At 70.6% G+C, this 54,908-nt stretch carries 56 protein-coding genes, 2 tRNA genes and 1 riboswitch (2 of these 59 cut by a window edge); of the genes, 21 read left to right on the forward strand and 37 right to left on the reverse strand.

Annotated elements, in window-relative coordinates:
- Both ACIRD7_RS13465 and ACIRD7_RS13470 read right to left on the reverse strand, forming a co-directional pair.
- Positions 1-843, reverse strand: partial view of an MFS transporter gene (locus tag ACIRD7_RS13465; RefSeq protein WP_403452930.1) — the 5' portion only. It extends 651 nt beyond the left edge of the window; 843 of the gene's 1,494 nt are visible here — the first part of the coding sequence; it begins with the start codon at positions 841-843; its stop codon lies off the left edge, out of view.
- A gap of 53 nt (positions 844-896) precedes the next feature.
- Positions 897-2,300, reverse strand: coding sequence for a DUF445 domain-containing protein (locus ACIRD7_RS13470; RefSeq protein WP_403452931.1), 1,404 nt, complete (start codon positions 2,298-2,300; stop codon positions 897-899).
- Positions 2,301-2,498: 198 nt separating this feature from the next.
- Between ACIRD7_RS13470 and ACIRD7_RS13475 the strand changes: the two genes are divergently transcribed.
- Positions 2,499-3,836, forward strand: a complete 1,338-nt coding sequence (locus ACIRD7_RS13475) for an SGNH/GDSL hydrolase family protein (protein ID WP_403452932.1) — start codon at positions 2,499-2,501, stop codon at positions 3,834-3,836.
- A gap of 27 nt (positions 3,837-3,863) precedes the next feature.
- On the opposite strand, the gene ACIRD7_RS13480 is transcribed toward ACIRD7_RS13475, so the two are convergent.
- From ACIRD7_RS13480 to ACIRD7_RS13495, 4 genes are read right to left on the reverse strand one after another with little or no spacing between them, the layout of a single operon-like run.
- Positions 3,864-4,583: a DUF1707 domain-containing protein gene (locus tag ACIRD7_RS13480; RefSeq protein ID WP_403452933.1), complete on the reverse strand. Its 720-nt coding sequence runs from the start codon at positions 4,581-4,583 to the stop codon at positions 3,864-3,866.
- Between the two features lie 34 nt (positions 4,584-4,617).
- A complete protein-coding gene (locus tag ACIRD7_RS13485; protein ID WP_403452934.1) occupies positions 4,618-5,628 on the reverse strand; it encodes an ATP-binding cassette domain-containing protein in 1,011 nt (336 codons plus the stop codon).
- Positions 5,629-5,636: 8 nt separating this feature from the next.
- Positions 5,637-6,458, reverse strand: coding sequence for an ABC transporter permease (locus ACIRD7_RS13490; RefSeq protein WP_403452935.1), 822 nt, complete (start codon positions 6,456-6,458; stop codon positions 5,637-5,639).
- Positions 6,451-7,251 carry an ABC transporter permease gene (locus ACIRD7_RS13495; protein ID WP_403453085.1) on the reverse strand — a complete coding sequence of 267 codons (801 nt, stop codon included), beginning with the start codon at positions 7,249-7,251 and terminating at the stop codon, positions 6,451-6,453. The genes ACIRD7_RS13490 and ACIRD7_RS13495 overlap by 8 nt, the downstream gene beginning before the upstream one ends.
- Positions 7,252-7,483: 232 nt before the next feature.
- Here ACIRD7_RS13495 and ACIRD7_RS13500 point away from each other — a divergent pair, with 232 nt between their 5' ends.
- Positions 7,484-9,856, forward strand: a complete 2,373-nt coding sequence (locus ACIRD7_RS13500; protein ID WP_403452936.1) for a transglycosylase domain-containing protein — start codon at positions 7,484-7,486, stop codon at positions 9,854-9,856.
- A 10-nt stretch (positions 9,857-9,866) separates the two neighbouring features.
- Here the strand turns inward: ACIRD7_RS13500 and ACIRD7_RS13505 are convergent, their stop codons facing one another.
- From ACIRD7_RS13505 to ACIRD7_RS13515, 3 genes are all read right to left on the reverse strand, one after another.
- Positions 9,867-10,187 (reverse strand): multidrug efflux SMR transporter, encoded by a 321-nt coding sequence (locus ACIRD7_RS13505; RefSeq protein WP_171397540.1) that lies wholly within the window; start codon positions 10,185-10,187, stop codon positions 9,867-9,869.
- A 35-nt stretch (positions 10,188-10,222) separates the two neighbouring features.
- Positions 10,223-10,296, reverse strand: a riboswitch (guanidine-III (ykkC-III) riboswitch).
- A 64-nt stretch (positions 10,297-10,360) separates the two neighbouring features.
- Positions 10,361-10,717, reverse strand: coding sequence for a GroES family chaperonin (locus tag ACIRD7_RS13510; RefSeq protein WP_403452937.1), 357 nt, complete (start codon positions 10,715-10,717; stop codon positions 10,361-10,363).
- A gap of 54 nt (positions 10,718-10,771) precedes the next feature.
- Positions 10,772-11,101, reverse strand: a complete 330-nt coding sequence (locus ACIRD7_RS13515; protein ID WP_403452938.1) for a DUF3618 domain-containing protein — start codon at positions 11,099-11,101, stop codon at positions 10,772-10,774.
- Positions 11,102-11,196: 95 nt separating this feature from the next.
- On the opposite strand from ACIRD7_RS13515, the gene bcp reads away from it, so the two are divergent.
- Positions 11,197-11,664 (forward strand): thioredoxin-dependent thiol peroxidase, encoded by a 468-nt coding sequence (bcp, locus tag ACIRD7_RS13520; protein WP_403452939.1) that lies wholly within the window; start codon positions 11,197-11,199, stop codon positions 11,662-11,664.
- A gap of 39 nt (positions 11,665-11,703) precedes the next feature.
- Positions 11,704-11,790: transfer RNA gene (locus tag ACIRD7_RS13525), tRNA-Leu, on the forward strand.
- Between the two features lies 1 nt (position 11,791).
- Here the strand turns inward: ACIRD7_RS13525 and rdgB are convergent.
- The 4 genes from rdgB to ACIRD7_RS13545 form a co-directional block, all read right to left on the reverse strand.
- Positions 11,792-12,397 (reverse strand): RdgB/HAM1 family non-canonical purine NTP pyrophosphatase, encoded by a 606-nt coding sequence (gene rdgB, locus ACIRD7_RS13530; RefSeq protein WP_403452940.1) that lies wholly within the window; start codon positions 12,395-12,397, stop codon positions 11,792-11,794.
- A gap of 132 nt (positions 12,398-12,529) precedes the next feature.
- Positions 12,530-12,934 (reverse strand): hypothetical protein, encoded by a 405-nt coding sequence (locus tag ACIRD7_RS13535; protein WP_403452941.1) that lies wholly within the window; start codon positions 12,932-12,934, stop codon positions 12,530-12,532.
- A gap of 147 nt (positions 12,935-13,081) precedes the next feature.
- Positions 13,082-13,837: a ribonuclease PH gene (gene rph / locus ACIRD7_RS13540; RefSeq protein ID WP_403452942.1), complete on the reverse strand. Its 756-nt coding sequence runs from the start codon at positions 13,835-13,837 to the stop codon at positions 13,082-13,084.
- 86 nt (positions 13,838-13,923) lie between these two features.
- On the reverse strand, positions 13,924-14,157 hold the full coding sequence (locus tag ACIRD7_RS13545; protein ID WP_094217805.1) for a glucose PTS transporter subunit EIIB: 234 nt from the start codon (positions 14,155-14,157) through the stop codon (positions 13,924-13,926).
- 150 nt (positions 14,158-14,307) lie between these two features.
- Here ACIRD7_RS13545 and ACIRD7_RS13550 point away from each other — a divergent pair, with 150 nt between their 5' ends.
- Positions 14,308-15,600 (forward strand): PTS transporter subunit EIIC, encoded by a 1,293-nt coding sequence (locus tag ACIRD7_RS13550; RefSeq protein ID WP_403452943.1) that lies wholly within the window; start codon positions 14,308-14,310, stop codon positions 15,598-15,600.
- Positions 15,601-15,723: 123 nt separating this feature from the next.
- Positions 15,724-16,977, forward strand: a complete 1,254-nt coding sequence (locus tag ACIRD7_RS13555; RefSeq protein WP_403452944.1) for a PTS transporter subunit EIIC — start codon at positions 15,724-15,726, stop codon at positions 16,975-16,977.
- 101 nt (positions 16,978-17,078) lie between these two features.
- On the opposite strand, the gene ACIRD7_RS13560 is transcribed toward ACIRD7_RS13555, so the two are convergent.
- On the reverse strand, positions 17,079-17,831 hold the full coding sequence (locus ACIRD7_RS13560) for an MBL fold metallo-hydrolase (protein WP_403452945.1): 753 nt from the start codon (positions 17,829-17,831) through the stop codon (positions 17,079-17,081).
- A 275-nt stretch (positions 17,832-18,106) separates the two neighbouring features.
- Here ACIRD7_RS13560 and ACIRD7_RS13565 point away from each other — a divergent pair, with 275 nt between their 5' ends.
- Positions 18,107-18,580 (forward strand): type II toxin-antitoxin system PemK/MazF family toxin, encoded by a 474-nt coding sequence (locus ACIRD7_RS13565; RefSeq protein WP_403452946.1) that lies wholly within the window; start codon positions 18,107-18,109, stop codon positions 18,578-18,580.
- Between the two features lie 76 nt (positions 18,581-18,656).
- Here ACIRD7_RS13565 and ACIRD7_RS13570 read toward each other — a convergent pair whose 3' ends face one another.
- The 7 genes from ACIRD7_RS13570 to clpS form a co-directional block, all read right to left on the reverse strand.
- Positions 18,657-19,607, reverse strand: coding sequence for a PLP-dependent cysteine synthase family protein (locus tag ACIRD7_RS13570; protein WP_403452947.1), 951 nt, complete (start codon positions 19,605-19,607; stop codon positions 18,657-18,659).
- A 5-nt stretch (positions 19,608-19,612) separates the two neighbouring features.
- A complete protein-coding gene (locus ACIRD7_RS13575) occupies positions 19,613-19,891 on the reverse strand; it encodes a MoaD/ThiS family protein (RefSeq protein WP_403452948.1) in 279 nt (92 codons plus the stop codon).
- 116 nt (positions 19,892-20,007) lie between these two features.
- The gene (locus tag ACIRD7_RS13580; RefSeq protein WP_316959376.1) at positions 20,008-20,103 is read right to left on the reverse strand and encodes a putative leader peptide; all 96 of its coding nucleotides are present in this window, start codon (positions 20,101-20,103) and stop codon (positions 20,008-20,010) included.
- A gap of 98 nt (positions 20,104-20,201) precedes the next feature.
- Positions 20,202-20,624 carry a Mov34/MPN/PAD-1 family protein gene (locus ACIRD7_RS13585; RefSeq protein ID WP_403452949.1) on the reverse strand — a complete coding sequence of 141 codons (423 nt, stop codon included), beginning with the start codon at positions 20,622-20,624 and terminating at the stop codon, positions 20,202-20,204.
- A gap of 231 nt (positions 20,625-20,855) precedes the next feature.
- Entirely contained in the window at positions 20,856-22,295 is a 1,440-nt protein-coding gene (locus ACIRD7_RS13590) for an amino acid permease (protein WP_403452950.1), read from the reverse strand.
- Positions 22,296-22,646: 351 nt separating this feature from the next.
- A complete protein-coding gene (locus tag ACIRD7_RS13595) occupies positions 22,647-23,255 on the reverse strand; it encodes a DUF2017 domain-containing protein (protein ID WP_403452951.1) in 609 nt (202 codons plus the stop codon).
- Between the two features lie 12 nt (positions 23,256-23,267).
- Positions 23,268-23,585 (reverse strand): ATP-dependent Clp protease adapter ClpS, encoded by a 318-nt coding sequence (gene clpS, locus ACIRD7_RS13600; RefSeq protein WP_403452952.1) that lies wholly within the window; start codon positions 23,583-23,585, stop codon positions 23,268-23,270.
- 93 nt (positions 23,586-23,678) lie between these two features.
- On the opposite strand from clpS, the gene ACIRD7_RS13605 reads away from it, so the two are divergent.
- Together ACIRD7_RS13605 and ACIRD7_RS13610 are read left to right on the forward strand one after the other, a co-directional pair.
- On the forward strand, positions 23,679-25,085 hold the full coding sequence (locus tag ACIRD7_RS13605; RefSeq protein WP_403452953.1) for a nicotinate phosphoribosyltransferase: 1,407 nt from the start codon (positions 23,679-23,681) through the stop codon (positions 25,083-25,085).
- A 136-nt stretch (positions 25,086-25,221) separates the two neighbouring features.
- A complete protein-coding gene (locus ACIRD7_RS13610) occupies positions 25,222-25,812 on the forward strand; it encodes a nicotinamidase (RefSeq protein WP_403452954.1) in 591 nt (196 codons plus the stop codon).
- Positions 25,813-25,915: 103 nt separating this feature from the next.
- On the opposite strand, the gene ACIRD7_RS13615 is transcribed toward ACIRD7_RS13610, so the two are convergent.
- Both ACIRD7_RS13615 and ACIRD7_RS13620 read right to left on the reverse strand, forming a co-directional pair.
- On the reverse strand, positions 25,916-26,260 hold the full coding sequence (locus ACIRD7_RS13615) for a hypothetical protein (RefSeq protein WP_403452955.1): 345 nt from the start codon (positions 26,258-26,260) through the stop codon (positions 25,916-25,918).
- Positions 26,261-26,382: 122 nt separating this feature from the next.
- Entirely contained in the window at positions 26,383-28,731 is a 2,349-nt protein-coding gene (locus ACIRD7_RS13620; RefSeq protein WP_403452956.1) for an immune inhibitor A domain-containing protein, read from the reverse strand.
- 394 nt (positions 28,732-29,125) lie between these two features.
- On the opposite strand from ACIRD7_RS13620, the gene ACIRD7_RS13625 reads away from it, so the two are divergent.
- A complete protein-coding gene (locus ACIRD7_RS13625) occupies positions 29,126-29,374 on the forward strand; it encodes a hypothetical protein (RefSeq protein ID WP_403452957.1) in 249 nt (82 codons plus the stop codon).
- A 36-nt stretch (positions 29,375-29,410) separates the two neighbouring features.
- Here the strand turns inward: ACIRD7_RS13625 and ACIRD7_RS13630 are convergent, their stop codons facing one another.
- Together ACIRD7_RS13630 and ACIRD7_RS13635 are read right to left on the reverse strand one after the other, a co-directional pair.
- Positions 29,411-30,106: an RDD family protein gene (locus ACIRD7_RS13630; protein WP_403452958.1), complete on the reverse strand. Its 696-nt coding sequence runs from the start codon at positions 30,104-30,106 to the stop codon at positions 29,411-29,413.
- A 90-nt stretch (positions 30,107-30,196) separates the two neighbouring features.
- Positions 30,197-31,735 (reverse strand): RDD family protein, encoded by a 1,539-nt coding sequence (locus ACIRD7_RS13635; protein WP_403452959.1) that lies wholly within the window; start codon positions 31,733-31,735, stop codon positions 30,197-30,199.
- A gap of 467 nt (positions 31,736-32,202) precedes the next feature.
- Between ACIRD7_RS13635 and ACIRD7_RS13640 the strand changes: the two genes are divergently transcribed.
- Complete coding sequence (locus ACIRD7_RS13640) at positions 32,203-32,616, forward strand: SsgA family sporulation/cell division regulator (RefSeq protein WP_403452960.1); 414 nt, start codon at positions 32,203-32,205, stop codon at positions 32,614-32,616.
- An 11-nt stretch (positions 32,617-32,627) separates the two neighbouring features.
- Here ACIRD7_RS13640 and ACIRD7_RS13645 read toward each other — a convergent pair whose 3' ends face one another.
- Positions 32,628-34,034, reverse strand: coding sequence for an FAD-binding oxidoreductase (locus ACIRD7_RS13645; protein ID WP_403452961.1), 1,407 nt, complete (start codon positions 34,032-34,034; stop codon positions 32,628-32,630).
- 103 nt (positions 34,035-34,137) lie between these two features.
- Here ACIRD7_RS13645 and ACIRD7_RS13650 point away from each other — a divergent pair, with 103 nt between their 5' ends.
- Entirely contained in the window at positions 34,138-35,577 is a 1,440-nt protein-coding gene (locus ACIRD7_RS13650; protein ID WP_403452962.1) for a tetratricopeptide repeat protein, read from the forward strand.
- 72 nt (positions 35,578-35,649) lie between these two features.
- On the opposite strand, the gene hppD is transcribed toward ACIRD7_RS13650, so the two are convergent.
- Positions 35,650-36,795, reverse strand: a complete 1,146-nt coding sequence (gene hppD, locus ACIRD7_RS13655) for a 4-hydroxyphenylpyruvate dioxygenase (protein WP_403452963.1) — start codon at positions 36,793-36,795, stop codon at positions 35,650-35,652.
- Positions 36,796-36,922: 127 nt separating this feature from the next.
- Here hppD and ACIRD7_RS13660 point away from each other — a divergent pair, with 127 nt between their 5' ends.
- The 7 genes from ACIRD7_RS13660 to ACIRD7_RS13690 all read left to right on the forward strand — a co-directional run bounded on the left by ACIRD7_RS13660 (position 36,923) and on the right by ACIRD7_RS13690 (position 41,976).
- Entirely contained in the window at positions 36,923-37,402 is a 480-nt protein-coding gene (locus ACIRD7_RS13660) for an Lrp/AsnC family transcriptional regulator (protein WP_403452964.1), read from the forward strand.
- A 25-nt stretch (positions 37,403-37,427) separates the two neighbouring features.
- On the forward strand, positions 37,428-38,075 hold the full coding sequence (locus tag ACIRD7_RS13665; RefSeq protein WP_403452965.1) for an ABC transporter permease: 648 nt from the start codon (positions 37,428-37,430) through the stop codon (positions 38,073-38,075).
- Positions 38,068-39,318 carry a betaine/proline/choline family ABC transporter ATP-binding protein gene (locus ACIRD7_RS13670; RefSeq protein WP_403452966.1) on the forward strand — a complete coding sequence of 417 codons (1,251 nt, stop codon included), beginning with the start codon at positions 38,068-38,070 and terminating at the stop codon, positions 39,316-39,318. Before ACIRD7_RS13665 ends, ACIRD7_RS13670 begins: the two co-directional genes overlap by 8 nt.
- A complete protein-coding gene (locus tag ACIRD7_RS13675) occupies positions 39,315-40,166 on the forward strand; it encodes an ABC transporter permease (RefSeq protein ID WP_403452967.1) in 852 nt (283 codons plus the stop codon). The genes ACIRD7_RS13670 and ACIRD7_RS13675 overlap by 4 nt, the downstream gene beginning before the upstream one ends.
- A complete protein-coding gene (locus ACIRD7_RS13680) occupies positions 40,163-41,122 on the forward strand; it encodes a glycine betaine ABC transporter substrate-binding protein (protein WP_403452968.1) in 960 nt (319 codons plus the stop codon). The genes ACIRD7_RS13675 and ACIRD7_RS13680 overlap by 4 nt, the downstream gene beginning before the upstream one ends.
- A gap of 66 nt (positions 41,123-41,188) precedes the next feature.
- On the forward strand, positions 41,189-41,773 hold the full coding sequence (locus tag ACIRD7_RS13685) for an ArsR/SmtB family transcription factor (protein WP_403452969.1): 585 nt from the start codon (positions 41,189-41,191) through the stop codon (positions 41,771-41,773).
- 14 nt (positions 41,774-41,787) lie between these two features.
- Positions 41,788-41,976 carry a hypothetical protein gene (locus tag ACIRD7_RS13690; protein ID WP_403452970.1) on the forward strand — a complete coding sequence of 63 codons (189 nt, stop codon included), beginning with the start codon at positions 41,788-41,790 and terminating at the stop codon, positions 41,974-41,976.
- Here ACIRD7_RS13690 and ACIRD7_RS13695 read toward each other — a convergent pair.
- The 8 genes from ACIRD7_RS13695 to ACIRD7_RS13730 form a co-directional block, all read right to left on the reverse strand.
- Positions 41,973-42,764: a PDZ domain-containing protein gene (locus ACIRD7_RS13695; protein WP_403452971.1), complete on the reverse strand. Its 792-nt coding sequence runs from the start codon at positions 42,762-42,764 to the stop codon at positions 41,973-41,975. The two genes, ACIRD7_RS13690 and ACIRD7_RS13695, sit on opposite strands and share 4 nt — an antisense overlap.
- A gap of 66 nt (positions 42,765-42,830) precedes the next feature.
- Positions 42,831-43,940 carry an o-succinylbenzoate synthase gene (gene menC / locus ACIRD7_RS13700; protein ID WP_403452972.1) on the reverse strand — a complete coding sequence of 370 codons (1,110 nt, stop codon included), beginning with the start codon at positions 43,938-43,940 and terminating at the stop codon, positions 42,831-42,833.
- Entirely contained in the window at positions 43,937-44,731 is a 795-nt protein-coding gene (locus tag ACIRD7_RS13705) for a chorismate synthase (RefSeq protein ID WP_403452973.1), read from the reverse strand. Before ACIRD7_RS13705 ends, menC begins: the two co-directional genes overlap by 4 nt.
- A gap of 137 nt (positions 44,732-44,868) precedes the next feature.
- Entirely contained in the window at positions 44,869-45,510 is a 642-nt protein-coding gene (locus ACIRD7_RS13710; RefSeq protein WP_403452974.1) for an IclR family transcriptional regulator, read from the reverse strand.
- 307 nt (positions 45,511-45,817) lie between these two features.
- Positions 45,818-47,617: a DEAD/DEAH box helicase gene (locus tag ACIRD7_RS13715; protein WP_403452975.1), complete on the reverse strand. Its 1,800-nt coding sequence runs from the start codon at positions 47,615-47,617 to the stop codon at positions 45,818-45,820.
- 202 nt (positions 47,618-47,819) lie between these two features.
- Positions 47,820-48,194 (reverse strand): type II toxin-antitoxin system death-on-curing family toxin, encoded by a 375-nt coding sequence (locus ACIRD7_RS13720; protein WP_403452976.1) that lies wholly within the window; start codon positions 48,192-48,194, stop codon positions 47,820-47,822.
- Complete coding sequence (locus ACIRD7_RS13725; protein WP_403452977.1) at positions 48,191-48,391, reverse strand: CopG family ribbon-helix-helix protein; 201 nt, start codon at positions 48,389-48,391, stop codon at positions 48,191-48,193. The genes ACIRD7_RS13720 and ACIRD7_RS13725 overlap by 4 nt, the downstream gene beginning before the upstream one ends.
- Positions 48,392-48,532: 141 nt before the next feature.
- Positions 48,533-49,987, reverse strand: coding sequence for an MFS transporter (locus ACIRD7_RS13730; protein ID WP_403452978.1), 1,455 nt, complete (start codon positions 49,985-49,987; stop codon positions 48,533-48,535).
- 175 nt (positions 49,988-50,162) lie between these two features.
- Between ACIRD7_RS13730 and ACIRD7_RS13735 the strand changes: the two genes are divergently transcribed.
- Positions 50,163-50,234 (forward strand) — tRNA-Cys (locus ACIRD7_RS13735).
- A 144-nt stretch (positions 50,235-50,378) separates the two neighbouring features.
- On the forward strand, positions 50,379-51,620 hold the full coding sequence (locus tag ACIRD7_RS13740) for an LPXTG cell wall anchor domain-containing protein (RefSeq protein ID WP_403452979.1): 1,242 nt from the start codon (positions 50,379-50,381) through the stop codon (positions 51,618-51,620).
- 84 nt (positions 51,621-51,704) lie between these two features.
- On the opposite strand, the gene ACIRD7_RS13745 is transcribed toward ACIRD7_RS13740, so the two are convergent.
- Both ACIRD7_RS13745 and ACIRD7_RS13750 read right to left on the reverse strand, forming a co-directional pair.
- The gene (locus ACIRD7_RS13745) at positions 51,705-52,904 is read right to left on the reverse strand and encodes an SUKH-4 family immunity protein (protein WP_403452980.1); all 1,200 of its coding nucleotides are present in this window, start codon (positions 52,902-52,904) and stop codon (positions 51,705-51,707) included.
- Between the two features lie 292 nt (positions 52,905-53,196).
- Positions 53,197-54,908, reverse strand: partial view of a xanthine dehydrogenase family protein molybdopterin-binding subunit gene (locus tag ACIRD7_RS13750; RefSeq protein ID WP_403452981.1) — the 3' portion only. The gene runs 598 nt beyond the window's last position; only the last 1,712 of its 2,310 coding nucleotides appear in the window; the start codon falls outside the window, past its right edge; the stop codon is at positions 53,197-53,199.

Raw genomic sequence — 54,908 nt, forward strand, 5'->3', positions numbered from 1 at the left:
CCGCCTGCGGTACTTGGCGAAGACCGTGCGGCCGATCTCCAGGAACGACACGCTCCGGCGCTGACGGATGGTGATCTCGCCCTCGGCGGCCGGCAGCGGCTCAGCCCGGTCGGCCTCCACCTTCCGCTCGATCGAGGACACGATCCGCTCGGCCTCGTCCTCGCGGCCGTGGATCAGCAGCCAGCGCGGGCTCTCCGGGACGTGCCGCCGGACCAGCAGGATCACCAGCGCGAGGACGGCGCCGAGCGCGAAGGTCAGCCGCCAGCCGACGTCCGCGGGCAGGATCGCCGTGTTCAGCGCGACGATCGACAGCAGCGAGCCGCCGACCGCGCCCAGCCAGAAGCTGCCGTTGATCATCAGGTCGACGCGGCCGCGGTACTGCGCCGGGATCAGCTCGTCGATCGCGGAGTTGATCGCCGCGTACTCCCCGCCGATGCCGAAGCCGGTGAGGAAGCGGAACAGGAAGAACCACCAGGTGTCGAAGGAGACCGCGGTCAGGGCTGTGGCCGCCAGATAGACCGCCAGGGTGATCATGAAGAGCTTCTTGCGGCCCCAGCGGTCGGTCAGCCGGCCCCAGAACAGCGCGCCCAGGCAGGCGCCCGCCACGTACAGCGCGGCGGCCAGGCCGGTGACCTGACCGGAGGTGATCGGCAGTCCGCTGCCGGGCTCGGACAGCCGGGGGGCGATGCTTCCGACGACCGTGACCTCCAGGCCGTCGAGGATCCACACGGTGCCGAGACCGAGCACGATCGTCCAGTGCCAGCGCGACCACGGGAGGCGGTCGAGGCGGGCGGGAATGTCGGTCGTCACGGTACGGCCGGTGTCGGCCTGAGCTGTGGCCATGGGCTCCCTCCTCGTTGAGCGGAACCCCCGCCGGGTGCCCGCGAGGCCCGGCCCTACGCCCCCAGCGCCCGCGACACCGTGTAGATCAGCAGGCCGGCGAGCGAGCCCACCACGGTGCCGTTGATCCGGATGAACTGCAGATCGCGTCCGATGTGCGCCTCGATCTTCTTCGTGGTGTGCTCGGCGTCCCAGCCGGCCACGGTGTCCGTGATCAGGGAGGTGATCTCCTTGCGGTAGGTGGTCACGACGTACACCGCCGCGCCCTCCACCCAGCGGTCCACCTTGGCCTGCAGCCGCGGCTCGACCGCCATCCGCGCGCCCAGCGACAGCAGCGAGGCCCGCACGCGCAGCCGCAGCTCGCTGCGCTCGTCCTCGGCCGCCGAGACGATCATCGACCGGACGGCCGTCCACGCCGACGCGATCAGGTCCTGCACCTCACCGCGGCCCAGCACCTCGCCCTTGAGCCGCTCGACCCGCGCGCGGGTGTCGGTGTCGGACTGCAGGTCGGAGGCGAAGTCGGTGAGGAAGCGGTCGAGGGCGCCGCGGGCCGGGTGGGAGGGCATGTCGCGCATCTCGGTGACGAAGCGGAGCAGCTCCTTGTAGACGCGCTCGCCGATCCTGCGGTCGACGAACCTGGGGGTCCAGCCGGGGGCGCCGCCCTGGACGGCGTACATGATCTCGTCGTCGTGCAGGATCAGCCAGCTCTGCGCCTTGGCGACGATCAGGTCGACGAACCGCTTGTGGCCGCCGTCGGCGACGACCTTCTCCAGCATCTTTCCTATGCCGGGCGCGATCTCCTGGGCGTCGGCCCGCCGGGTGATCGCCTCCCCCACCACCGCCTGCACATCGGTGTCGCGCAGAACGGTCAGGGCGCCTCTGAGCGCCGCCGACAGCTCCGCCGTGACCCGGTCGGCGTGCTCGGGGTCGGCCAGCCAGGCGCCGAGCCGGCTGCCGATGCCGACGGCGTGCAGCCGCTGGCGTACGACGTCCTCCGAGAGGAAGTTCTCACCGACGAACTCTCCCAGCGAGACGCCCAGCTGGTCCTTCTTGTTCGGGATGATCGCGGTGTGCGGGATGGGCAGGCCGAGGGGGTGGCGGAACAGTGCCGTGACGGCGAACCAGTCGGCCAGCGCGCCGACCATGCCGGCCTCGGCGGCCGCCGCGACGAAGTTCGCCCACTCGCCGGCGCCGTGGTGTGCGGCCACCTTGGCGAGGACGTACACCAGCGCGACGAACAGCAGCAGCCCGGTCGCGGTGAGCTTCATCCGCCGTACGCCGCGCTGCTTCTCCTGGTCGGCGGCGGTGAACGCGGTCATCGCACGTACGGCCGAAGCGGGCATCCCCCGGTTACCGGCGACGCCGGGCCGGGCATGCTGCTCTACGTCACGCGTTTCCGTTTCATCCGAATCCGTACGTTCCATTCCTTGCTCCACCCGTCCGTGATCCCCCGCACACATTGTCCCTTCCTGACCGACTACTGGAACGAACCAAGAGTTCCCGGCGTCTGTCCCGTGGGGGGAGGTCGATGGCGAACTCCGGATGAACTCCGGCGGCCCAATGGGGGGTCCGTGCAACTCCTCTCCGCCTTATGACGCATCATTAGGTGATCACATCGGAGCCTCGGGCTCCCATCCGCCCGAGGAGAAACGCACCGCATGACCAGGCGAAACGGTTATGCCCTGCTATCCGCGATCATCGCCCTGATCGTGGCGGTGTCCGCCGCCATATACGTCGGGGTCGCCTCCGACCACGGCAGCGCCACCGGCAAGAGCACCCCCACCCGCCAGGGCAGCCAGCGCGGCCCTGCCGCCCCGGCCTCCACCGGCATCTGGGTCGGCGCCTGGTCCGCCTCCCCCGTCGGCGCCGAGGCAGGCACCGAGGTCCGGGGCATGGCGGGCCGGTCGGTCCGCAACGTCGTGCACACCAGTGTCGGCGGTACGAGTGCCCGCATCACGCTGTCCAATCTCTACGGCCAGTCGGCGCTGACGATCACGCACGCGTCGATCGCGGTGGCGGCCTCCCCAGGAACCGCGGCCGCCGTCGCGGACACCATGCGGCGGCTGACCTTCGGCGGCAACGCCACCGTCGTGATCCCGCCCGGCCGGCAGGTGCTGAGCGACGCCGTACGCCTGGTGGTCCCCGCGGACGCCGACATCCTGGTCACCACCTACACCCCCACCCCCTCCGGCCCGGTCACCTTCCACCCGCACGCCCGCCAGATCAGCTTCCTCGCCCAGGGCGACGTCACCGAGGACGCGACCGGGGCGGCGTACACCGAACGGACCGGGGTGTGGCGCTATGTGACCGCGCTGGACGTCCTCAGCCACGAGTCCGACGGCACCGTCGTGGTCTTCGGCGACTCGCTGACCGACGGCATCACCTCCACCGAGAACGCCAACCTCCGCTGGACGGACGTCCTCTCGCGCCGGCTGCGCGCGGCGGTCGCGGCGGGCGAGGACGTGCCGCGCTACAGCGTCGTCAACCAGGGCATCAGCGGCAACCAGATCCTCGCCAGCGGCTCCGGGCGCCCCGCGGACAACCAGGCGGGCGTCGGCCGCTTCCAACGCGACGTCCTCTCCCGTACGAACGTCAAGGTCGTCGTCATCGACCTCGGCGTCAACGACATCCTGCGCAACCCGAAGCTCGCCGACCCCGAGCGCATCCTCGACGGCCTGCGCGCCCTGGTCCGCCAGGCCCACGCCCGCGGCCTGAAGGTCGTCGGCGCGACCCTGATGCCCTTCCAGGGCCACCGCGGCTACACCGACGCCCGCGACGACGTGCGGCAGCGGATCAACGCCGAGATCCGGGCCGGCCGGGTCTTCGACGCGGTCGCCGACTTCGACAAGGCGCTGCGGGACCCGTACAACCCCCGCAGATTCCGCCCCGACTACGACTCGGGCGACCACCTCCACCCGAGCGACAAGGGCTACGAGCAGATGGCGCAGTCCTTCAACCTGCAGGACCTCAAGGGCGCGGCTCCGGCGGAGCTGTAGCGGGAGCGGGCCGCGCCGGGCGCAGGCTCAGTCCTCGTCCGGCCCGGACCCGCGCAGCTCACGCCGCTCGGCCCGGCGCTCCAGCTTCTCCCGGCGCCGCTCCTCCCGGAGCTCCTGCTTCTGCGCCCGGGTCAGCTTCCGTTCCACCCCGACCCCGCCCCAGAAGGCGAATCCGGTCACGATCACCCGGGGCGCGCCGGGCTGGGGCTCGTCCTGGGCGGTCTCCTCGGGGTGGTCGAAGCCCCCCATGATCCCGATCCCGCGCACCTCGACCTCGACCCCCGGCGGCACGATCACCTCCATACCGCCCATGATCGCGACGCAGTTGATCACGATCTCGCGGTCCGCGAAGTTCGCCTCCCGCAGATCGATCTCACCGCCGCCCCAGAAGGCGAAGCAGTTGAACCGCTTCGGCGCGGTCCACCGCCCCTTGCGCTGGAACCCCGACATCACGGCGATGCCCCACGTCGACGACCCCTCGCCGCCGACGATCCGGCCCGCCCAACTCCCGTCCGGGGAACCGTCCCTCTTGACCATGTCGACCTTCGGCACGGCCACCGCGCCGACGGGCAGGTCCCGGGTGATCGGCGCCAGTTCCCCGTACGTACGCGCCTTGTACGTGGCGTCGAGGCGTTCCCCGAACTCCTCCATGTCGAGCCGCCCCTCGGCGAGGGCGTCCCGCAGGACGTCGGCGACTCGTTCACGATCGGCGTCGGAGGCTCGCAGCTCCGGGGCATCGTCGCTCATGCACAGCAGCCTACGAGTTACCCCCGGCCCGGGGCTACGAGATCGCCCGCTCGGCCTGTTCCGGGGGTTTGGGGGTGTCCCCCAGTGAATGCAGCATCTTCGCGATCACGGCCTCGATGTCCGGCTCCCGCACCGACAGATCCACCAGCGGATACTCCGCGGCGATCCGCGCCACCAGCGCCGCCGCCGACTCGCCGGCCGGGAACGCCAGCCACTGCCGGGGCCCCTCCACCTTCACCACGCGCGCGGGCGCCGCCTCGATCGGCGGCAGCTCGCGCTCCAGGTCGACCACGAGGGTCCGCTCGCTCTCGCCCACCTCGTGCAGCCCGTCGAGCGGGCCGTCGTACATCAGCCGCCCGCGGTCGATGACCATCACCCGCGAGCAGAGCTGTTCGATGTCCTGGAGGTCGTGCGTGGTCAGCAGGACCGTGGTGCCGCGCTCGGTGTTCAACTCCCGCAGGAAGTCCCGGACCTTGGCCTTCGAGATCACGTCCAGCCCGATCGTCGGCTCGTCCAGGTACAGCACCTCGGGATCGTGCAGCAGCGCCGCCGCGATGTCGCCGCGCATCCGCTGGCCGAGGGAGAGCTGCCGTACGGGGACGTCCAGCAGCGCGCCCAGGTCGAGGAGTTCGACGAGGCGGTCGAGGTTCGCGCGGTAACGGGCGTCCGGGATGCGGTACATGCGGTGCATCAGCTTGTAGGAGTCGATCAGCGGCAGGTCCCACCACAGGGTCGTCCGCTGCCCGAACACCACCCCGATGCGGTGCGCCAGGCGGGTCCGTTCGCGGGACGGGTCGATGCCGGCCACGCGCAGGCGGCCCCCGCTGGGGGTCAGGATGCCGGTCAGCATCTTGATCGTCGTCGACTTCCCGGCGCCGTTCGGCCCGATGTAGCCGACCATCTCGCCACGCGCCACGCGGAAGGAGATCGAGTCGACGGCCCGCACCTGCCGCCGCTCCCGCTTGAGGAAACCGGTCTTCCTGCGCACGTCGAAGACCTTCTCGACGCCGTCGAGTTCGATGAACGCCTCGTCGTGGTCCGCCATCGCTGCCCCTAACTCCCCGTACTCCGATACGACCGCAGCCCGGCCCGCCACGCCAGCGCGGCCAGGGCACAGCAGCCCGCCGCCACCAGCGGCGAGGCGAAGGCCGTCCACGCGGGCAGGCCGATGGGATACGGCCGCCCCAACACATGGGCGGCGGGCACCCAGTTGACGAAGGCGAGCGGCAGCATGAAGGTCACGCCGCGCACCAGGTCCTTGCCGAACACGGTGGGCGGGTACTGCAGCAGGGTCGTGCCGCCGTACGTGAACGCGTTCTGCACCTCGGCGGCGTCCTGCGCGAGTATCTGGAAGGCCGCGCCCGCCACGAACAGCGCCGAGAAGATCGCCGCGCCGCTGATCACCATCACCGGCACCAGCAGCACCTTCGCGGCGCTCCAGTCGATGTCGGCCGACACCAGCGCCCAGCCCAGCACCAGCGCGCCCTGGGTGATCCGGCCCAGCCGGCGCAGCGCGAACCGGTCCGCGCCGACCTGCGCGAGCACCGGCGCGGGCCGCACCAGCAGCGTGTCGAAGGAGCCGTCGCGCATCCGGGCGCCCAGGACGTCCATCGAGCCGAGCACCAGGTCGGCGATCCCGAAGGACGTCGCCGACAGGCCGTACAGCAGGGCGATCTCCGGCAGCGACCAGCCGCCGAGGGTGTCGACCTGCGAGAACATCAGCAGGATCGCCACGAAGTCCAGGCCGGTCACCATCAGGTTGCCGAGCACCGTGACGGCGAAGGAGGTGCGGTAGGTCATGCTGGAGCGCACCCACATCCCGGCGATCAGCCGGTAGGCCCGCAGTCCTTCGAGCAGCGCGCCGCGCTCACCCACCCTGCACCACCACCCGTCGCGTCGCCGCCGACTGCAGCAGCCGCCCCGCGGCCAGCAGCACCACCGCCCACACCGCCTGGAAGGCGAACGCCCCGAGCGGCGCGGTCTCCCCCATCAGCACGTCCGCCGGCATCTGGATCTGCGCCGCCCACGGCAGCGCCCGTACGATCTCGCCGAAGACCCCCGGGAAGGCGTTCAGGGGCAGCACCATGCCGGAGAAGAAGATCCCGGTGATCATCAGGGCCTGGTTGACGCCCATTCCGTCCATCAGCCAGAACACGCTCAGCGCGGCCAGATAGCGGATCGCGAAACTGACGACCGCGGCCAGCAGCAGCGTCACCGCGAAGGCGGCCCAGGGGGTGACGTCCGTGGGCAGCGCCATCGGGAAGAACAGCGCGCCGAACAGGAACGGGACCACGCCCCGGCCCAGCATCTGGAACAGCGCCCGCCCCATGTCCCCGGCCAGCCACCAGAGTTGGAGGTCGGCCGGCCGGTACAGGTCGACGGCGATCTCACCGGTGCGGATGCGCTCCATGAGGTCCTTCTCGGCGCCGCCGCCCTGGATGGCGAGCGTGGCGTACAGGCACTGGCCCAGCCACACATAGGTGACGGCCTGCGTCTGGTCGTACCCGCCGAGATGCGGTCGCTCGTCCCACAGCGCGAGATAGGTGTAGACGAGGATCACGCCGAAGACGGTGTTGGTGAACACCCCGGCCGCGGTGGCCATCCGGTAGGTCGCGTACCGTCGGAAGCCGCCTACCGCGACGGCTGTGTACAACCGCCACGAGCCCACATCCACAGCCCTCCTCGCCGCTTCTGGCACCGAAGCGCAGGAGCCTAGTGGGCGGCCGAGCAGGGCTGCCAGCCAATTTCCGGGGAACCCGGCGCGAGAGTCTGGTCACTTTCCGGTGACACGCGCGTTTTCCGGGAACGGAGCGCCCGCTGCGAGAGTCTTCAATGGGGGCGCAGCAGGCGTACGAGGGCGTACGGGAACGTACGACGCGAAACAGGAGTCCGTGCACGACATGAGCGACGAGTCGCAGCCGCAGCAGGAGCCGTCCGAGAAGCCGAAACGGCCGAAGCGGACGGGCTGGCGGCGCATCATCCCGACCTGGCGCATGGTGCTCGGCACCTTCGTCATCGGCGTACTGCTGGTCGTCGGCCTGTTCTTCCTCGCCTACTCCATGGTCAAGATCCCGCCGGCCAACGCGCTCGCCACCAAGCAGGCCAACGTCTACATGTACGCGGACGGCTCGGTGATCGCCCGCGACGGCGAGGTCAACCGGGAGAACGTCACCCTGGCGCGGATCTCCAAGGACGCCCAGCACGCGATCCTCGCCGCCGAGGACCGCGACTTCTACAGCGAGTCCGCGGTCGACCCCAAGGCGATGCTGCGCGCCGCGTGGAACACGGCCACCGGCAAGGGCAAGCAGTCCGGGTCCACGATCACCCAGCAGTACGTGAAGAACTACTACCTGCGCCAGGACCAGACCGTCACGCGCAAGGCGAAGGAGTTCATCATCGCGATCAAGCTGGATCGCGAGAAGACCAAGGACGAGATCCTGGAGGGCTACCTCAACACCAGCTTCTTCGGCCGCAACGCCTACGGCATCCAGGCCGCCGCCCAGGCCTACTACGGCATGGACGCCAAAAACCTCGACCCGGCCCGCGCCGCCTATCTGGCCGCGCTGGTCAACGCGCCCAGCGAGTACGACGTCATCGCCCACCCGGAGAACAAGTCCGCGGCCGTCGCCCGCTGGAACTACGTGCTGGACGGCATGGTCACCAAGGGCTGGCTCGACGAGAGCAAGCGGGCGGGCATGAAGTTCCCGATGCCGAAGGAGGCCGCGACGTCCACCAGCCTGTCCGGTCAGCGCGGCTACATCGTGCAGATCGTGAAGGACTACCTGACCCAGAACAAGATCGTCAGCGCGGAGGAGCTGGAGGCCGGCGGCTACCGCATCACCACCACCCTCCAGAAGAAGCGGCAGGACGCCTTCGTCAAGGCCGTCGACGACCAGCTGATGTCCAAGCTGGACAAGAAGAACAACAAGGTCGACACCTACGTCCGGGCGGGCGGCGCCTCCGTCGACCCGAAGACCGGCAAGGTCGTCGCGATGTACAACGGCATCGACTACGTCAAGCAGTACACCCCGAACGCCACCCGCAGGGACTTCCAGGTCGGCTCCACCTTCAAGCCCTTCGTGTTCACCTCGGCCGTGCAGAACGGCTCGACCACGCAGGACGGCCGCCCGATCACGCCGTACACGATCTACGACGGCACCAACAAGCGCCCGGTCCAGGGCTGGAGCGGCGGCTACGACCCGGCGAACGAGGACGACGTCTCCTACGGCGACATCTCGGTGCGCGAGGCCACCGACAAGTCGGTGAACTCGGTGTACGCGCAGATGGCGGTCGACGTGGGCCCCGCGAAGGTCAAGGACACCGCGGTCGCACTCGGTCTGCCGGCCGCGACCCCCGACCTCCAGCCGTACCCCTCGATCGCGCTCGGCACCGCCACCGCCAGCGTCCTGGACATGGCGGAGGCGTACGCGACGCTCGCCAACCACGGCAAGCACGGCACGTACACGATGATCGAGAAGATCACCAAGGACGGCGCCGACGTCATCGAGCTGCCCAAGCGCAAGACCACCCAGGCCGTCAGCCGCGAGGCCGCCGACACCACGACGTCCGTCCTGCAGAGCGTCGTCGACCAGGGCACGGCGACCGCCGCCCAGGCAGCGGGGCGTCCCGCGGCGGGCAAGACCGGTACGGCCGAGGAGGACACCGCCGCCTGGTTCGCCGGCTACACCCCCGACCTCGCCACCGTCGTCTCCGTCATGGGGCAGGACCCGGTGACCGCCCGGCACAAGTCGCTGTACGGCGCGATGGGCCTCGACCGCATCAACGGCGGCGGCGCGCCCACCGAGATCTGGGCCCAGTACACGAAGGAGGCGCTGGAGGGGAAGCCGGTCAGCGACTTCGACCTGCAGCTCGCGGAGGGCGCCGACGTACCGCAGTACCCGACGACCGACCCGACCCAGGGCGACCCGGGCACGGGCGGCCAGGACAACGGCGGCACCACCGGCGACCCGACGACCGGCGGCCAGGACACCGAGGGCCAGACCGGGGGCGAGACCCCGGGTGAGACCGACGGCGGCACCACGGGCGACACCACCGGCGGCACCACCGACGGGGGGACCACCGACGGCGGTGCGGACGGCGGCACGGACACGGGCGGCACCGACGGGGGTACCGACGCCGGCACCACGGGCGACACGACCGGCGGCACGGACACCGGCGGGACGGGCGACGACACCTCCACCGGCGGGACCGACACCGGTGGAGGCGGGGCGACGTCCGGAAACACGGCCGGGACGCTGCTGCGCCGGCCGTGACCGCCGGGGCTCAGTGACCGCTGGTCGCCTTGAGCCCCACCACGGCGACGAGCAGCAGGCAGACGAAGAAGATCCGCGCGGCGGTGGCCGGCTCCCCGAGCACGGCCATGCCGACCACCGCGGCGCCGGCGGCGCCGATGCCCACCCACACGCCGTAGGCGGTACCGATGGGCAGGGAGCGCGCGGCGTAGGACAGCAGCAGCATGCTGGCGACGATGCCGGCGCCGGTGAACAGGCTGGGGACGAGCCGGGTGAATCCGTCGGTGTACTTCATGCCGATCGACCAGCCCACTTCGAGCAGACCGGCGACGACGAGCAGAACCCAGGCCATGACAGGCACCTCCGAGACGTACGACGGGGATCGGCGGTGCGTCGTCTTTGCCTTCGTCCCGGTACGGCGCGTCTCGTCGGGGGTCCTTCAAAGCTAACAAAGGAAACGAGAAAGGGGCTGGTGACCATGGTCACCAGCCCCTTTCTACCGTCGAACCACAGGCAGGAGCCGGACTACAGGTAGAGCCCCGTGGAGTCCTCCGACCCCTCGAACCGGTCCGCGGCCACGGCATGCAGATCGCGCTCGCGCATGAGCACGTACGCGACCCCGCGCACCTCGACCTCGGCGCGGTCCTCCGGGTCGTACAGGACCCGGTCGCCAGTCTCCACGGTCCGTACGTTCTGCCCCACGGCGACGACCTCGGCCCACGCCAGCCGACGGCCGACGGCCGCCGTGGCGGGGATCAGGATGCCGCCACCGGACCGCCGCTCACCCTCGTTGGTGTCCTGCCGCACGAGTACTCGGTCGTGCAGCATCCGGATGGGCAGTTTGTCGTGCTGGGTGCTGTGCTCGTTTCTGTTGGCGCTCACGCTTTGAACCTACCTGCCTTTGCCGCCCGCGTACGCCGTCGGGTCCGCCGTCGCTCAGCCCTTGCGGCGCCGGGTGCCGAGGGCCAGCAGGCCCACGAGACCGACGGCGACGAGGGCGACGGGCACGATGCGCTCGAGCCGGGGTGCGCCCTCCTCGTCGGTGAACCTGGCCGTCACGCCGCTCACGGCCCGGTTCACCTCGACGTAGGCACGTCCGAGGGTGTGGTCGATGTTGGAGACGACCTTGGCCTTGGCGTCGCCGACGATCGTCTTCGGGTGCACGCGCACCCCGATCTCGTCGAGCGTCTCGGCCAGCGCTGCTCGGCGGGCTTTGATGTCCGCCTCGATCTGCGCCGGTGTTCTGGTGTCCGACGTGTCCGCCACCGTACGGCCTCCGAAGTGAAGCTGATGCTGTTTCCGGACAGTCTGTCAGTTCCTCGCCGGACCGCACTGTCAGGCTCCCCGGTTACGCTGGTCCGATGAGCGAGCGACTCCAGCCGGGGGACGTGGCCCCCGCCTTCACCCTGCCCGACGCCGACGGCAACGAGGTGTCCCTGTCGGACCACAAGGGCCGCAAGGTCATCGTCTACTTCTACCCGGCCGCCCTGACGCCCGGCTGCACCAAGCAGGCCTGTGACTTCACGGACAACCTGGAGCTGCTGGCCGGCGCCGGCTACGACGTCATCGGTGTCTCCCCCGACAAGCCGGAGAAGCTCGCCAAGTTCCGCGAGAAGGAGTCCCTGAAGGTCACGCTGGTGGCCGACCCGGACAAGAAGGTCCTGGAGGCCTACGGCGCCTTCGGCGAGAAGAAGCTCTACGGCAAGACGGTCGTGGGCGTCATCCGCTCGACGGTGGTCGTCGACGAGGACGGCAAGGTCGAGCGGGCGCTGTACAACGTCAAGGCGACCGGCCACGTGGCGAAGATCATCAAGGATCTGGGCGTCTGACCGCCCGGCCCGGCCAGTAGCATGGCCGGGCAAGGTCACGCGGCCGTGGTGGAATTGGCAGTCACGCTGGGTTTAGGTCCCAGTGGGGTAACACCCGTGAGGGTTCGAGTCCCTCCGGCCGCACCAACTACTGCGCGAGCAGCTCCCGCACGACGGGCACGAGCGCCCGGAACGCCTTGCCGCGGTGGCTGATCGCGTTCTTCTCCTCCGCGCTCAGCTCGGCACACGTGCGGCTCTCCCCCTCCGGCTGGAGGATGGGGTCGTACCCGAAGCCGTTGGTACCGGCGGGCGCGTGCCGCAGGACGCCCCTGAGCTGCCCCTCGACCACCCGCTCCGTGCCGTCCGGCAGCGCGAGTGCGGCCGCGCAGGCGAAGTGGGCGCCGCGGTGGACGACGTCGATGTCGGCCAGCTGGGCGAGCAGCAGCTCCAGGTTGGCCTTGTCGTCGCCGTGCCGGCCGGACCAGCGGGCCGAGAAGATGCCGGGGGCGCCGTTGAGCACGTCGACGCACAGCCCGGAATCGTCGGCGACGGCGGGCAGCCCGGTCGCCTGCGCCAGGGCGTGCGCCTTCAGCAGGGCGTTCTCGGCGAAGGTGACGCCGGTTTCCTTGACGTCGGGGATCTCCGGGTAGGCGTCCGCGCCGACGAGGTCGTGATCGAGACCTGCGTCGGCGAGGATCGCCCGGAGCTCGGTGATCTTGCCGGCGTTGCGGGTGGCGAGGATGAGGCGGGTCATGGCCTCACAGTAGTGATCGGGCCGGGCCGCGCCCCGACAGGGGCGCGGGGAACTGCGCGACCGGCCACGACGCACCCGAACCGGCCCCGGCACCGCAACCAGGCAGACGCTCGGGGCCCAGCCAGCGCAGCTTTACGGCGTGCAGACCTTCGTCAGTTCGCCCGCCGCGTCCGTGACCCCGCTGATGTCAGGTGTGGTGTCACCGTTCTCGACGGCCGTCTGGACCTCGGTCAAGGCCTTGCGCATGTCCTCGGTGGCCTTGTCGAGGTCGGCGTTGTCCGTCTTGCTGCCGATCTCGTCGAGGTTGTCCCCGATGGACACGATGGCCTCGTCGATCTGCGTCGGGTCGTTCGACGCGCTGTCCACGGCTTGCTGGAGTTCCGTGACGCTGTCTGCGACGGCCTCGGCGGTCTGGACGCAGTCCAGCGCCTTGTTGACGGCGTCGCAGCCGGTGGTCAGCCCGGCCGTCAGCCCGACGGCCACAACGGCTGCGGCGGCTATGGCTATACGGCTCCGGCGGCGTCTGCTCGTGGCCATGCTTGACGATCCCCTCCCTGCACAGGCCTCGCAGGCCCCCGTGTCCACTGGCCGGGCGCACAGCGGTGTGCCGTACGCCCGTACCCCTAGTGACGCCGGGAAGGGCCGCGCGGTTGCCCGCGGCTGAGGCTCTACTTGGTGCGTCCTTTACTTTTCGAGGACGGTATCAAGCGCCTTGCGCTGGAGTTCCGCCAGCTCCCCGCAGCCCGAAACGGCAAGGTCCAGCAGGGCGTTGAGCTCCTCGCGGGCGAAGGGCTCGGCCTCGGCGGTCCCCTGGACCTCGACGAAGCGGCCGTCGCCGGTGCAGACGACGTTCATGTCGGTGTCGGCCTTCACGTCCTCCTCGTAGCGGAGGTCGAGGAGCGGGACGCCACCGACGATGCCGACCGAGACGGCGCTGACGGTGCCGGTGATCGGCTTGCGGCCGGGCTTGATCAGCTTGCGGCCCTGGGCCCAGGCGACGGCGTCGGCGAGGGCGACGTAGGCGCCGGTGATGGCGGCGGTGCGGGTGCCGCCGTCGGCCTGGAGGACGTCGCAGTCGAGGACGATCGTGTTCTCGCCGAGCGCCTTGTAGTCGATGACCGCGCGCAGGGAACGGCCGATGAGGCGGCTGATCTCGTGCGTACGGCCGCCGATCTTGCCCCGGACGGACTCGCGGTCGCCGCGGGTGTTGGTGGCGCGCGGCAGCATGGCGTACTCCGCGGTGACCCAGCCCTCACCACTGCCCTTGCGCCAGCGCGGGACGCCTTCGGTGAAGGAGGCGGTGCACAGGACCTTCGTGTCGCCGAAGGAGACGAGGACGGAGCCCTCCGCGTGCTTGCTCCAGGCACGTTCGATGGTGACCGGGCGGAGCTGCTCGGGGGTGCGGCCGTCGATTCGGGTAACTGAGGAGGTAACTGCCATGGCGTGAGCCTAGCCCCCATACGGAAGGGGCCCCTCCCTCGGCTGCGATCGCCAGGGAAGGGGCCCCTTCCGGTGAACCGGGAGGCTCACATCATGTCTTCGATCTCCGCCGCGATCGGGTCGGCGTCGGTGCCGATGACGACCTGGATGGCGGTGCCCATCTTCACGACGCCGTGGGCGCCGGCGGCCTTCAGGGCGGCCTCGTTGACCAGCGAGGGGTCGCTGACCTCGGTGCGGAGCCGGGTGATGCAGCCCTCGATCTCCTCGATGTTGTCGATGCCACCGAGCCCGGCGACGATCTTCTCAGCCTTGCTGGCCATGTTGCTTCTCCCTGATCCGAACCGCTTTGTCGCAGTAACCCACAGTTGGCCCAACTTCGCGAGCGGTCCTGTCGTCCGTACCGAAGGATGGCGTTCACGACAGCGGAACCGTCCGTCAACTGGTCTACACCACCTTACCGAGGGGCGTCCATGAGTGCCGACAGCTCCGCCATCAGCCCGGCGCGCGCCCGTTGGAACTCCGCGTTCCAGGGCCTGCAGAAAATGGGCCGCAGCCTCCAGCTCCCCATCGCCGTCCTGCCCGCCGCCGGCATCCTCAACCGCCTTGGCCAGCCTGACGTGTTCGGCGACGACGGGCTGGGCTGGACCGATGTCTCCAAGGTGATGGCGGGGGCGGGCGGCGCGCTGCTGGACGGTTCGCTCGGGCTGCCGCTGCTGTTCTGCATCGGCGTGGCCATCGGCATGGCGAAGAAGTCCGACGGCTCGACGGCGCTGGCGGCAGTCGCGGGGTTCCTCGTCTACTACAACGTGCTGCGCCAGTTCCCGGAGGACTGCCCCGAGGGCTCGAAAGCGGTCCCGAACGTCGGCTGCCAGGTGCAGGACGGCTCGGTGACCGTCTTCGAGTACCAGAACCCCGGCGTGTTCGGCGGCATCATGATCGGCCTGCTCGCCGCGTTCTTCTGGGCGCGCTTCCACCGAACGAAGCTGGTGGACTGGCTCGGCTTCTTCAACGGCCGGCGCCTCGTCCCCATCATCATGGCCTTCGTGGCGATCGCGTTCGCGGCGCTGTGCCTGTGGATCTGGCCGCCGATCGGTGACGCGCTGGAGAGCTTCAGCGACTGGATGGACGGCCTGGACGCCTGGGGCGCGGGCGTCTTCGGTGTCGCGAACCGGGCGCTGCTGGTCGTCGGTCTGCACCAGTTCCTCAACGTGCCCATCTGGTTCCAGTTCGGCAGCTACACCAAGCCGGACGGCACGGTGGTGCACGGCGACATCAACATGTTCCTGGCGGGCGACCCGGACGCCGGCCAGTTCACCTCGGGCTTCTTCCCGATCATGATGTTCGCCCTGCCGGCCGCCGCGCTCGCCATCACGCACTGCGCGAAGCCGAACCGCCGCAAGGAGGTCGGCGGGCTGATGCTGTCGGTGGCACTGACGTCGTTCGTCACCGGCATCACGGAACCGATCGAGTACTCGTTCCTGTTCGTCGCCCCGATGCTGTACGTGGTCCACGCGGTGCTGACCGGCGTGTCGATGGCGGTGACCTGGGCCCTGGGCGTCCACGACGGCTTCAGCTTCTCGGCCGGCCTCATCGACTACATCATCAACTGGAACCTGGCGACGAAACCGTGGGCGATGATTCCGATCGGCCTGTGTTTCGCAGCCGTCTACTACGTGATCTTCCGCTTCGCGATCACGAAGTTCGATCTCAAGACGCCGGGCCGGGAGCCCGAGGACCAGGTCGAGGACGTCACAAAGGTCTGAAAAAGGGCTTGATAACGGTCCAGAAAACCCTTGGGAATCGCGGGTTCCTTATCTCACCTTCATCGTGCTACAACAGGTCTACACCACTGAGTGGTGTAGACCACCACCCGATGGAGGAAGTCTATGAGCACCGCCACCTCGCCAACGGCGGCCCCCACGAAGAAGTGGGGCTCCGGTCTGTTCCAGGGCCTTCAGAAGGTCGGCCGCAGCCTTCAGCTGCCGATCGCCGTTCTCCCGGCCGCGGGCCTTCTGCTCCGATTCGGCCAGCCCGACGTGTTCGGCAAGGACGGGCTCGGCTGGGACAAGGTCGCGGCCGTGTTCGCCACCGCCGGTGGCGCGATCTTCGACAACCTGCCGATGCTGTTCTGCATCGGTGTGGCGATCGGCTTCGCCAAGAAGTCGGACGGCTCGACCGCGCTCGCCGCGCTCGTCGGCTTCCTGGTCTACAGCAACGTGCTGAAGGCGTTCCCCGTCACCGAGGCCAAGGTTCAGGCCGGCGCGGACATAGCCGCGACCTACAACAACCCCGGTGTCCTCGGCGGCATCGTCATGGGTCTGCTGGCCGCCGTGCTGTGGCAGCGCTACCACCGCACCAAGCTGGTGGACTGGCTCGGCTTCTTCAACGGCCGCCGTCTCGTCCCGATCATCATGGCCTTCGTCGGCACCCTCATGGGTGTCTTCTTCGGCCTGGTGTGGGAGCCGATCGGTGAGGTCATCGCCGACTTCGGCGAGTGGATGACCGGTCTCGGCGCCGTGGGCGCGGGTCTGTTCGGTCTGATCAACCGCGCGCTGATCCCGGTCGGCATGCACCAGTTCGTGAACACCGTCTCCTGGTTCCAGCTCGGCGACTTCAAGGACGCCGCCGGTGAGATCGTGCACGGCGACCTGAACCGCTTCTTCGCCGGTGACCCGACCGCCGGTCAGTTCATGTCGGGCTTCTTCCCGATCATGATGTTCGGCCTGCCGGCCGCCGCCATCGCCATCGCGCACTGCGCCCGCCCCGAGCGCCGCAAGGCCGTGATGGGCATGATGATCTCGCTCGCCCTGACCTCCTTCGTCACCGGCGTCACCGAGCCCATCGAGTTCGCGTTCATGTTCATCGCCCCGGTGCTGTACGTGATCCACGCGGTCCTCACCGCTCTGTCGATGGCGATCACCTGGGCCCTCGGCGTCCACGCGGGCTTCACCTTCTCCGCGGGCTTCATCGACTACGCGCTCAACTGGAACCTGGCGACGAAGCCATGGCTCATCATCCCGATCGGCCTCGTCTTCGCCGCGATCTACTACTCCGTCTTCCGCTTCGCCATCACGAAGTGGAACCTCCCCACCCCGGGCCGCGAGCCCGAGGAGGAGCTGGAGGACCTCACCAAGGCGTGAGGGTGAGCCGTACGGCATGACGAAGGCCCCGGAACCGGGAAGGTTCCGGGGCCTTCGGCGCGCATACGGGCCTGAACCCCGCACGGGCCGGGCTGGAAAGGCTAGATCTCGTACGTCTGCCGCGGCGCCGCGAGGTGGACCGGGCCGTCGTAGACCTCGCGCGCGTCGGCCAGGTTGACCTGCGGGTCCGTCCACGGCGGGATGTGGGTGAGGACCAGCCGCCGGGCACCCGCCCGCGCCGCCGACTGACCCGCCTCACGGCCGTTGAGGTGCAGGTCCGGGATGTTCTCCTTGCCGTGCGTGAAAGCGGCCTCGCACAGGAACAGGTCCGCGTCGCGGGCGAGTTCGTCCAGGGCGGTGCTGATGCCCGTGTCGCCCGAGTAGGTCAGCGTCTTTCCAGCGTGCTCGATGCGAATGCCGTACGCCTCCACCGGGTGGGCCACGCGTTCCGTGTGCACCGTGAACGGGCCGATCTCGAAGGTGGACGGCTTGACCGTGTGGAAGTCGAAGACCTCGCTCATGGACGAGGCGGTGGGGGTGTCGGCGTAGGCGGTGGTCAGTCGGTGTTCGGTGCCCTCGGGTCCGTAGACCGGAATCGGGTCGCAGCGTCCGCCGTCGTGCCGGTAGTAGCGCGCGACGAAATACGCGCACATGTCGATGCAGTGGTCGGCATGCAGATGACTGAGGAAGATCGCGTCGAGGTCGTAGAGACCGCAGTGGCGCTGCAGCTCACCAAGGGCACCGTTGCCCATGTCGAGAAGCAGCCGGAAGCCGTCGGCCTCGACGAGGTAGCTCGAGCAGGCCGATTCCGCGGACGGGAACGACCCCGAGCAGCCGACGACGGTGAGCTTCATGAAACAGAAACCTCCGCTGGCGGGAAATCCAGAAGATCGGGAATGGGGCGTCGGGGGTCGTGCGGTTTGTCGAGCGTAAGGCGCAAAACCTCCGGTCGCTCCTCCGCAAAGGTCTGTTGTGGGCGAACTCACCTGTGGTGTCACGCGTTCGGCTGGATATGGGACGCGAGTAACGGCAGGTACGTACGAAGCACTCGCACACGAGGGTGGCGAGCGGCGGGGACGGGGGTGCGGAGGGCGCGCGCGGGTGGGGGCGCGCCGGTACCTTCGTCCGTATGGACACGTCATGGTGGCCGGCGCTCGCGGCGGTGGTGCTGCTCGCACTGATCGCCGCGCTCGTGGACGGGTGGGGGCGCGGACGGCGGCCCAAGGGGCGGCGGATCCGGCCGCCGGGGAGGTCCGAACGGCCGAGGCGGGCGCGGCCGGAGCCCGCCGAGATCTGGTGGGCGCGGGTGCCGTACGAGGACGGGGCGGCGCGCGGCGCCTCGGGGAACGGGCGGGCGAAGGACCGGCCGTGTCTGGTGCTCGCGGTGCGCGGGCAGCATGTGACCGTCGCGAAGATCACCAGCAAGTACCGCGACGAGCGGTACGGAGTCATCCCGCTGCCGCCGGGCACGGTCGGGGACGCCCGGGGCCGGGCCAGCTTCCTGGAGACGGCCGAGCTGCGGCTCGTACCGGTGGGGGACTTCCGGCGACGGGTCGGAGTGATGGACCCGGTCGTGTGGGACCAGGTCCGTCACCTCTCGTAGCGGGCGCCGTCACTCGCCCCGGCAGGGCCGAAACCCTGCCGTCAGGGCCTCGCGGACCCCGAGCCGGCGGACCGGCTCACGCCCAGAGCTGCCCCTGGAGCGTCTCGATGGCCTCTTCCGTGGTGGCGGCGGTGTAGACGCCGGTGGAGAGGTACTTCCAGCCGCCGTCGGCCACGACGAACACGATGTCGGCGGACTGCCCCGCCTTCAGCGCCTTGTTTCCGACGCCGATCGCGGCGTGCAGCGCGGCCCCGGTGGAGATGCCCGCGAAGATGCCCTCCTGCTGGAGGAGTTCACGGGTGCGGGTGACCGCGTCGGCCGAGCCGACCGAGAAGCGGGTGGTCAGGACGGAGGCGTCGTACAGCTCGGGGACGAAGCCCTCGTCGAGGTTGCGCAGGCCGTAGACCAAGTCGTCGTAGCGCGGTTCGGCGGCGACGATCTTCACGTCGGGCTTCTGCTCGCGCAGGAAGCGGCCGACGCCCATGAGGGTGCCGGTGGTGCCGAGGCCGGCGACGAAGTGGGTGATGGAGGGGAGGTCGGCGAGGATCTCCGGGCCGGTCGTGGCGTAGTGCGCGCCCGCGTTGTCGGGGTTGCCGTACTGGTAGAGCATCACCCAGTCGGGGTGTTCGGCCGAGAGTTCCTTGGCGACCCGTACGGCGGTGTTGGAGCCGCCCGCGGCCGGGGACGAGATGATCTCCGCGCCCCACATGCCGAGCAGGTCCCGGCGCTCCTGCGAGGTGTTCTCGGGCATCACGCAGACCATGCGGTAGCCCTTGAGCTTGGCCGCCATCGCGAGCGAGATGCCGGTGTTGCCGCTGGTGGGCTCCAGGATCGTGCAGCCCGGGGTGAGACGGCCGTCCTTCTCCGCCTGCTCGATCATGTGCAGGGCGGGACGGTCCTTGACCGAGCCGGTGGGGTTGCGGTCCTCCAGCTTGGCCCAGACGCGGACGTCCTCGGACGGCGACAACCGCGGCAGGCACACCAGAGGGGTGTTGCCCACCGCGGCGAGCGGGGAGTCGTAGCGCATTCGGATCAGGCCATGCCGCCGGCCACGGCCGGCAGGATCGTGACGTTGTCGCCGTCGGCGAGCTTGGTGTTGATGCCGTCGAGGAAGCGGACGTCCTCGTCGTTCAGGTAGACGTTGACGAAGCGGCGCAGCTGGTCGCCGTCGACGATGCGCGCCTGGATGCCCGCGTGCCGGCTCTCGAGGTCGGTGAACAGCTCGGCGAGGGTGTCACCGCTGCCCTCCACCGCCTTCTGACCGTCGGTGTAGGTGCGGAGGATGGTGGGGATGCGGACCTCGATGGCCATGGCTCAGGGCTCCTGTCGGGAGTTAGTCAGTCGGGGGCGCGCGGCAGCGCAGTACAGCGGAGGTGGTGCGTGTGTGAGGCGCCGCGGCTCACGGCCGTACGGCGGCAGGGGTCGCGTCAACAGATGGCGCTGGCGAGCCTGCACAGGTCGACGTGCAGCCGCGCCACGAGCAGCATGCCCGGCGTCTTTTCGCTCACGTCGTGAAAAACCATGGGGTCATCGTATCGATTCCCGGTCCGGCTTTTGGAATGTGATCCCACATCGCGGACGGTTCAGGGCCGGGGAGTGAGACCGTGCTGTTCAGACCGGCTCAGTACGCCTCGACGACCTTGACCTCCTCCTCCGTCACCTCGCGGTCGACGATCCGGAAGGAGCGGAACTGGAAGTCGCCGAGGCCGTCGGTGTCGGCGGTGGAGACGAGGACGTAGTGGGCGCCGGGCTCGTTGGCGTAGGAGATGTCGGTGCGCGAGGGGTAGGCCTCGGTGGCGGTGTGGGAGTGGTAGATGACCACCGGCTCCTCGTCGCGGTCGTCCATCTCGCGGTAGAGCTTGAGCAGGTCGCCGGAGTCGAACTCGTAGAACGTGGGCGACATGGCCGCGTTCAGCATCGGGATGAAGCGCTCGGGGCGGTCCGAGCCGGCCGGGCCCGCGACGACGCCGCACGCCTCGTCGGGGTGGTCCTTGCGGGCGTGGGCGACGATCTGGTCGACGAGGGCCTGGGTGATGGTCAGCATGCCCGTCAGGATAAGCAGAGGGGCCGCCCCGTACCGAGGGATGGTACGGGGCGGCCCACATGCCGGACGCCCTGAGCGGCAGCCGCCGGGAGCGCCACGAGTGCTCCCGAAGGCGGGACGTCCTGGACGGGCAGCTCGGCAACGCCCTGAAGGGGCGCGGGGAACTGCGCGATCAGCCACATCGGAGCCGCAGACGAGCGACGACCCTGCGCGGCCCTTTCAGCGGAGCGCCTAGCCGACCTTTTCGAGCTCCGGCTCGTCGCCGGCGCGCGCCGCGATCTGCGGGTTGCGGCTCTTGAGGACCGCCCAGCCGACGCCCAGGGCCACAGCCCAGCCGGCCGCGACGTACAGGCAGATCCGCGCGTCCTTGTCGTACGCGATCATGAAGGTCACGCCGATGAGGAAGAGGAGCGCGACCCAGCTGAAGAGCGCACCGCCGGGAGCCGGGAAGGACGAGGCGCGCAGCCGGCCCGCGTCGACCGCCGCGCGGTAGCGGATGTGGCTGACGAGGATCATCATCCAGGTCCAGATGCCGGCCGCGGTGGCGACGGAGGTGACGTAGGTGAACGCCTTCTCCGGGACGACGTAGTTCAGGACCACGCCGATGCCCATGAGCGCCACGGAGACCGTGATGCCGACGGCGGGCGTCTTGCGGGAGTTCAGCTTGCCGAACGCCTGCGGGGCCTCGCTGTTGGCGGCCAGGTCGCGCAGCATGCGGCCGGTGGAGTACATGCCCGAGTTGCAGGACGACAGGGCCGCGGTGAGCACCACGAAGTTGACGATGCCCGCGGCGAGCGGGATGCCGATCTTGCCGAAGGCGTGGACGAAGGGGCTCTCGCCCGCGGAGAACTCGGTCCACTTCACGACGGACAGGATGACCAGCAGGGCGCCGACGTAGAAGACGATGATGCGCCAGGGCAGCGTGTTGATGGCCTTGGGCAGGGTCTTCTCGGGGTTCTCGGACTCGCCCGCGGTGACGCCGACGAGCTCGACGGCGAGGTAGGCGAACATGACGCCCTGGAGCGTCATCAGGCTGGAGCCGATGCCGTTCGGGAAGAAGCCGTCGTGCGACCAGAGGTTGGAGACGGTGGCGGTGTCACCGGCGTCGGAGAAGCCGAGGGTGAGCACGCCGAGGCCGATGACGATCATGCCGATGATGGCCGTGACCTTGATCATCGAGAACCAGAACTCGACCTCGCCGAAGATCTTGACGGAGATCAGGTTGACCCCGAAGAGCACCACCAGGAACACCAGGGCGCTGACCCACTGCGGGATCTCGGGGAACCAGAAGTGGATGTAGATCGCGGCGGCCGTGAGTTCGGCCATGCCGGTGACCACCCACATGAGCCAGTACGTCCAGCCCGTGACGAACCCGAAGAACGGGCCGAGGAATTCGCGGGCGTACTCGGCGAAGGAGCCGGAGACGGGCCGGTAGAGGAGCAGTTCGCCCAGGGCCCGCATGATGAAGAAGATGACGACGCCCGCGAGGGCGTACATGAGGATGATGCTGGGGCCGGCCTTGGCGATGTTCGCCCCGGCGCCCATGAACAGGCCGACGCCGATGGCGCCGCCGATCGCGATCATCTGGACCTGACGGCTGCCGAGTCCTCGCTCGTACCCCTCTTCGGGGGCACCCGTGGCCTTCTCGTCAGTGACCTTCGCAGAGGTCATGTGTAGTGCGCCTTTCTCCATGCCGACCCGGACCTTCGTCGGCCCCGGATCGGGTCTCGATCCCCCCGGATTGCTGGAGCTGTGCCCGGCCGACGATCCGTCGGCCACATGGCGCACCCGGCCGAACATTCGGGTGGTGTTCGCCGGGCGTCGTGAAGATTTATCACGGCCGTCACAGTGATCGGCTTTCGGCCGTGTGGCACATCGCACAGGAAGAACCGGACAAAACGCACCGCCGCCACCCATAGCAGGTGGCGGCGGTGACACGATCGTTATCCGGATTTGAGCGTCCGCTGAGCGAACACAAAAGCATCACAAACAGGCACAAGAAGGTCGCGAGAGGGTCGCGAATTACGGCATCAGAGTCCCGACCAGGGTCTCCTGGAGCCCGCCCAGCCACAGGTACGCCATCACCATCGGCTTGCGCGGATCCTCGTCCGGGAGCCGGTAGAGCAGATCCGTGTCGTCCTCGTCGGCGATGTCCAGCCGGGAGCCGATGGCCAGGCGCAGGTCGTTCAGGGCGCCGAGCCACTGCTGGGACTCCTCGACGGAGAGCTTGAGCACCGCGCCGCCCTCACCGGCGGAGGCGGAGCTGAGCGCGTCAAGGGAGCGGACCACCGCGAGCGCGTTGTCCCGCTTGCCGGCCCGCAGGTCGTTCTCGGTGTAGCGGCGGAACTCCGCGGAGTACGCCCGCTGCTCCTCGGCCTCCTTGGCCTGCGGGGTGCCCTCGGGGTCGCTGTAGGCGTCCGGGAACAGGCGTTTGAGGACCGGGTCGGCCGGCGGTTCGCTCGGGCCCTCGGCGAACAGCTCGGCGAGCGGGTCGTCGGGGGCGTCCTCGCCGGGGCCGGGGCCGATGAGCTCCAGGAGCTGCACGGCCAGCGACCGGATGATGGAGATCTCGACGTCGTCGAGGGCGACGGCCGCGCCGCCGCCGGGGAGCGGTTCGAAGGTTCCTGGCATGAAGACGATTCGCTACTTCCGGTCCTGCTGCAGGGTGGCCCACAGACCGTAGCCGTGCATCGCCTGCACATCGCGTTCCATCTCCTCGCGACTGCCACTGGAGACGACCGCCCGGCCTTTGTGGTGGACATCGAGCATGAGCTTGGTGGCCTTGTCCTTGGTGTAGCCGAAGTACGTCTGGAAGACGTACGTCACATAGCTCATGAGGTTGACCGGGTCGTTGTGCACGATCGTGACCCAGGGGACGTCCGGCTCGGGTACGGCGAAGGTCTCTTCCGCCGGTTCGGTGCGTTCGATCTCTACGGGAGCGGGTGACGTCACAGTGCCCATGCTGCCACCGGAGGGGGGTGGTCGCACAAATCCTCGGCTAACCCCGGGGGACCAAATCGTCAGACTGACGAAATGGGGGTACCATCGATTGCCATGAACACAGCGGACCTTGGGCTGCCAGAAGAAGGGCGCGAAGCGCATCCTCAGAAGGGCGGTGGCGGGCGACGGGTGGGCGTTCCGTCGACGGCGCTTTTCACGGACCAGTACGAGCTCACGATGCTGCAGGCGGCCCTCAAGGCGGGCACGGCCGAGCGGCGGAGCGTGTTCGAGGTCTTCACCCGGCGGCTGCCCGAGGGGCGGCGCTACGGCGTCGTGGCCGGCACCGGCCGCGTCCTGGACGCCGTCGAGAACTTCCGTTTCGACGCGGACGTCATCGGCTTCCTGCGCGAGCGGAAGATCCTCGACGAGCAGACCCTCGCCTGGCTCGCGGACTACCGGTTCTCCGGCGACGTGTGGGGCTACCCCGAGGGCGAGGTCTACTTCCCGGGCTCGCCGATCATGCGGGTGGAGGGCACCTTCGCCGAGTGCGTGCTGCTGGAGACGGTGATCCTCTCCATCCTCAACCACGACTCCGCGATCGCCGCCGCCGCCTCCCGCATGTCGTCGGCCGCCGGTGACCGCCCGCTCATCGAGATGGGCGCCCGCCGCACCCACGAGCTGGCCGCGGTGGCCGCGGCCCGGGCCGCCTACCTCGGCGGCTTCGCCTCCACCTCCGACCTGGCCGCCGGCTTCCGCTACGGGATCCCCACGGTCGGCACCAGCGCCCACGCCTTCACCCTGCTGCACGACCGCGAGCGCGACGCCTTCCAGGCCCAGGTCAGCTCCATGGGCCGGGGCACCACACTGCTCGTGGACACCTACGACGTCGCGGAGGCGGTCCGTACGGCCGTGGAGGTCGCCGGGCCCGAGCTGGGCGCCGTCCGCATCGACTCGGGCGACCTGCTGCTGGTCGCGCACCGGGTCCGCCAGCAGCTGGACGAGCTGGGCGCGACCGGAACCAAGATCATCGTGACGTCCGACCTGGACGAGTACGCCATCGCCTCGCTGGCGGCGGCGCCGGTGGACGCGTACGGCGTCGGCACCCAACTGGTGACCGGGTCCGGGCATCCGACCTGCTCGATGGTCTACAAGCTGGTCGCGCGCGCCGAGTCCACCGACCCCGCGGCCCCGCTGGTACCGGTGGCGAAGAAGTCGACCGGCGGCAAGACCTCCATCGGCGGACGCAAGTGGGCGGCGCGCCGCCTCGACGCGTACGGCGCCGCGGAGGCCGAGGTCATCGGCACGGGGACGGTGCCGGACGAGCTCGCCGAACGGCAGCTGCTGGTCGAGCTGATCAAGGGCGGCGAGGTGCTGGCACGCGAGCCCCTGGACGTCGTACGGGACCGGCACGCGGCCGCCCGCGCCGGCCTGCCGCTGTCCGCGACGCAGCTGTCGCGCGGGGAACCAGTCATTCCGACGGAATATGTCAACGGGCGCTCGGAGGGCCGGGCGGGGTCGTGAAGCGAGTGCGCCCGGCGCGCTCACTCCATGCCCCCTCCCGCACCGCAGCCGAAGTCTCTAGGCTCGGAAGTTCACGGCCGGGCCCGCAGGCTTTCTCCGTCCCGACCCCAGCGTCCATAACCGAAGGACACCGACCATGCGCCGCGCCTTGATCGTCGTAGACGTGCAGAACGACTTCTGCGAGGGGGGCAGTCTCGCCGTGTCCGGCGGAGCCGATGTGGCCGCCGCCGTCACCGAGCTGATCGGGCAGGCGGCCGGTTCCGGCTACCAGCACGTCGTGGCCACCCGCGACCACCACATCGCCCCGGGCGGCCACTTCTCGGCCCACCCCGACTTCGCGCACTCCTGGCCGGCGCACTGCGTCGCGGGCACGGAGGGTGTCGGCTTCCACCCGAACTTCGCCCCCGCGGTCGCCTCCGGCGCGATCGACGCGGTGTTCGACAAGGGGGCGTACGCGGCGGCCTACAGCGGGTTCGAGGGGACCGACGAGAACGGCGTGAAGCTGGCCGACTGGCTGCGGGCCAGGGAGGTCTCGGAGGTGGACGTGGTGGGCATCGCCACGGACCACTGCGTGCGCGCCACCGCGCTGGACGGGGTGCGGGAGGGGTTCCGTACGCAGGTGCTGCTGGATCTGACCGCGGGGGTGGCCACGGAGACCACGGAGCGGGCGTTGGACGAGATGCGGGAGGCGGGCGTGGAGCTCACCGGGAAGCCTGTCGTGGCGTAGCGCGCCGCGAGGGGGAGCCATCGGCCGTCGAGCGTCTGCGGGCGCGTCATGGCTGGTCGCGCCCGCGCGGCGGCAGCCGCATATCGATACGGCCCCGCGCCCCTTACGGGGTTGCAGCGGGCCTTCTCAGCAGGGCCCTGATCGGGTGCCACAGCTCCTGCATCAGTTCCGGGGCCATGGGGACACCGTTGTCAGGGGCCGTTCGCCATATCAGGCCGTCGGGGTGGTGCAGGACGGCTGTGATCTCGTCCGGGGTCGGCGGGGCGGCGTTGCCGCGCAGGTACACGGCGCGCATGCCCAGGTTGCGGAGCCTGGTCAGGGCTCGGGCGCGGTTCTGGGCGTGGACGAGGACACGGACGCAGCCCGTGCCGTCGGCGGTGGGTCTGGGCAGGTTCAGAGCCACCACCACGCTGCCGGTCGGCAGCTTGCAGAAACCTCCTGCGGCCATGCGGTCACACCCCCGTGCGAGTCGGTGTCAATAAGGGAAGCACAGGGTGCACCTAAACACGACCGGCGGCAACCCCGCCAGGGGGTCGCCGCCGATCATGCTCTGACCTGCGAAGATGTCGATTACTTCACCGCAGGGCCGACCTCGAGCTCGATCGTGGAGCCGTCCTTGGCCTCCTTGGTGATCTTGATCTTGGTGTTGGTGTCAGTGATCTTGACACCGGCGGTCGGGGTCTGCGCGTCGTAGTACGTGTTGGCGCGGTCGTTGAAGACCGAGACCCCCGGACGCGACGGGACCTTGGTCAGGACGTCCGAGTTATGCAGGTTGATCCCGTCCGTACGGAACTTGCTGAACGGCGAGTCGTAGGACTGGATGCGGTTGCGCATCACCGTGCCGTCGGTCCACTTCAGCGCCGCCGGGTGCGAGTCGATCGGCAGGACCAGACCGACACCGGGGTGGGCGCTGGTGTTGTTGTCCGCCTGGGAGGTGTCCCACTTCCAGATCAACAGGCCGTTCTGGTACGCGTAGTGCTCCACCCAGTCCGGACGGGTCCCCGCGAAGCCGAAGTTGTACGGGCCGGTCTTGAGGACCTTGTCGTACGAGACGTACTGACGGTTCTCGGCGATGTAGTACTGCGCGTAGTCGTCCGTGATGGACGCGCCGATGCGGGAGAAGCCCTTGGTCTTCCAAGCGGCGTCCGCGGCCTCGGCGTTGTCGGAGAACACCGCGGCGCCGTCGGCGGTCACGGTGATCTGGTCGGCCGCGAAGCCCTTCTGGGCCACGCCGCCGTCCGTCTGGTAGCGGAAGCGCAGGTCGATCTTCTTGCCGGCGTAGGCGTCCAGCGGGAAGACCAGCTTCTTGTACGCGTCGACCGTGCCGGTGAGCGCCGGCTTGCCGCTGGCGTCCTTCGGGATGGCCGCACCGTCGACGGTGCCGTCGACGGCCGTCCAGTTGGCGCCGCCGTCGGTCGAGACCTCGGTGTAGAGGTAGTCGTACTCGGCCTCGATGTCGTACCAGCCGTCCAGCGTCAGCGAGGCGGAGGCCTTGCCCGTGAGGTCCACGGAACGGCTCAGGGTGTTGGCGAGGTTGTCACCGCTGCCGCTCCACCACTGGTTCGCACCCTGCGCCGGCGCCACGATCTCGGTGGTGACCTTCTTCTTGGGAAGCTCGACCACAAGAGCCTGCTTGTGCTTGGTGTTGTACTCGGCGACACCCAGCTTGTGCCACGAGCTCGTGGCGGCCTTGGCGGTGTCGTACTTGAGCCAGCCCAGCTGGAGCTTGTCCCAGGCGGTCATGTCGCCCGGCAGGTCACCGATCTCGTTCTTGCCGGTGCCGAGCCAGGAACCGGAGGACATCAGGGTCCAGAAGCCGGTGGAGTTGTCGCCGTTGCCGGTGGTGTCGTAGTGGTCCGGCAGACCGAGGTCGTGGCCGTACTCGTGGGCGTAGACACCCAGGCCGCCGTTCTCGGGCTGGACCGTGTAGTCGCCGACCCAGACGCCGGTGTCGCCGATCTTCGCGCCGCCCAGCTTGTTGCCGGCGGGGCCGGTGGCACCCGCGTCGGTGCCGAACGCGTACCAGCGGTGGGCCCAGATGGCGTCGGTGCCCTGCGCGCCGCCGCCCGCGGACTCGTCCTCACCGGCGTGCACGACCTGGAAGTGGTCGATGTAGCCGTCGGCCTCGTTGAAGTCGCCGTCGCCGTCGAAGTCGTAGCGGTCCCACTGGTCGAACTGCTGGACGTCCGCCTTGATCTCGGCGTCGGTCTTCCCAGCTGCCTTCTGCTGGGCGACCCACGCGTTCAGACCGTCGCTGACGACGTTCCAGACGCTGGAGCAGTTGGTCTGGCCGCAGGCGTTGTTGCCGTAGCGGGCCTCGTTGTAGGGGACCTTGACCCAGTCGGAGACCTCGCCCTCGACCGAGTAGCGGCCCGAGGACTGCTTCTCGTAGTACTTCTTCACCGACTCGGTCTTCTTGCCGGTGCCGAAGTAGAGGTCCTGGTAGTGCTTCTGGTTGTAGTCCTTCTTCCACGCCGTGGAGTTGTCCAGGGCGCGGTCGGGCTCGGCTATCTGGTTGTGGGACGGGCCGGGCGTGCCGCCGAACTCACTGAGCTTGTCGCCGAACTCGACCAGGATCGTGAAGATCTTGTCGGTCTTCTCGCGGCCGAGCTCGACGTACTTGCTGTCGCCCTTCTTGCTCTTGAGCTGGACGACCTGCGAGCCCTCGCGCTTGGTCACCTTGGCGTCGCCGGATATGACCTGCTTCAGGGCTTCCTCGCGCTGGGCCTCCTGAGTCTTGCTCATCGGGCCTTCGAGGTTGTGCTCGGCGTGGGTGTTGTCCGCCGGGTCGTGCCGCTCCACGGAGGCCGGCGCACCTTCGTCGGCCTGAGCCACCGCGAAGGTCGAGAACGTGGCCGCCGCCGTGGCGAGCGCGACGGCGGTTGCCGCCGTTCTGAACGTCCAGGGTCTACTGGTCACTTGAGATCCTCCCCCGCGCCGGGCGCGCGGAAGGAGGGTCCTGGTCATGGAGGATCCGCGCGCGTGATCAACGCGTGTAGTCAAGTGACGACATTTGACTAGAGGTTAAGCAGAAAAGACAGACCTTGACTTGGACAGGTCAATTGCATTATGCGGAGTCGATGTTCGTTTAGCGAACAACGATCTCTCTCGAACGGGCGCGCGACTGCGTCCACTTGCTGGACGCCATGACTCCGTGCGCCCCCCGTGCACCGGCACTGTTGGTCAGGTCACGCTTACTGTTTGTTCCACTCGGGCATGCACGCGGTTAGAGTCGGATGGCGGAACGCCCGGACGTCGGCGGAAAGCCAGGCCGAGACCCCCGTGCACCCCTGATTCCGAGGACACGATGATCATGCCTCGTCCGACTGCCGCACAGCTCACCTACGGCTCGTGCACCGTGATTTTCTCGACGCTCGCCATGCTGCTGCTGTCACAGACCAGTTCGGGTGTGGGCATCGCGGTCATCGCCGTGTCGGCACTCCTGCTCGGGCTGCTGGTCGCCATGACGGTGCCCATGCCCAAGAAGCCGCGCGTGGTGGCGGTGGGCAAGCCCGCCGGCGCGGAGCGGAAGACCGAGGAGCCCGCGCTCACCCAGTCCTGACCGACCGACCTCACCGGTCGTCCGGTCCCGTGCGCCTCAACTGCCCGTGCTCACCACCACCGTCTTCGCCGCCTTGTCGTGCAGACCCTGCTTGTAGGGCCGGTCGAAGTAGCTCCAGCCGCCGCAGATCGCGGTCCAGATGCACGCGCAGCAGAACGCGAACGGGATCCACAGCACCGCCGCGCGGATCAGTGAGGTCTGCACGGACGGTGTGGCGCCGTCGTCGAGGTTGGCCACCCGCATGTTGAGCAGCTTCTTGCCGAGGGTCTGCCCCGTGCGGACGGTCAGGACGGTGTCGTACGCGATGTAGAGCACGGCGGCGATGGCGGACTGGCCGAGGGACTTGCCGTACTCCACCTTGTCGGTGTCCACGTCGAGTTCGGTGACCCCGAAGCCCCACGTGAGCAGCCAGACGACGACACCGACCAGGATCATGTCGAGGATGCGCGCCAGCGTGCGCTTGCCGCTGTCGCCGAGCGGGGGCATCCCGGCGAGCGGGTCGGAGGGGTAACCGCCACCGCCGTACGGTTCGCCGCCGCCAGGTCCGCCGCCATAGGGGCCGCCGCCACCGCCGTACGGGCCACCGCCACCGGGTGGGGGCGGGGGCTGGCTGCCGTACGGCGGCTGGTCACCGTACGGCGAACCCGAGCCGCCGGACGGCGGGGGCTGCTTCCTGAACGGGTCGTCTTCCGGGGGCTGCTGACCGGAGCCGGGAGGCGGTTCGCTGCTCATGGCCCCGAGTCGACCGCGAACCCGGCGGTTTCGCATCCGGCGGAGGGCCGTCCGAGGTACGTAAATCCCCTACGACGGCGCCCTTGGAACTCAGCCCGCGACGAACGTATGCGCCGCCTTGTCGTGCCAGCACTGGCGCCACGGCCGGTCGAACACACACCACAGCACGCCGACGACGCCGACGATGAGCAGGCCGGGGACGCTGTAGACGAGCCAGCGGCGCACGGCCGCGCCGAACTGCGGGGGCTCGTGGCCCTCGATGTCCCGCACCTCCAGGCCGAGCAGCTTCTTGCCCAGCGTGCGGCCCCACTTGGCGGTGGGCAGCGCCTCGTACAGCACGCCGAACACCAGCAGCACGGCCAGGATGATGCCGAAGTAGACCGACGTGGTGCCGTCCAGCAGCCACACGGTGACCGTCTCGCCGGAGAGCTTGGCGGCGTCGATCTTCTCGTTGACGTGGTCGAGGGCCTTGCCGCCGAGCGGCACGGCGGCCACCGCGGTGACGGCGGCCAGGACGACGGTGTCCAGCAGCCGTGCGGCCAGCCGCTTGCCGAGGTTCGCCGGGCGGGCGGCGGCCTGACGCATGGCGGCCGCCTGGAAGGGGTCCATGACCGGCGGCTTCCACGGGGCGACCGGCTGGTCGTCGTCGGCCGGGCCCGCGAGCCGGTGGACCTGCTGCGCCCAGGAGGACTGCCCGCCGCCGGCCCCGGACGTCATGGGCGTGGCGGAGGCGTCGGGGCCCTGCTGCGGGCCGGACTGGCGGGGGACGCTCGGAGCGGCCTGCTGTGCGCCGGACAGGCCCGTCGGGGCGGCCTGCGCGGCGCCGGAGCCGGAGCCCGGCTGCCCCTGGGCCCCCGCGGCGCGGTCGGCGGCGGCCTTCCCGGCGCCGAAGCCGGGGCCCTGCGGGGCGCCGGCCGCGGAGGGGCGCTCTGCGTCCGGACGTGCGGCGCCCGGGACGGCGGACGCGCCCGTGCCTCCGGCCTGCGCCCCGGCCGCCCCGCCCTGCTGCCCCGTGCGCGGGGACACGGCGCGGATGGCCATGGTGCCGTCGGCGGGGGCGGGGCCACCGGGGTGGGGGACGCCGGGAGTGGCCTGGCCCGCGGCGCCGGTCACCGGCCTGCGGATCATGAACGTGTCACCGGAGGAGACCCCGCCGAGGGGCGTCTCCGGCTCGGCGGGCGGGATGTTCGCCGTGCCGTCGGTGCGGGCGGCGCGGCCGTCCGGCTGGGCGCTCGCGCGGGGGTCCCGCGGATCGGGCTCCGGCTGCCCCCAGGAGACCCGGCGGTCCTGGTCGCCGCCGAAGCCCGACTGCTGGGCGGAGTCGGCGCCCCAGGCGGACGCCGGCTCGGGGCGGCTGCCGTGCTGGGCGCCGCCGGGTGCGGGCTCGGCGGCCGGCTCCTCGTCGAAGAAGTGCGGGCCGGTCTCCTCCACCGCGGGGGCCGGGGCGGCCTGGGCCGGCTGCACACCGGGCGGCGGGGCGAGCGACTCGCCGTCCGAGGGCGCCGGACGGCTGGTGCCCGGCACCCAGGAGGCACCGTTCCAGTACCGGACATATCCAGGAATGGACGGGTCCGGGTAATACCCTTCGCGGGGCCGGTCGTCACCGGGGGCCGGGGTTGGGGCGCTCATGTCCGTCGTCCGGTATCTGCTCGTGGGTCAAATAGAGGCCTCCACATCTATCAGACGGGCGCAACAAGCACCGCCAGTCCCGCCGGACCCACCCCTTTCCGGGCAACCTCGTACACGGACTTCACACGAGCCGAACCGGTCCGCGAACACCGGCGAAACAAACCCGAATCTCCCCGCCAGCGCCGCATGTCCGGCGGGGGCGATCGGCCCGTCCCTCGGCTGGGGGTCCGGGGGTTATCCCCCGGGAAGACACAGCCAGACGGGCGCAACAAGCACCGCCAGTCCCGCCGGACCCACCCCTTTCCGGGCAACCTCGTACACGGACTTCACACGAGCCGAACCCGTGTGGGGACGGGCCGGAAAAAAGTTCCCGGAACCCGCGTAATGATCCGCGCCCCCGCCGCCTCTCCACTCGTACGGGCCCGTCCGCAAGGCCCGCACGCGGCGCGAGAGAGGACACGTACGCCATGCATCACACCGTCGTAGAGCGCGAACTGGAGCTGAGGCTCATCCTGTCGCCGGAGCGGGGGGTCGCCGTTCCGGCGCTGCTGAGCTATCACAGCGACGATCCGTTCGCCGTCCACATCACCTTCCACACCAACTCCGAGCACCCCGTGTTCTGGACCTTCTCCCGCGACCTGCTCGTCGAGGGGGTGTTCCGGCCGTGTGGGCACGGGGACGTGCGGGTGTGGCCGACGAAGGCAGAGGGGCGCAGTGTGGTGCTGATGGCGCTCAGTTCGCCGGACGGGGACGCCCTGCTGGAGGCACCCGCGGCGCAGGTGTCGGCCTGGCTGGAGCGGACGTTGCGGGTGGTGCCGCCGGGGACCGAGGGCGAGCAGCTGGGGATCGACGACGCGCTCGACCAGCTGCTCGCCCAGTGAGGCGCGGGACTTCAGAAGAGCTTGCCCGGGTTCAGGATGCCCAGCGGGTCGAAGACCTGTTTGATCCCGCGCTGCATCTCGATCCCCACCGGGCCGATCTCCCGCGCCAGCCACTCCTTCTTCAGCACGCCCACCCCGTGCTCGCCCGTGATCGTGCCGCCGAGTTCCAGGCCCAGGGCCATGATCTCGTCGAACGACTCACGGGCGCGCCGGGACTCGTCGGCGTCGCCCGCGTCGAAGCAGACCGTCGGGTGCGTGTTGCCGTCTCCCGCGTGCGCGACGACGCCGATCGTGAGCTGGTGCTTCTCCGCGATCCGCTCCACGCCCTCGATGAGGTCACCGAGCCGCGAGCGGGGCACGCACACGTCGTCGATCATCGTCACGCCCCGCACCGCCTCCAGCGCGGTCAGGGACAACCGCCGTGCCTGCAGGAGCAGTTCGGACTCGGCCGCGTCCTCCGCCGGGACGACCTGGGTGGCGCCGGCCGCCTCGCACAGCGCGCCGACGGCGGCCAGGTCGGGGGCGGGGTCGGGAGTGTCGAACGCGGCCAGCAGCAGGGCCTCCGTCGTGTCCGGCAGCCCCATGTGCGCCAGGTCGTTGACGGCCTTGACCGTCGTACGGTCCATGATCTCCAGCAGTGACGGCACATGCCCGCCGGCCATGATCCGGCACACCGCGTCACAGGCGGCGGCCGCGGACGCGAACTCGGCGGCGAGCACCAGTTGCTGGGGCGGCTGCGGCTTCAGCGCCAGGACGGCGCGTACGACGATGCCGAGCGAGCCCTCGGAGCCGACGAAGAGGCGGGTCATGTCGTATCCGGCGACCCCCTTCGCCGTACGCCGGCCCGTCGTCATCAGGCGGCCGTCGGCGAGGACGACGTCGAGGCCGAGGACGTACTCGGCCGTCACCCCGTACTTCACACAGCACAGCCCCCCGGAGGCGGTGCCGATGTTGCCGCCGATGGTGCACATCTCCCAGCTGGAGGGGTCCGGCGGGTAGTACAGGCCGTGTTCGCCGACCGCGCGGGAGAGGGTGGCGTTGACGACGCCGGGCTCGACGACGGCGATGCGGTCGACGGGGTTGATCTCCAGGATGCGGTCCATCTTGGTCAGGGACAGCACGACGCAGCCGTCGGAGGCGTTGGCCCCGCCCGACAGGCCCGTGCGGGCGCCCTGCGGGACGACCGGGACGCGCAGCTCGGTGGCGGTGCGCATGACGTGCTGGACCTCTTCGACGGTGCGCGGCAGCACGACGACGGCCGGGGCGCCGGCCGGGCAGAAACTGGCCATGTCGTTGGCGTAGGAGGCCGTGACGTCGGGGTCGGTGAGGACGGCCTCGGCGGGCAGACCCGCGAGCAGCCGCTCGGTGAGGTCACCCCGGGCCTGGTCGGGTGCGGCTTCGGTACGGCTCATGATCACAGCGTGACACCCGGGGCCATCGGTGTGAACCCCATGTACGGCGGCCGACGTACAGCGGGTGTGGTCGTCGTGTCGGCGCGGGGTTTCACGCACAGTGAGCGCCATGGAGAACGACGCCGTGCAGAACGAACAGGACGCGTCACACGGCCGCCCGCGGATCCGGCGGCGGGTGCTGCTCGCCGCGGTGGCGGGGTGTGCCGTGCTCGGCGGGATGCTGGCGCTGCTGCCGTGGGGGCCGCGCGACTCGCGGACGGCCGCGCCAGCACCCGGGGCGCAGGCGCTGACGGCGGTCACCACGGGGGTGACGGCCGCGTTGCCCGATCTGGCGGTGCTGATCGACGAGCGGGAGCGGCGTGTGCGCGCGCATCCCGGCGACGCCGAGTCGTGGGCGGTGCTGGGGGCGGCGTACGTCGAGCAGGGGCGGCGGACCGCCGAACCGGCGTACTACCCGAAGGCGGAGAGGGCGCTGCGCACCTCGCTGAAGGCGCGGGCGAAGAACGCCGGGGCGCTGGACGGCATGGCGGCGCTGGCCAACGCGCGGCGGGACTTCGGGGCGGCGCGGAGGTGGAGCGAGGCCGCGCTGAAGGCGGACCGCAAGCGGTGGACGGCGTATCCGCAGCTGATCGACGCCCACAGCGGCCTGGGCCGGTACCAGGCGGCCAAGCGGGAGCTGGACCGGCTGTTGGACCTGCACAAGGGACCCGCGGTACTGGCGCGGGCGGCGTGGGTCTACCGGGACCGGGGCTGGCGGGAGGACGCGGCGGCGGCCCTGTCGGACGCGGCGGCCGGCGCCCGGACGCCGGCCGAGCGGGCGGCGTATCTGGAGGGGGGCGGGCAGCTCGCCTGGGAGCGCGGCGACCTGGAGGTGGCCCTGCGGCACTTCCAGGAGGCGGTGCGGCTGGACCCCGACCAGCGGGCGGCGCTCGCCGGGCAGGGGCGGACGCTGGCGGCGCTGGGCCGTACGACGGAGGCGCTGAACGCCTACCGGGTGGCGTTCGCCAAGCGGCCCGACCCCGAGTACGCGCTGGAACTGGGCGAGTTGTACGAGTCGCTGGGGCTGGGCCAGGCGGCGCGGGTGCAGTACGACCTGCTGCGCGAGCGGGCGGCGCGGGGCGCGGCCGGCGGGGTGGACCAGGAACTGGTGCTGGGCCGCTTCGAGGCGGACCACGGCGACGCGAAGTCCGCGGTACGGCGGCTGCGCGCGGAGTGGCGCCGGCAGCCGGGGACCGCGGTGGCCGACGCGCTGGGGTGGGCGCTGCACCGGGCCGGGGCGGACAAGGAGGCGCTGACGTTCGCCCGGAAGGCGACCGACCGGGCGAAGGGGGGTGCGGTGCGCAGCGCGCTGTACGTGTACCACCTGGGGATGATCGAGCGGGAGCTGAAGATGCCGGGGGCCGCGCGGCGGCATCTCCAGGAGGCGCTGCGGATCAACCCGCGCTTCTCGCCGACGCGGGTGCCGTTGGCGGAGGCGGCGCTGGAGGAACTGGGGCAGCCGTCCGTCGAGGACGTACCGGACTGGGCGGCCGAGCCGCGGCGGAAGTGACCTCGCCGCGGTCCCCCGGCCGTGCGGGCCCCCGTGGTGCCCGCACGGCCGGAGTGGCTCAGCCGGGCGGCGTCAGAGGTTGCCGCGCTTGGCCTGCTCCCGCTCGATCGCCTCGAACAGGGCCTTGAAGTTGCCCTTGCCGAAGCCCATCGAGCCGTGCCGCTCGATGATCTCGAAGAAGACCGTCGGCCGGTCCTGGACCGGCTTGGTGAAGATCTGCAGCAGATAGCCGTCCTCGTCGCGGTCGGCGAGGATCTTCAGCTCGCGCAGGGTCTCCACGGGCACCCGGGTGTCGCCGACCCACTCGCCGAGGGTGTCGTAGTAGGAGTCCGGGGTGTCGAGGAACTGGACGCCGGCCGCCCGCATCGTGCGGACCGTCGCCACGATGTCGTTCGTGTTGAGCGCGATGTGCTGGACGCCCGCGCCGCCGTAGAACTCCAGGTACTCGTCGATCTGGGACTTCTTCTTGGCGATGGCGGGCTCGTTGATCGGGAACTTGACCTTGAGCGTGCCGTCGGCCACGACCTTCGACATCAGCGCGCTGTACTCGGTCGCGATGTCGTCGCCCACGAACTCCTTCATGTTCGTGAAGCCCATGACCTTGTTGTAGAAGCCGACCCATTCGTTCATCCGGCCGAGCTCGACGTTGCCGACGCAGTGGTCGATGGCCTGGAAGGTGCGCTGGGCGGGCGGCTCGACGATCGGCTTCGCCGCCTCGAAGCCGGGCAGGTACGGGCCGTCGTATCCGGAGCGCTCGACGAGGGTGTGGCGGGTCTCGCCGTACGTCGCGATGGCGGCCAGCACGACGGTGCCGTGCTCGTCCTTCACCTCGTACGGCTCGGCGACCGAGCGGGCGCCGTGCTCGACGGCGTAGGCGTACGCGGCACGCGCGTCCGGCACCTCGATGGCGAGGTCGACGACGCCGTCGCCGTGCTCGGCCACGTGCTGGGCGAGGAAGTGGCCCCAGGTGGTGGCGGGCTTGACGACCGAGGTGAACACGAAGCGCGCCGAGCCGTTCTCCAGGACGTAGCTCGCGGTCTCGCGGCTGCCGTTCTCCGGTCCGGAGTAGGCCACGAGGCGCATGCCGAAGGCGGTCGAGTAGTAGTGGGCCGCCTGCTTGGCGTTGCCCACGGCGAAGACGACCGCGTCCATTCCCTTGACCGGGAAGGGGTCGGCCCGCCGTGCGGTGTCGGGAGTGTGGTGTGTGGTCTGCGTCATAGCCGCAGCCTCACCCCAGACGGCAAGGTGCGCAATGGTTTGTGTTTTCACTGGGCAACATGACCAGTGCGGTACCTGTTTTCGCGGACTCTCTGTACAGGATGACCACCCCGCTCAGGAGGCTGTCGTGGCGATCGATCATCTGGACGGGCGGATCATCGTGCTGCTCGCGCGCGAGCCCCGGATCGGGGTGCTGGAGATGTCCCGGCGGCTGGGTGTGGCCCGCGGGACCGCGCAGGCGCGGCTGGACCGGCTTCAGTCGAACGGAGTCATCCGCGGATTCGGTCCCCAGGTCGACCCGGCCGCGCTCGGCTATCCGGTCACCGCGTTCGCCACGCTGCAGATCCGGCAGGGGCAAGGGCCGGACGTACGGGCTCACTTGGCGACCGTGCCCGAGGTGCTGGAGCTGCACACGACCACCGGGACCGGCGACATGATGTGCCGGCTCGTGGCGCGCTCCAACGCCGATCTCCAGCGGGTGATCGACCGCGTCGTCGGTTTCGATGGGATCGTCCGGGCCTCTACCGCGATCGTGATGGAGAACCCCGTTCCGCTGCGGATCATCCCGCTGGTGGAGCAGGCGGCGGAGGACCGGGAGAGCAGCTAGCCGCTACCAGGTGGGGTGAGCCCGCGTGAGCTTCTGGGAGTACCTGGACAACCGCCACCAGCAGCTGCTCGCCGACGCCTGGCAGCACGCCAGCGCCGTCTTCCAGTGCATGGTCGTGGCGACCGTGCTCGGGGTGCTCATCGGGGTGGCCACCTATCGCAGCACGTGGGCCGGCAACCTCGCCACGCTGACCACCTCCGGCATCCTGACCATTCCGTCGCTCGCCATGATCGGTCTGCTCATCCCGGTCGTGGGGCTGGGCGTGGCGCCCACGGTCATCGCGCTGACCCTGTACGGCCTGCTGCCGATCGTGCGCAACTCGATCGTCGGGCTGCGCGGCGTCGATCCGTCCCTGGTGGACGCGGCCCGCGGCATCGGCATGTCCCGGCTCGCCCGGCTGCTGAAGGTGGAGCTGCCGCTCGCCTGGCCGCCGATCCTGACCGGGATCCGGGTCGCGACGCAGATGCTGATGGGCATCGCGGCCATCGCGGCGTACGCCTCCGGCCCCGGCCTCGGCAATGTGATCTTCCGCGGGCTCGCCTCCCTTGGCAGCAAGAACGCGCTCAACCAGGTGCTCGCGGGCACCCTCGGGATCATCGTGCTCGCCCTGCTGTTCGACGCCGCCTACGTCCTGATCGGACGGCTGACCATCTCCAGGGGGATCCGTGTCTGAGAGCAGCGCGCGCGAGGACCACCACGGTGCCTCCATCGAGCTGGAGAACCTGACGAAGCGGTATCCCGGCAACCCGCAGCCGTCCGTGGACAACGTGAACATGGAGATCAAGGCGGGCGAGGTCGTCATCCTCGTCGGCCCCTCCGGGTGCGGGAAGTCGACCACGCTGAAGATGATCAACCGGTTGATCGAGCCGACCGGTGGCCGTATCCGCATCGGCGGCGAGGACGTCACCGACATCGACCCGGTGAAGCTGCGCCGCAAGGTCGGGTACGCGATCCAGTCGGCCGGCCTGTTCCCGCACATGACGGTCGCGCAGAACATCGCGCTCGTACCGAAGATGATCGGCTGGTCGAAGGCGCGGATCGGGTCAAGGGTCGAGGAGCTCCTCGACCTCGTCGGGCTGGACCCCGGCGAATTCCACGGCCGCTATCCGCGGCAGCTGTCCGGCGGTCAGCAGCAGCGCGTGGGCGTGGCGCGGGCGTTGGCCGCCGATCCGCCGGTGCTGCTGATGGACGAGCCGTTCGGCGCGGTCGACCCGATCACCCGCGATCATCTCCAGGACGAGTTGATCAGGCTCCAGCACGAACTGCACAAGACGATCGTCTTCGTCACGCACGACTTCGACGAGGCGATCAAGATCGGTGACCGGATCGCCGTGCTGCGCGAGCGGTCGCACATCGCCCAGTTCGACACCCCGGAGGCGATCCTCACCAACCCGGCCGACGACTTCGTCTCCGGGTTCGTGGGGGCCGGGGCGGCGCTGAAGCGGCTGAACCTGACCCGGGTACGGGACGTGGAGATCACCGACTACCCGACGGTGACCGTCGACGACCCGCTCCAGGAGATCTTCAACCGGCTCCGCTCCAGCGGCACCAACGAGATCCTGCTGCTCGACAAGCGGGGCCGGCCCTACAAGTGGCTGCGGCGCGGCGACCTGATGCGGGCCCGGGGTTCGCTGGCGCGGGCCGGGACGCTGGTCAGCGACACGGTGACGCGGGACGCCACGCTGCGGGACGCCCTGGAGGCGGTCCTCACCGACAACGCGGGGCGGGTCGTGGTGACCGGGCGGCGCGGGGAGTACACGGGCGTCGTCGACATGGAGACGCTGATGAACTCCGTGCACGAGCTGCTGGAGGCCGACCGGCTGGAGGCGCTTGAGGCCCAGCACGAGCTGGAGGATTCACGGACCGGGCGGACGCACGCCGAGCAGGAGGGCGACGGAGGGGAGCAGAAGGCGTGAGCAGTCCCGAGGCCCCGAGGACGACCCAGGTCCGGGAGACGTCCGATGTCGCCGAGGAACCCGGAACCGCCGGGTCCGACGAGACGCCCTCCCCCGCCGCGCCGAAGCGCCCGGTCCGGAGGCTGAGTTGGCAGCAGCTCACGATCGTGCCCGGGATGCTGGTGGTGCTGCTGCTGGCGACCTGGCTGTGGTTCCGGCAGGCCGACCTCGACCCGGTCTCCGAGAACGCGCTGTCGAACGGCCAGGTCTCCCAGGCCCTGTGGGAGCACATCGAACTCACGGCGATCTCCACGTTCTTCGTGCTGATCATCGCGATCCCGCTGGGGATCCTGCTCACCCGGCGGGCGTTCCGCAAGGCGACCCCGGTGGCCATGGCGTTCGCCAACATGGGCCAGGCGACCCCGGCGATCGGCCTGCTCGCGCTGCTGGTGATCTGGCTGGGCATCGGCCGCAGGGCCGCGCTGATCGGCATCATCATCTACGCCGTCCTGCCCGTGCTGTCCAACACGATCGCCGGTCTCAAGGCGAACGACCCGACGCTGCTGGAGGCGGCCCGCGGCATCGGAATGTCGCCGCCCGGCGTGCTGACCCGGGTGGAACTGCCGCTGGCGGTCCCGCTCATCCTGGCCGGTGTGCGGACGGCCCTGGTCCTCAACGTCGGCACGGCGACCCTGGCGGTCTTCGGCGGGGGCGGCGGGCTGGGCGTCCTGATCACGGCCGGCATCACCAACCAGCGCATGCCGGTCCTGGTGCTGGGCTCGATCCTCACGGTGGCGCTGGCGCTGCTGGTGGACTGGCTGGCGTCGCTGGCGGAAGTGCTGCTGCGGCCACGGGGGCTGGACCTGTGAGGCGGCCCGCCGTCCTGCTGACGGCAGGCTTGCTGCTGGCGGCCGCGGGGTGCGGCCTGACCAGCGGCTCCCCCATGGTCGACGACGTACGGCCGGGCTCGATCGGGCGGGGCGAGCCGCTGAAGGGCGCCAAGCTGACGGTGACGTCGAAGTCGTTCACCGAGCAGCTCATCCTCGGCGCGATCATGGGCATCGCCTTCGAGGCTGCCGGCGCGGAGGTCCTCGACCGCACCGGCATCCAGGGGTCCATCGGCAGCCGGGAGGCGGTGCGCAAAGGGGACGCCGACGCCGGGTACGAGTACACGGGCACGGCCTGGATCACGTACCTGGGGCACAGCGATCCGATCACCGACCCGCACGAGCAGTGGGAGGCGGTGCGGAAGGAGGACGCGGGGAACGGCCTGACCTGGCTGCCGCCGTCCGCGCTGGACAACACCTACGCGCTGGCGATGAACCAGGAGAACCACAGGAAGTACCGCACGAATGACCTCTCCGAGGTCGCCGCCCTGTCCAAGTCCGACCCCGCCGCGGTGACCCTGTGCGTGGAGGTCGAGTTCGCCAACCGGGCGGACGGGCTGCCGGGCATGCAGAAGGCGTACGGCATGGACGTGCCGACGAAGAACATCACCCAGATGGACACCGGGATCATCTACACGCAGGCGGCGAAGGGGAGTTGCACCTACGGCGAGGTCTACACGACGGACGGCCGCATCAAGTCCATGAACCTGGTGGTGATGGACGACAACAAGCACTTCTTCCCCAACTACAACGCGGCCCCGGTGATCAACACCAACACCCTGAAGAAGTGGCCGGCCATCCCCGAGATCCTCGACCCGATCACCAAGAAGCTGAACAACACGGTCGCGCAGGACCTGAACGCGAAGGTGGACGTGGACGGGGAGGATCCGCATCAGGTGGCGTTGGACTGGATGAAGGGGGAGGGGTTGGTGAAGTGACGTAGAGGTTGGATAGATACAAAGAGTCCGTTGCAAAGGTTCCTTTGCAAGGATATCTTTGTACGCATGACGGAGCCCCGCCCTGCCAAGGTTCACGATCTCGACGCCCGTTCCCTGCGGGGACTCGCCCACCCCCTGCGCATGCAACTGCTCGACGCCCTGCGCTTCGGCGGGCCGGCCACCGCCTCCCAACTTGCCGAGAAACTGGGCGAGTCCAGCGGGTCCACGAGCTACCACCTACGCCAGCTCGCCGCCCATGGCTTCGTGGAGGACGCCCCCGAGCGGGGCAAGGGCCGGGAGCGGTGGTGGAAGGCGGCGGTACAGGGGCTGCGGTTCGACGACGCCCTCCTGCGCGACCCCAACCCAGAGGTGCGCGGGGCAGCCGACCTCTACCTGCACGAGGTCGCGACCGCACAGACGCGCGAGCTGTCGACGTGGCTCGGCACCCGCGAGGAGTGGTCGGAAGCGTGGAATCGCAGCACGGACATGAGCAGCATGACGCTCCGGCTGACCCCGCAGCTCGCCTACGAACTCGCCGGCAAGATCCACGAGTTGATCGACAGCTACCGCGACCGGCCCGATGTCGCGGACGCCCCCGACGCCAGCTCCGTGCGCGTGCAGACCCGCACCTTCCCCATCACCACGGACTGAGAGGCCGAAGCCTGATGCAGCACCCCGAGACCCGCCTCGCCCTGCACCACGCCCGCGCCGCCGACCTCCACGCCCGGGCCGACGCCCACCGCCTCGCCCGATCGGCCAGGCGCCCCCAGCACCTCCGCACCCGCCTCGGCTGGACCCTCGTGGAGGTCGGCCTGCGCCTCGCGACCCCTCGGTCACCGGCACTGGCGCACTAGCAGCCAGGCACAGAACCCTTCCCCGACCCCAGCGCGTCCAGCGCGCTCACCGCGCCCTTCAGTGTCGTCACCGGCACCAGGCGCAGCCCCTTCGGCAGTTCCGCCTTCGCGTCGTCGCACTCGGCCTTCGGGACCAGGAAGACCGTCGCGCCGTCGCGCTTGGCGGCCTGGGTCTTCAGGGAGACGCCGCCGACCGCGCCGACCTTGCCGGCCGCGTCGATCGTGCCCGTGCCGGCGATGGTGCGGCCCCCGGTGAGGTCGCCGCCCGCGCCGTTGCCGTTGAGCTTGTCGATGATGCCCAGGGAGAAGAGGAGTCCGGCGCTCGGGCCGCCCACGTCCGCGAGTTTCAGGGTGACCTTGATGTTCTTGTCGTTCAGGTCGAGGTAGTTCAGCGCGGCCTCGGTCGCGTCGTCCTGGGACTCCTTCATCTGCTCGGTGTTGTACTGCTCGATCTCCCGCGTGCTCTGCCCGCTCGGATAGACCGAGTCGCGCGGCATGACCGCCTCGTCCGTGCGGAACCACGCGTCGACCAGGTCACCGAGCCTCACGTCCGCGTCCGGCGAGGTCGCCTCGATCGTCGTCATGCGCAGCTGGCCGCTGGTGTCCCGGGTCGGCGCACCGGAAATCGTGATCACCGGCTCGCCCCGGTTCTCGCCCAGCACGTCCGCCGTCAGGCCGGGCTGCGTCAGCGAGAACGGCAGTGGCGCGAAAGCCGCCGTGGCGAGCAGGGCCACGACCGGCAGGGCGCAGACGGCGACGGCCCGGGGGCGCGTGAGACGAGAGAACACGGGATCAATCTAACGTGGCGGCGGCTTCCGGCCAGGCGCAGGTCGGAGCTGCCCAGGTTCCCCCATCTAGGTCACGTACAGGTCTCGCCGCCGCTCGGTGAAACGCCGCAGTACGTCCGGTACCGGCTCCACCCCGATGCCCGGCGCTCGCGGCACCGGCAGATGGCCGTCCACCAGCACGAACGGTTCCGTGATGTCCTCGGCGAAGTAGCGGCTGGACGCGGAGGTGTCCCCGGGCAGCGTGAATCCGGGCAGGGCCGCCAGCGCGAGGTTCGGCGCGCGGCCGATCCCCGTCTCCAGCATGCCGCCGCACCACACCGGCACCCCGTGCGCGTGGGCCACGTCATGGACCCGCCGCGCCTCCAGGTACCCCCCGACCCGCGCGGGCTTCACGTTCACGACCCGGCAGGCGTCCATGGCGATGGCGGACGCGGTGTCGCGGGCGTTGTGCAGGGACTCGTCCAGGCAGACGGGGGTCGCGATGCGCTGCTGGAGGCGGGCGTGGGCGTACAGGTTGTTCTCGTCCAGCGGCTCCTCGATCAGCAGCAGCCCGAACTCGTCCAGCCGCCGCAGATGCTCGGCGTCCGCCGGCGTGTACGCCGTGTTGGCGTCCACCTGGAGCGGCAGGTCCGCCCCGAAGCGGTCGCGCACGGCCCGTACCGGCTCCAGGTCCCAGCCGGGTTCGATCTTCAGCTTGATCCGGACGTAGCCCTCGGCGAGATAGCCCTCGACGTCCTCCAGCAGCTCGCCGACGCTCTCCCTGATGCCGACCGACACCCCGGCCGGCACCCGCTCCCGTACCGCCCCGAGATATGTGGCCAGCGACATGCCGTACGACCGCAGCTCCGCGTCCAGGACGGCCGTCTCCAGCGCCGCCTTCGCCAGCTCGTGTCCCTTGATCTTCGCCATCGCCGGCCCGAGATGGGCGGCGGTGAGCACCGGGAGGGCTGCGACCCGCGGCAGCAGGAAGTCCCGCAGCACGAGCTCCGCGCCGGCCACGAACTCCGAGCAGTACAGCGGCTCGGGGTCGGCCGCGAACTCCGACCAGCCCTCGGCGGTGTCGGTGACGACGTGCAGCAGGAAGGTGTCCTTCGTCGTCATCGTGCCGAAGGAGGTGCGGAACGGGGTCACCAGGGGGATCGCCACATGGACGATCTCGACGCGTTCGAGCTTCACGGGGTGCCTTCCGAGGAGCGGGTGAGCGTGTACCAGCCGTCCCGGGACATGCCCGTCGCGGTGAAGCCGTCGGCGAAGGCCTTCGTGAACACCTCGCGCACGGCCCGCCGCCAGGCCAGCGCCAGCCCCGGCTCGGCCGCCCGGATCCGCACTATGTCGTCGGGCACCCGGCACCACACCCGCCGCTCGTCCAGGTCACGACAGGCGAGCGGCCCGCCGTCGGGGGCGAGGTGGGTGGTGGGCGCGCAGTCGCGGCCGGGGGTCTCGTCCGGTCTCGGGGAGGAGGCGGGGTACGACCGTCCGGGCTCCGCGACCAGCTCCCAGGTCACCGCCAGCCGGTCGCTCTCGTCGCCGTCGTTGACGCCGTCCGACATGGGCCCGTAGAAGTCGACGAGGTACTGGGTGCCGACCGCGCCCAGCTTGACCAGGTTGAACCGGGCGTTGCGCCCCACCAGCGGATCGAAGGTCCACCGCATGGTCCGCGCCCCGCGCTGCACGGCCCACGCCCGCTGGGCCTGCTTCACGTCGAGCCCGAGCCCCTGATCGGCCGCCGCGACCAGCGAGTACGCCTCCTGGTCCGCGGGCGGCCCGAACACCGCGACGGCGGCCCCGGCCAGCCGCGCCCCGTCGTACGCGGCGTGCACCGCACCGCCCGCGTGAACGAGGCTGTGCAGCACTTCCGCCGGGTACGGCGGGGTACTACGGGGCGTCTGCCATACGTCGCTGAAGAAGTCGGCGACGGCGGCGAGCCCGGTGACGTCGTGGACGGTGCGGATGCTGACGGAGGTCATGTACCGAGTGTCGGAGGAGGCGGCGCCTGTGCCTAGGGCGCCTCGCGGCCACCGCCCGCCCCCGTGTCCCCGCCCCCTGTCCCCGCCCTGTCCGTCCCCGTCCGTCCCCGTCCTGCCCCGTCCTGCCCCGTCCCGTGTCAGCGCAGCGCCTCCGCCACCTCCTTGGCGGCGTCGACGACCCGCGGCCCCACTCGCTCGGGCACCGCGTCGGCCAGCATCACCACGCCCACGCTGCCCTCGACACCGGTCACCCCGAGCAACGGCGCTGCCGCCCCGCTCGCTCCCGCCTCCAGCTCGCCCTGGGTCAGGGTGTAGCCGGGCTCGTTCATCGGCTGAAGCCGGGCGGCGAGTATCGCCCGTCCCGCGGCACCGCGGTCCAGGGGGTGGCGGAATCCGGCCCGGTAGGCCACGTGGTAGTCGGTCCAGGTCGGCTCGACCACGGCGACGGCGAGCGCCTCCGTGCCGTCCACCAGCGTCAGATGGGCCGTCGCCCCGATGTCCTCGGCGAGCGAGCGCAGCGCCGGCAGCGCGGCCTCGCGTACCAGGGGGTGTACTTGTCGGCCCAGTCGCAGCACCCCGAGCCCGACCCGGGCGCGGCCGCCCAGGTCACGGCGTACGAGGGCGTGTTGTTCCAGCGTGGCGAGGAGCCGGTACACGACAGTCCGGTTCACGCCCAGTTTGTTGGATAGCTCGGTGACGGTCAGCCCGTGGTCCGTATCGGCCAGCAGTTTGAGGACACGCAGTCCCCGGTCGAGCGTCTGAGAGGTCTCCGCGGTCACGACGCCCACTCCTTAGTGGTGAGGTCGACGGCCCCCTCGCGGCGGATGCGTCACCGAGTCCCGTCAGTAACGCGCTTCAGAGGCCGCCGATCGGCCTGCGGTCCGGCCTTCCGGACCGCGTCGCTTCACGGCTGCGCTCCGCGGCGGCGCTGCCACGGGGCGTGTGCGTAGGCGGACAGTAGCGAAGGCGGTTCGCTGAGCGGAAGGCTCCGTCCAGAATCCGGGCATGGGTGCGTACGGAGCACGACCGTTCGTCCCGGAATGTACGGCGCGTGTACGGCGTGTGAAGCGCCCCCCGAGAGGGGCCTCACCTCATCCGGGTGGCCCACTCCTGCACCTTGGCGATCCGCTGCCGAAGCTGACCGGCCGTCGCCTCCGCGCTCGGCGGCCCACCGCAGACCCGCCGCAGCTCGGTGTGGATGACGCCGTGCGGCTTGCCGCTCTGATGGACGTACGCGCTCACCATCGTGTTGAGCTGCTTGCGGAGCTCCATCATCTCCTTGTGCGAGACGACGGGCCGCCGCTCGGCGGGCAGCTCCAGCAGGTCCGCCTCGGCGTCCGGCTTCTTGCGGCTGTGCGCGATCTGCCGGGCCTGCCGCTTCTGGAGCAGCAGCTGCACCTGATCGGGCTCCAGCAGCCCCGGGATGCCGAGGTAGTCCTGCTCCTCCTCGCTCCCCGGGTGGGCCTGCATGCCGAACTCGGCGCCGTCGTAGAGCACCCGGTCGAAGACGGCCTCGGACTCCAGCGCCTCGAAGGAGAACTGCTCCTGCTCGCCGGTGTCCTCGTCCTGCTCCTTGTTCGCCTCCTCCATCTCCTTCTCGGATTCGGCGTACGGGTCCTCCTCGCCCTCCTTCTTCGGCTTGTCGAGGGCGTGGTCGCGCTCGACCTCCATCTCGTTGGCGAAGGTGAGGAGGTCGGGGACGGTCGGCAGGAAGACGGAGGCGGTCTCGCCGCGCCGCCTGGACCGCACGAAGCGGCCGACGGCCTGGGCGAAGAAGAGGGGCGTGGAGATGGTGGTGGCGTACACCCCGACGGCGAGCCGCGGAACGTCGACGCCTTCCGACACCATCCGCACGGCGACCATCCACCGGTCGTTGTTGCCGCTGAAGTCGTCGATCCGCTTGGACGCGCCGGCGTCGTCGGAGAGGACGAGGGTCGCCTTGTTGCCGGTGATCTCGCGGATCAGCTTGGCGTAGGCGCGCGCGGAGTCCTGGTCGGAGGCGATGACGAGCGCGCCGGCGTCCGGGATGGCCTTCCTGACCTCGGTCAGCCGCTGGTCGGCGGCGCGCAGCACACTCGGCATCCACTCGCCGCGCGGATCGAGCGCCGTACGCCAGGCCTGGCTGACGGCGTCCTTGGTCATGGGTTCGCCGAGCCGCGCGGCGATCTCGTCGCCGGCCTTCGTACGCCAGCGCATGTTGCCGCTGTAGGAGAGGAAGATGACCGGCCGCACCACGTGGTCGGCGAGGGCGTTGCCGTACCCGTACGTGTAGTCGGCGGCGGACCGCCGGATTCCGTCGTTCCCCTCCTCGTACGTCACGAAGGGGATGGGGTTGGTGTCGGACCGGAACGGCGTACCCGTGAGGGCGAGCCGGCGGGTGGCGGGCTCGAAGGCCTCCAGGCAGGCCTCGCCCCAGGACTTGGAGTCACCGGCGTGGTGGATCTCGTCCAGGATGACGAGGGTCTTGCGCTGCTCGACCCGGTTGCGGTGCAGCATGGGCCGTACGCCGACACCCGCGTAGGTCACCGCGACGCCGTGGTAGTCCTTGCCGAGCGGTCCGGCGCTGTACTCGGGGTCGAGCTTGATGCCTATGCGCGCGGCCGCCTCCGCCCACTGCTTCTTCAGATGCTCGGTCGGCGCGACCACGGTGACCTGCTGCACGACATGGTGATGCAGCAGCCAGGAGGCCAGCGTCAGCGCGAAGGTCGTCTTGCCGGCGCCCGGCGTGGCGACCGCGAGGAAGTCACGCGGCTGCTCCTGGATGTACTTCTCCATCGCGCCCTGCTGCCAGGCACGCAGCTTGCTGGCGGTGCCCCAGGGGGCGCGGCCGGGGAAGGCGGGTGACAGGTGGTGGGAGTGGGGGGCGGAGCTGGAGCTGGCAGACATAGGTGTGGGCCCGGAGGGCCCTCCGTTGAGGGTGGTGGCGGGTGACGGGCGGGCGGTAGTCACGGTCTCCGGGGAGTGGGTCGGGCGGCTCGGCGTACGTGTGTTGGCGACTCGGCTACGTATGACAACCGGGCCACCCTACCGGCGGCCCGACCGTGTCCATGGGCGAGCGGGGCCGGGTCACACGCGGGTGGGACCGACGTCACAACCGCCGCAGCCGCCCCGCGATCACCCCGACGTCACCCTCCGCCCCGGAGGCCACGTCGATGACCAGTGCGTACGCCGTGTCCTGGTCGACACCGGTGAGGTCGACGCCGTTGAGGGCGAGGAAGGTCGCGGTGGCGAGCCAGGCGGTGCGCTTGTTGCCGTCGACGAGGGGGTGGTTGGTGGCGAGGGCGTGCAGGAGTGCGGCGGCCTGTTCGTGGAGGTCGTCGTAGGCCGCCGTACCGAACATGCGGGCCCGGGGCCGGTGCACGGCCGAGGCGAGCAGTCCGGGCGCCCGCGCCTCGGGCGCCCGCCCGCCGAAGGCGACCTCGGCGAGGGCGGTGACCTCGGCGACGGTGAGGTGGCGGGTCATTCGCCGAGCCTCCTCAACAGGTCGGCGTGCGCGGCGCCGAGGCGCTCGGCGACGGACCGCACGCGCCGGGCCTCGTCGTCCAGGTACGCGCGGACGGCTTCCTGGGCGACGTCCTCCGGGCGGCGGCCGGTGGCGTCGGCGAGGTCGTCGAGGGACTGCCGGGTGGCGGGGTCGAGGCGGACGGTGAGCTCGTGCATGGCGCGAGCGTACGGCCCGCGATCACACCCCCACGATCGATTTACTCCCAGCCCGCGGAGGCGGCCGGGGCGAGGGGGTGGAGCCCCTGGAGGGCGGGACGGGTCGGGGTGGCGGGTAGCGAACCCCTCCCCCGCCCCAACTCACCGCTCCCGCACCCGGGTAGTGACCCAAGCCCCCACCAACGCCACCCCCGCCATCGGCAGGAACACCGCCGCGAACGCCGCCGGATGCGACCCGGCGGTCGCGGCGCCCGTGGTCGCGTGGCTCACCGTGCCGCCGCCCAGGGCGGCGAAGGCGGCGCCGCCGGCCGCCAGGAGCACGACGTTGGACAGGCCGTCGGAGATCTGGAGGGCGGCGGAGTTCGTGCCGGCCTCCTCGGGGGCGGAGAGGTGGAGCAGCAGCACGCTGGTGGAGGAGATCACCAGCCCCATCCCGAAGCAGCCGAACGCCCACGCCACGGCGACGGTCCAGGCGGGCACGGAGTCGATCAGCACGCTCGGCGCGGCGGCGATGGAGGCCGCGACCAGCAGCATCCCCAGCGTCATCAGCCGTTCCCGGTACGGCTCCACCCGCGGCCGGGACTGCATCCACGACCCCAGCGCCCAGGTCCCGCCGCCCGCCGCGAGCGAGAACCCGGCGAGCGTCGGCGACAGCCCCCGCTGAGTGACCAGCATCAGCGGCACGAAGGACTCGGCGGCGATGAAGGACCCGGCGGCGACCCCGCGCAGCAGCACCACGGACGGCAGCCCGCGCGCCGCCCGGTACGTGCCGCGCGGCAGCAGCCCGAGCACGGCCGGCACGAGGAGCGCGGCGCCCGCGACGCCGGGGACGAGGGAGAGCCACCGCAGGTCCTGGGCGGCGTACTGCAGCAGCCCCGCGCCGAGTGAGATGCCGAGGGCGAGCCGGATCCGCCGCCGGTCCATCGAGGTGCCGCCTGCGGTGGCGTCGAGCGGCCCGCCCGCCCGCCGCCGTATCTGCGGCAGCGCGAGCGCGAGCGGGAACACGACGAGCACCGGGATCCCGACGAACACCCAGCGCCAGCCCAGCTGCTCGGTCACCGCCCCGGCGGCCAGCGGCCCCACGATCGACGGCACGACCCAGCTCGCCGCGAACGCCGCCATGATCGCCGGCCGCAACCGCTCGGGGTAGGCCCGCCCGACGACGACGTACAGCGCGACGATGACCAGTCCCCCGCCCAGCCCCTGCACGGCCCGCCCGAGAATGAACAGCCACATCGCTCCCGCGGTCCCGGCCAGCAGCAGCCCGGCTCCGAAGGAGGCGATCCCGGCCGTGAGCGCCCCGAGCGGTCCGCGCCGGTCCGACCACTGCCCGGCGAGCACCATCCCGAACAGGCTGGTGGTGAAGTACCCCGAGAACGCGAAGGCGTACAGCGACACCCCGTCCAGCTCCCGCGCGGCCACCGGCATCGCCGTCCCGACAGCGGTCGCCTCGAACGCGATGAGCAGCACCACGGAGACGATCCCGACACTGAGCGCCCGATAAGACCTGCTCAGCACGGTCTCCTCGGCTTCGGGGCCGGTGGGGACATCGGAGGTCTTCGCAACGTCGGCGTCGCGTGGCTCGAGGGCAGTCATGGTCGTCAGCGTAAGGGCCACAACACCGTTTGGCCCCTGTCGGGGGATGGCTGTGCGATGGGACCTTGGTCGTACGACCCGCGGTTCATGAACGGGGTGTGGCAGTCCCGTTGCAGGGCCGGCGATTCCCTTGAGGCCCCGACGAACCCGGCCGTACGGTCGTTTCACCGATCACGGCCGTGTGCCCGAGTGGTTCAGGGATTCGCCTGCAAAGCGAATTACGCGGGTTCGATTCCCGCCACGGCCTCTGTCTTTCCCTCTCGTCCCCACCCTCTGCGCACCCTCTCCTCAAACAGGAGCACAACCCTCGGCACCCTCCAGGTGTCCAGGACATGACCGGACGGCAAACGTCCGGTCGCCGTGCCGTCCGTTTCGACGAGGAGACCCATCCGTGCGTCAGCGCCTCCGCCCCTCGCACCTCCGCACGTCCGCGGCCCTCGTGGCCGCCGCCGCGATCGCCGCGGCCGCTCCCGCGGTCACCGCCACCGCGGCGTACGCCGACGAGGCCGAGCCCTCCCTGGTGATCTCGAGTCTGCCGAGCACGTCTCCCAAGCCGGGTGAGGTGTACGACGAGAACGTCGTCATCACCAACAAGGGCACCGCTGCCGCCGACGGCGTCACCTTCCGGATCCGGCTGACCCGGGGCCTCGACTTCCCCGAGTCCGTGCCGGGCTGCACCTACTCGACGGTCGCGGACCAGGTCCGGCAGGCCCTGTGCGAACTCGACACCGTCGTCGAGCCCGGTGCCTCCGTCGAGACGCCCGTCCGCTTCAAGGCGCTACCGCACGCCCTGATGGAGGCCGTCGAGTACGGCACCTCCGCCGGCGGCGAGGCCCCGGGCGAGGGTTACGGCGACAGCTACCGGCGTCTGACCCTGACCGCCGACAGCTCGGCCGACCTCGTCGCCGTCGGTGAGGACACCGAAGCCCTCGCCGGCGGCGGGCAGTCCATCACGGTGCAGCTCCGCAACGACGGCCCCGGCTGGATCCAGAACCAGGAGAGCGACGACCAGACGGCGCTCATGGTGAAGATCCCGAAGGACACGGTCGCCACCGAGGTGCCCAAGGAGTGCGCGCCGTTCGGCATCGACGGCCCGTCCGGCCCCGGCGGCACCCCGGGCAAGTCCACGTACGTCTGCTGGCCCGCCGACCACACCATCGACGTCGGTGAGTCCCTCTCCTTCACCTTCATGCTGAAGCTCGACGCCGACGCGCGGACGACCACGGGCGAGGTGAAGGCGACCTCCGTCTACGACATCCACCCGGAGTTCGACAAGAACCCCGCCAACGACACGGCCCAGATCCGTATCGCCGTCCCCACCGACTACGAGCCCGGCCCCACCCCCTCCGACGACCCGACGGACGACGGCTCGGGCGCGGGCGGCGGCGACGGCAACGACCCCGAGGGCCAGTCCACGGGCGGCAACGGCAGCACGGGCGGCACCGGCTCCACGTCGGCCGGCGCCTCGACCGGGGGTTCCACCGGCACCACCGGCTCCGTCGACGGCAACCTCGCGAGCACCGGCTCCGACGGCACCCCGCTCATCGCCGGCGCCGCGGCCGCCGCGGCGGCCCTCGGTGGCGGCCTGGTCCTGGCCGTACGCCGGCGCCGCTCGGCCGCCGAGTCCTCCTGAGCCGACCCACTCCCCCGACCCGCCCCCGGGTGCCGGCCGCCTCGACTGCGCGGCCGGTCCCCCAGGGGTGTGCGGGGTGCGGGCTCAGCGCACGCCGCCCACCGACTCCAGCAACCCGCTCGCCTCGTCCTGGAAGGCCTCGGTCCAGTAGTGCCGGCCGTCCGTGCCCGCTCTGGTGCCGGTCGGGTCGACCGTGGACAGGACCTGGAGCATCGTCATGGCCAGCTGGTCGTAGGTGTCGCTGGTCAGGGCGTGGCCCGACTCCTCGTCGATCGCCTGCTCGCGGTGCAGCAGCCAGAGGGTGAAGGCGAGCGTCGAGACGTCCGTGTTGAGCGGGAACAGCCGCGCCTCGCTCTCGCTCCAGTTCAGCACCGCGCCCGTCTCGCCGTCGACCACCAGGCTGTTGTCCTCGGCGAGGTGCCCGAGCCGTATCAAGCGGTCGGCGCGGGCGGGGATCTCCGCCGACGGGTCGACGTCGGCGTAGTACTCGGCCAGCGTCGGCAGCATGACATCGGTGTCGAGGGTGAACAGGAAGGCGTCCTCCGGCAGGCCCACCTCGCGCAGGAAGCGGCGGGTCGGCTCATGGGTGAGCGTGGCCGGGAAGTCGACCTCCTCGAAGCGCACCACCTCGCGCCGGCCGAACTCCTGGTCCAGCAGGCGCGGCGGCAGGTCCAGGGCCAGCCCGGACTGCCCGGCCCGGCCGGCGACGAGCGCCAGGGGCCGGATCAGGGCCGCCATCCGCCAGAACGGCGCCGGCTCACCGTCGGTGCCGTCCTCGAACACGGCCAGCAGGTGCCGTGACGCCTCCGCCACCGCCTTCGGTCCGTACCGGCCGACGTAGGAGGCGAACTGGCCGCGCAGGCCCGCCAGTTCGTCCGTGGCCTCCGCGAAGCGGACCAGTGTCCGCAGGGACGGGGCCAGCGGGCGGCGGTCCATCAGGTCGGGTCGGTCGTGCAGGAAGTGCGTCGTGGAGATCTCGCCCGTCGCTCCGTCCAGCAGGACCGACTCCGTCTCCAGGCCGCCGGGGCCGAGCAGTCCGCCTATCACCAGCTGGTCCCTGAGCTCCGCCGCCAGCCGGCCCTGCGGATCGCCCGTCGAGTCCGCGACCGTGCGCAGGCCCGCGCGGTTCAGCTCGGCGAAGCTCAGCACGCCGCTGTCGCCCGGCAGTCCGGGTCCCGTCAGCCAGCTCCGCGCCGCCGCGTCCGTGACGTACGGACCCAGCTCGGCCTCGGTCAGGACGATGATCGCCGTATCACCGGCGCGAGTCGTGACAGTCGTGCTCATGGCTCCCCCGCATGCGCTTTCTCACCGCCCAGGGCACGGCACGGCCGATCGGCCGTGCCCGCCGGGCCCGGCTTTGCCGTCCCCACTGCCCAGAACACTACGCGCCACCACTGACAACGCCCCCGGACCAGCACGCCCGTTGACAGCGCTTCACATCATTAGACGCTCGGCCCACCCACGAACGTTCCCTCCCCCGCGGAATCCGCGGAATCGCTCCCACGGTCCGCGACGCGATCGGGACAATTCGGCGATCCGGGGCATGGAGACCGCCCGGCACTCCGGCCGGGCGGGCTCACTGGGAGTTGACCACCGCCGCCTGCGGCCGGATCGGCAGCCGGTTCACGGGGCGGCCCGTCGCCGCGCGCACGGCCGACGCGATGGCCGCCGGTGACGTCACCACCGGCACCGCGCTCACCGCCTTGGCGCCGAAGGGCGCGACCACGTCCCGCTCCTCGACCAGCTTCACGATCCGGATGTCGGGGGCGTCCAGAGCGGTCGGCAGGGAGTAGCCCGTCAGGTCCGGGTGGCGGATCAGGCCGCGCGCCGAGCGCAGGTTCTCCGTCAGCGCTATGCCCACGCCCTGCGTCACGCCCGCCTCGATGCGCGCCTCCAGCTGGGCCGGGTTCAGCACCCGGCCGACGTCCTGGGCGAGCGCCAGCTCGACGACGCGCACCGAGCCCAGCTCGATGTCGACATCGACCACCGCGCGGATGGCGCAGAAGGACATACCCACGAAGGCGTCACCCTGGCCGACCTCGTTCAGCGGTTCGGTCGGGTGGGGGCGGCACTGGGCCGTCGCCCACAGCTCCTTGCCGTCCAGCGCCTCGGTGACGGTGGTCGACAGGACGCCGTCGTACGACGTGATCTTGCCGTCGGTGATCTGGAGCAGCTCGGTGGACATGCCGAACTTGTGCGCCAGGGGCTGGAGGAGTTGCGTACGGACCATCTTGGCGGCCCGCTCCACCGCGCCGCCCGACACCCAGGTGTGCCGGCCCCGGCAGCCCGCGCCCGCGGGCGGCTGGTCGGTGTCGACGGGCGCCACGTGCACCTCGTCGATGCCGAGCGTCTCCTGGACGATCTGCCGGGCGAGCGTCGTGAAGCCCTGACCGGTCTCGACGGCCGCGCACAGCACCGTCGCCACGCCGTCGTGCACCTTCACGGTCGCCGTGGAGACCTCGTCCGCGCCCTCGGCGCCGAGCATGTGCACCATGCCCAGGCCGTAGCCCACGCCGCGCCGCACGGCACCCGGTTCACCGGCGCCCTCGGGACCGCCGGGCAGCAGCCACTCGTCCTCCGGCGTGTCCTTCGGGAGCGCCGGCAGGGGGTGGTCCCGTACGGCCTGCAGGAGCTCGGCCACGGGGGCCGGGCAGGTCACGGTCTGGCCGGTCGGGAGTACGTCGCCGGTCGCCATGGCGTTGCGCAGGCGCAGTTCGGCCGGGTCCAGGCCGAGCTTCTTGGCGAGCTTGTCCATCTGCGCCTCGTAGGCGGCGCAGACCTGCATGGCGCCTTCGCCGCGCACATGGCCGGAGGGCGGGTTGTTGGTGCGTACGGCCCAGCCCTCGATGAAGGCGTTCGGGACGACGTACGGGCCGCAGGCGAAGCCGACCGCGGCGGCCAGCGCTTCGGCCGAGGTGTCGGCGTAGGCGCCCGCGTCCAGCAGGATCTGCGCCTCGACCTTGACCAGCTTGCCCTCGGCGTCGGCGTGGTGGCGGTAGCGCAGGAGGGTCGGGTGCCGGTGGGTGTGGCCGAGGAAGGACTCCTCGCGCGTGGCCGTCAGCTTCACCGGGCAGCCGGTCTTGAGGGCCAGCAGGCCGAGCGGCAGCTGGAAGCCCTGGTCCTCACGGTCGGCGGTGGCGCCGGGGACGCCGGTGACGACGACCTTGACGCGCTCGGGCTCCAGGCCGTAGCAGGCGGCGGCCCGGTCGCGGTCGGTGTGCGGGTCGGTCGAGGCCAGGTACAGCTCCACGCCGCCGTCGGGGCGCGGGACCGCGAGGCCCGCCTCGG

This window comes from Streptomyces sp. NPDC093568 (genome assembly GCF_044764945.1).
Lineage (GTDB): Bacteria > Actinomycetota > Actinomycetes > Streptomycetales > Streptomycetaceae > Streptomyces.

What these genes read in the sequence shown, in the direction of transcription:
- ACIRD7_RS13470 (WP_403452931.1), bottom strand. Translation starts at nt 2,300, where the DNA reads ATGTGTGCGGGGGATCACGGACGGGTGGAGCAAGGAATGGAACGTACG.
- ACIRD7_RS13475 (WP_403452932.1), top strand. Translation starts at nt 2,499, where the DNA reads ATGACCAGGCGAAACGGTTATGCCCTGCTATCCGCGATCATCGCCCTG.
- ACIRD7_RS13480 (WP_403452933.1), bottom strand. Translation starts at nt 4,583, where the DNA reads ATGAGCGACGATGCCCCGGAGCTGCGAGCCTCCGACGCCGATCGTGAA.
- ACIRD7_RS13485 (WP_403452934.1), bottom strand. Translation starts at nt 5,628, where the DNA reads ATGGCGGACCACGACGAGGCGTTCATCGAACTCGACGGCGTCGAGAAG.
- ACIRD7_RS13500 (WP_403452936.1), top strand. Translation starts at nt 7,484, where the DNA reads ATGAGCGACGAGTCGCAGCCGCAGCAGGAGCCGTCCGAGAAGCCGAAA.
- ACIRD7_RS13505 (WP_171397540.1), bottom strand. Translation starts at nt 10,187, where the DNA reads ATGGCCTGGGTTCTGCTCGTCGTCGCCGGTCTGCTCGAAGTGGGCTGG.
- bcp (WP_403452939.1), top strand. Translation starts at nt 11,197, where the DNA reads ATGAGCGAGCGACTCCAGCCGGGGGACGTGGCCCCCGCCTTCACCCTG.
- rdgB (WP_403452940.1), bottom strand. Translation starts at nt 12,397, where the DNA reads ATGACCCGCCTCATCCTCGCCACCCGCAACGCCGGCAAGATCACCGAG.
- ACIRD7_RS13535 (WP_403452941.1), bottom strand. Translation starts at nt 12,934, where the DNA reads ATGGCCACGAGCAGACGCCGCCGGAGCCGTATAGCCATAGCCGCCGCA.
- rph (WP_403452942.1), bottom strand. Translation starts at nt 13,837, where the DNA reads ATGGCAGTTACCTCCTCAGTTACCCGAATCGACGGCCGCACCCCCGAG.
- ACIRD7_RS13545 (WP_094217805.1), bottom strand. Translation starts at nt 14,157, where the DNA reads ATGGCCAGCAAGGCTGAGAAGATCGTCGCCGGGCTCGGTGGCATCGAC.
- ACIRD7_RS13550 (WP_403452943.1), top strand. Translation starts at nt 14,308, where the DNA reads ATGAGTGCCGACAGCTCCGCCATCAGCCCGGCGCGCGCCCGTTGGAAC.
- ACIRD7_RS13555 (WP_403452944.1), top strand. Translation starts at nt 15,724, where the DNA reads ATGAGCACCGCCACCTCGCCAACGGCGGCCCCCACGAAGAAGTGGGGC.
- ACIRD7_RS13560 (WP_403452945.1), bottom strand. Translation starts at nt 17,831, where the DNA reads ATGAAGCTCACCGTCGTCGGCTGCTCGGGGTCGTTCCCGTCCGCGGAA.
- ACIRD7_RS13565 (WP_403452946.1), top strand. Translation starts at nt 18,107, where the DNA reads ATGGACACGTCATGGTGGCCGGCGCTCGCGGCGGTGGTGCTGCTCGCA.
- ACIRD7_RS13570 (WP_403452947.1), bottom strand. Translation starts at nt 19,607, where the DNA reads ATGCGCTACGACTCCCCGCTCGCCGCGGTGGGCAACACCCCTCTGGTG.
- ACIRD7_RS13575 (WP_403452948.1), bottom strand. Translation starts at nt 19,891, where the DNA reads ATGGCCATCGAGGTCCGCATCCCCACCATCCTCCGCACCTACACCGAC.
- ACIRD7_RS13580 (WP_316959376.1), bottom strand. Translation starts at nt 20,103, where the DNA reads ATGGTTTTTCACGACGTGAGCGAAAAGACGCCGGGCATGCTGCTCGTG.
- ACIRD7_RS13585 (WP_403452949.1), bottom strand. Translation starts at nt 20,624, where the DNA reads ATGCTGACCATCACCCAGGCCCTCGTCGACCAGATCGTCGCCCACGCC.
- ACIRD7_RS13590 (WP_403452950.1), bottom strand. Translation starts at nt 22,295, where the DNA reads ATGACCTCTGCGAAGGTCACTGACGAGAAGGCCACGGGTGCCCCCGAA.
- ACIRD7_RS13595 (WP_403452951.1), bottom strand. Translation starts at nt 23,255, where the DNA reads ATGCCAGGAACCTTCGAACCGCTCCCCGGCGGCGGCGCGGCCGTCGCC.
- clpS (WP_403452952.1), bottom strand. Translation starts at nt 23,585, where the DNA reads ATGGGCACTGTGACGTCACCCGCTCCCGTAGAGATCGAACGCACCGAA.
- ACIRD7_RS13605 (WP_403452953.1), top strand. Translation starts at nt 23,679, where the DNA reads ATGAACACAGCGGACCTTGGGCTGCCAGAAGAAGGGCGCGAAGCGCAT.
- ACIRD7_RS13610 (WP_403452954.1), top strand. Translation starts at nt 25,222, where the DNA reads ATGCGCCGCGCCTTGATCGTCGTAGACGTGCAGAACGACTTCTGCGAG.
- ACIRD7_RS13615 (WP_403452955.1), bottom strand. Translation starts at nt 26,260, where the DNA reads ATGGCCGCAGGAGGTTTCTGCAAGCTGCCGACCGGCAGCGTGGTGGTG.
- ACIRD7_RS13625 (WP_403452957.1), top strand. Translation starts at nt 29,126, where the DNA reads ATGCCTCGTCCGACTGCCGCACAGCTCACCTACGGCTCGTGCACCGTG.
- ACIRD7_RS13630 (WP_403452958.1), bottom strand. Translation starts at nt 30,106, where the DNA reads ATGAGCAGCGAACCGCCTCCCGGCTCCGGTCAGCAGCCCCCGGAAGAC.
- ACIRD7_RS13635 (WP_403452959.1), bottom strand. Translation starts at nt 31,735, where the DNA reads ATGAGCGCCCCAACCCCGGCCCCCGGTGACGACCGGCCCCGCGAAGGG.
- ACIRD7_RS13640 (WP_403452960.1), top strand. Translation starts at nt 32,203, where the DNA reads ATGCATCACACCGTCGTAGAGCGCGAACTGGAGCTGAGGCTCATCCTG.
- ACIRD7_RS13650 (WP_403452962.1), top strand. Translation starts at nt 34,138, where the DNA reads ATGGAGAACGACGCCGTGCAGAACGAACAGGACGCGTCACACGGCCGC.
- hppD (WP_403452963.1), bottom strand. Translation starts at nt 36,795, where the DNA reads ATGACGCAGACCACACACCACACTCCCGACACCGCACGGCGGGCCGAC.
- ACIRD7_RS13685 (WP_403452969.1), top strand. Translation starts at nt 41,189, where the DNA reads ATGACGGAGCCCCGCCCTGCCAAGGTTCACGATCTCGACGCCCGTTCC.
- ACIRD7_RS13690 (WP_403452970.1), top strand. Translation starts at nt 41,788, where the DNA reads ATGCAGCACCCCGAGACCCGCCTCGCCCTGCACCACGCCCGCGCCGCC.
- ACIRD7_RS13705 (WP_403452973.1), bottom strand. Translation starts at nt 44,731, where the DNA reads ATGACCTCCGTCAGCATCCGCACCGTCCACGACGTCACCGGGCTCGCC.
- ACIRD7_RS13715 (WP_403452975.1), bottom strand. Translation starts at nt 47,617, where the DNA reads ATGTCTGCCAGCTCCAGCTCCGCCCCCCACTCCCACCACCTGTCACCC.
- ACIRD7_RS13720 (WP_403452976.1), bottom strand. Translation starts at nt 48,194, where the DNA reads ATGACCCGCCACCTCACCGTCGCCGAGGTCACCGCCCTCGCCGAGGTC.
- ACIRD7_RS13725 (WP_403452977.1), bottom strand. Translation starts at nt 48,391, where the DNA reads ATGCACGAGCTCACCGTCCGCCTCGACCCCGCCACCCGGCAGTCCCTC.
- ACIRD7_RS13730 (WP_403452978.1), bottom strand. Translation starts at nt 49,987, where the DNA reads ATGACTGCCCTCGAGCCACGCGACGCCGACGTTGCGAAGACCTCCGAT.
- ACIRD7_RS13745 (WP_403452980.1), bottom strand. Translation starts at nt 52,904, where the DNA reads ATGAGCACGACTGTCACGACTCGCGCCGGTGATACGGCGATCATCGTC.